Raw genomic sequence first — 57,671 nt, 5'->3', positions numbered from 1 at the left:
CGTCGTCGGGCAGGGCGTCGGGCACGTCGGCGTCGAACCGGCGCAGCACCCGCACCCGCATGCCGACCAGTGCGATGACGGCGATCGCCAGCGCGAAGCAGGCGTACATGAAGCCGATCCCGCGGCCCGGGCCGGTGCCGAGCACCACGCCCACGGTGCCGGCGAGCGGCCCGTCCGGGGCGAGCAGCGGCTCGAAGACCTGCGCGCCGTACGGCGCGACCAGGCCGAACCCGATGGGCAGCGTGGACCAGGCGACCAGCGTGTTCAGCGCGATGACGCGGCCGTGGAACCGCTGCGGCACCTTGACCTGGATGATCGTGGCGTAGACGCCGTTCAGCAGGGTGAGGCACAGCGACATGCCGAACGCGCCGACGGCGATGAGGAACAGGTCCTGGTACAGCCCGGTCAGCAGGCAGAACACCGACAGGGCGAGCGTGGACAGCAGCACGCCGTACAACCGCCGGCGCCGCGGGCCGCCCCAGGCCGCCATCGCCAGACCGCCGAGGAAGGCGCCGAGCCCGCCCGCGAACGACACCCGGCCGACCTCGGCCAGCGACGCGAACGACAGCACCAGCGGCGAGATCATCATGAACAGCGGGGACAGGAAGATGTTCAGCACCGCGAAGTAGAACAGCATCGCGCGGAAGCCCCGGTTGCCCCAGGAGTGGCGGATGCCGCCCAGCATCTCGGCGAGCACGCTCTCCCGCCGCTTCCAGGCCATCGTCGCCGGGAAGCGGATCAGCACGATGGTGAGCGTGGCGACGACGTAGCTGACCACGTCGATGATGAGGATGCCCTCCAGCCCGATCGTCGCCATCAGCCCGACCGCGATCAGCGGCACGATGAGCTGCGCGGTGCCGGTGGCCATCTGGACGACGCCGTTGGCGTGCCCGAGGAACCGTTTCGGCACGAGCTGCGGGATCGCCGAGGTGTACGCCAGCCGTTGGAAGGTGAGCGCGACGGACAGGCAGACCAGCAGCGGATAGATGTGCCAGACCTCTAGGTTTCCGGTCCACAGCAGCAGTCCCAGCATGAGCTGGGTGCCGCCGGCGGCCGCGTCTCCGGCGATCATGACCTTGCGCCGGTCGAACCGGTCGACGATGGCGCCGGCCAGCGGGGCGACGAGCATGCCGGGCAGCAGCCCGAGCACGGAGAACAGCGCGAACCGGGCGAGCGAGCCGGTGGTGAGGTAGATCCACAGCGGGATGGCGAACTCGGTCAGCGCGGAGCCGGTGATCGAGACGAGCTGGCCGGCCGCGACGAGGAGGAAGCGCCGCATGCTGGGCGGCGGGCCGACGCGCACCTGTGTGCCCGCGGCGCCGTCCGGGCCGTCCTGGCCGTCCTGCCCGTCCTGGGCCGTGCTCGCCCCGGTTCCGGTTTCGGTTCCGGTCTCGGCGGACCGGCTCGAGACGCCCTGCAGCCACCAGGTGCGGGCCTCGTCCCGTTCCATCCCCTCCGTACGCCCGGAGGCGACGGCGGCGTGGGTGCCGGTGACGATCTCGGCCAGCTCGTCCCTGCGGTACCGCAGGAAGAAGTGCCCGGCCTCGTCGAGGACGACGCACGCCGCGTCATCCGACAGGCAGTGCCACTCCTTGTAACGTTCCTGGTAGAACTCGGCCGCCGGGTCGCGTTCGCCGACCACGGAGATCACCGGCGCGCGCAGCGCCGGACCGCCGCCCTCCTCGAAGATCCGCGTGAAGTACCGCTCGGCGGCGCGGGTGCCTTCACGGCGGTTGCGCACGATGAGTTTGACCTGCTCCCGGCCGAGGTCCTCCACGTCGAGCCCGGCCGCGGTCAGGGCGTTGACCCGCTGCTGGTCGCTGGTGAGGCGGTCGAAGAAGGTCCCGAGCCAGTTCAGGCCGCGACCCGGGCGGGCGAAGGGGAACACGCCGCCGAGGTACAGCGCGTCCACGGTGCGGCCGTCCGCCTCCAGCCTCCGGGCGATCTCGGCGGACAGCATGACGCCGAGGCCGCAGTGGCCGTACAGCACCAGCGAGCCGCCGTTCCTGTCCATGATCTCGGAGATCTCGGCCACGCAGTCGACGACGACCTCGTCGAACGGCCGGGCCTGTTCGCCCAGCTCGTGACCGGGCACGGCGACCGAGTAGAGCGCCCAGTCGTCCGGCAGCGCGTCCGCGAGCGGCTGGTAGACGACCGCGCTGCCCCCGCCGTACGGCACGCACACCAGGGTGGTGGTGGCCGGCCCGGCGGGGGTGAGCCGGTGCAGCAGCGAGCGCGGTACGTCCCCCTCGGCCGTGAGCAGCCGGGCCAGCTCGCGGACGGTGCGGTGCTTGAAGACGTCGAGCACCGTGATCTGCCGGTCCGGATGCGCCTTGCGCAGCCGGGCGATGACCCGCATCGCCAGCAGCGAGTGGCCGCCCAGGGCGAAGAAGTCGTCGAGCGCCCCCACGCGCTCGACTTCCAGCACCTCCGCCCAGACGCGTGCCACGTCCTCCTCGGCGCCGGGCGCCGGGGCGACGTACTCGGCCGCCGCCACGTCGGCCTCCGGCTCGGGCAGCCGCGAGCGGTCCACCTTGCCGTGCGACTTGAGCGGCAGCTCGTCGAGCCAGGCGTACCGCGAGGGGACCATGTACGCGGGCAGCCGGTCGGCCAGCCACGCGCGGACCTCCGCGGTCTCCGGTCGTGCGCCGTCCGCGGCGTTCCCGGCGTTCCCGGCGTTCCCGGCGTTCCCGGCGGCGGGGGCGGGGACGAGGTAGGCGACGAGCTGCTCGCCGCGCGGCTCGACCACGGCCTGGGCGACGTCCGGATGGTCGGCCAGCACCGACTCGACCTCGCCGAGCTCGACCCGGTAGCCGCGGATCTTCACCTGCAGGTCGCGGCGGCCGAGGAACTCCAGGTCGCCGGAGCCGGACCACCGGCCGAGGTCCCCCGTGCGGTACATGCGCGACCCGGGCGGGCCGTACGGGTCGGGGACGAACCGGTCGGCGGTCAGGCCGGGACGGTTCAGGTAGCCGCGGGCCAGCCGCTCGCCGCCGAGGTAGATCTCCCCCGGCACCCCGGCGGGCACCGGCCGCAACCGCTCGTCCAGCACGTACGCCCGCGCCCGGGGCAGCGGCGAGCCGATCGGCAGGCTCACGCTCGCCTCGGCCGGGCCGTCGGGGGCGGGCAGCCGCGCGACGTCGTAGGTGGTCACGCCCACAGTGGCCTCGGTCGGCCCGTAGTGGTTGACGACCCGGCAGCGGCCCAGCGCCGCGAGCTCGGCGGCCCAGCCGCGCGGGGCCGCCTCCCCGCCCAGCAGCAGCAGCTTCCTGGGCAGCAGGTCGTCGGGTCCGGCGTCCGCGAGCAGAGCGGCGAGGTGCGACGGCGTGATCTTGAGGTAGTCGATCCCGGTGCGCCGGAAGATCTCCGCCAGCTCGGGACCGGCGGTGCGCGAGGGCACCAGGTGCAGGGTCCCGCCGGTCATCAGGCACAGGTAGAAGACCGTGACGCCGAAGTCGAAGGCGAGTGACTGGAGCAGGGCGAAGGACGAGCCCGGCTCCACTCCGAGCCGTTCGCGCACCCCGGCGAGGTAGACCATCACCTCGTGGTGCTGCACCGCGACGCCCTTGGGCCGCCCGGTGGTGCCGGAGGTGTAGATCACGTACGCGAGGTCGCCCGGCGTCGCGGGTTCCCAGGGGTCGCCGGGCTCCGGCGCGTCGTCGTCCGTGGCGTGGTCCGTGTCGTGGTCAAGGTGCACGGCGGTGATCTCGTCCGGCAGCCGGTCGTGCAGGTCCGGGCTGGTCACGACGATCGACGCCCCGGCGTCGGCCAGCACGTACTCGAGCCGGCCGCGCGGGTGCTCCGGGTCGAGCGGCAGGTAGGCCGCGCCCGCCTTGAGCACGCCGAGCACCGCGACCGCGAGCCCGGTGGACTGCTCCAGGCAGATCGCCACGCGGTCGTCGCGCCGCACGCCGAGCCCGCGCAGCCGCCGGGCGAGCCGGTCGGCCGCGGCGTCCAGCTCGGCGTACGTGAGGGCGTCGTCCCCGCTGACGACGGCGGTCGCGGACGGGGTGCGGGCCGCCTGCGCGGCGATGACCTCGTGCGGCGCCGACGCCCCGCCGAACGCGTCCGCGGCGGGCGCCTCGGCCTCGGGCGCCGCTCCCGCGAACCCGAGCACGCGGTCGCGCTCGGCCGCCGGGAGCAGTTCGAGGTCCGACACCCGCGCGTGGGGGTCGGCGGCGATCGACCTGAGCAGGTTCTCGAAGCACTCCGCCAGGCGCGCGATCGTGGCCGGCCGGAACAGCTCGGTGCGGTAGGTGATGTTCCCCACCAGGCCGTCGCCCTGGTCCATCAGGTACAGCGCGAGGTCGAACCGGCTGGCGGTCACGTCGAACGGGTACGCCGACATGGTCAGGCCCTGGGTCCGCAGCGGGGCCGACCGGTAGTTCTGCAGCGCGAACATCACCTGGAACACCGGCGACCTGCTCACGTCGCGCTCGACGCCGAGCTCGCCGACCAGCCGGTCGAAGGGCAGCTCCTGGTGCGTGTAGGCGTCCAGCGCCGTCTCGCGCACCCGGCCGAGCAGCTCGGTGAAGGTCGGGTCGCCGGACAGGTCGGCCCGCATCGGCAGCGAGTTGATGAAGAGCCCGACCACCCGCTCCAGCTCCGGCAGGTCGCGCCCCGAGACGGGCGACCCGACCGCGAAGTCGTCCTGACCGGAGTAGCGCCCGAGGAGCACCTGGAAGGCGGCGAGCAGCGTCATGTACAGCGTCGCGCCGTTCGCCCCGCCCAGCTCCGTGAGCGCGTCTACCAGCTCGCGGTCCAGCACGAGGTTGTGGGCGTCGCCCGCCGATCCCTGCTCCGGCGGGCGGGGCAGGTCGGTCGGCAGCTCCAGCGGTGGCAGGCCGGCCAGCCGCTCCCGCCAGTAGCGGATGTCGTCCTCGTGGGTCCGTCCGCGCTCCCACAGCGCGTAGTCGCCGTACTGCACGGGCGGGTCGGCGAGACCGGAGTCGGTCCCGGTCCGGTACGCCTCGTGCAGGGCGAGCAGCTCCTCCATCACGATGTCGCACGACCAGCCGTCGGTGACGGCGTGGTGCATGGTCAGGAGCAGCACGTGCTCGCGGGCGCCGAGCCGGACCAGGAGCAGCCGCAGCAGCGGGCCGGTCGCCAGGTCGAACGGCCGGGCCAGCTCCTCCTGCACGGCCTCCCGCGCGGTGGCGGCGTCGTCGGACAGCCGCAGCTCGACCAGCCGCAGCTCCACCAGGGGCTCGTCGTCCAGGACGATCTCCGGCGTCCCGTCGTCGGTGGTGACGAACCGGGTGCGCAGGCTCTCGTGGCGTCTGGCCACCTCGACGAGGGCGCGCTCCAGGGCCGCGTCGCCGATCTCGCCGCCGTCCAGCCGGACGGCGAAGGCGACGGTGTAGGCGGTGGTGCCCGGGGCGTACTGCTCCAGGAACCACAGGCGCTCCTGCGCGTGCGAAAGCGGCGGGTGGGTGCCGACCGGCCGCGGCGGCACGGTGACCCTCGCGGCTTTCCCGGCCCTGAGCCGCTGCGCCAGCAGCGCCTGTTTGGCCGGTGAGAGGCCGGTCCGGGTCACGAGGCCGGCACCTCGGTTGAAATTTGCATTAAGAACATGGCATTCCTTTGTGCGCTCTGCGCCCCGGTACGCCGGCGAATCGATGCGAAGACGCGGGCGGCCAACGACCCGGCGGCGGAATCACCGCCGGTGAGCTTCCTGCCTGGTGCCTGGCGCGGCACGGAACCCATTGCCGCTCGCGCCGGTACCCCCATTTCGGACGCATGAGTGGGAACGCTCCCACGGCAGTGGAGGCTAGGGATCAGGACTTTCATTCGTCAAGTGTCATGGAAGTTTCTGTCCGTTATTAGCCCCAAGGCGGGGAATGTGAGTATATTGCCGCAGATCACGAACAATGTGGTCACACTCTCCCAAATCGTCCGTATCGCCAGGCATTGACAAGGCCTCTTACCGGACCTACGCTCCGTGGGAGCGCTCCCAACATGGGTGCTCCTGTCCCTGGCAGCGAAGCCCGGCGTCGAGCGCGCCCTCGACCAGAGACGCACCAGGAGCCGACCACCTGTGATCGTCACCGCTGCACCGGCCCGGAGCCCGCGGCATACCCTCAACGACGGGGATCTCCGCTCACTCCTCCTCATCCGGCACTTCGAACGCGCCCTGCTCCACCTGTTCGAGCAGGGCGTGCTGAGCGGCACGACCCACACCTGCCTCGGACAGGAGTACATCCCGGTCGCGCTGTCGGCCCTGCTCCGCGACGACGACTTCGTGTTCAGCAACCACCGGGGGCACGGTCACTTCCTCGCCCGCCATCCCGACCCGCACGGACTGCTCGCCGAGATCATGGGGCGGGAGGGCGCGCTGTGCGGAGGCGTCGGCGGCAGTCAGCACATCTACCACCGGCGTTTCCTGTCCACGGGCGTCCAGGGCGAGAGCCTGCCCGTGGCGACCGGGGTGGCCCTGAAACTGGCCGGCACGGGTGCGCTGGCCTGCGCGTACATCGGGGACGGCACCTGGGGCGAGGGCGCCGTCTACGAGGCGCTGAACATGGCCTCCCTCTGGAGGGTGCCGCTGCTGGTCGTGGTCGAGCACAACGGCATCGCCCAGTCGACCCCCACGTCCGCGCAGATGGCGGGCACGATCGCCGCCCGGGCGGCGGCCTTCGGCGTCCGCCACCACCACGTCTCGTCCACCGACGCCGGTGAGATCAGGGAGGTCCTCGCCCCGCTGATCGACGCCGTGAGGGCCGAGCCGTCCCCGCTGGTGGTCGAGTTCGCCACGCACCGCCTCGGGCCCCACAGCAAGGGCGACGACACCCGGCCGCCGGAGGAGATCCGCCGGGCCGCGGAGTCCGACTGGTACGACCGGTACGCCGCGGCCGATCCCGAGCGGTTCGCCCGGATCGACCGGGAGCAGCGAGAGCTCGTCGAGCGGGTGGTCGCCGAGGTCTCCGCCCGGCCTCACACAAGGCCGGGAGGAGCGGCGTGACCAGGGTCTCCGAGCATCTCAACCAGGCGCTGCACGATCTCATGGAGTCCGACCCCTCGGTCCACCTGCTGGGCGAGGACGTCAGCGACCCGTACGGCGGCGCGTTCAAGGTCACCCGGGGACTGTCCGGCCGGTTCGGCTCGCGGGTGAGGTCCACGCCGCTCAGCGAGGGCGCGATCGCCGGGGTCGGGGCCGGGCTGGCCCTGGCCGGCGACAAGGCCATCGTCGAGATCATGTTCGCCGACTTCGTGGCACTGGCGTTCGACCAGATCACGAACTTCGCCGCCAAGTCCACCTCGATGTACGGCAGGCCCGTGCCGGTGCCGCTCGTGGTGCGCTGCCCCACGGGCGGCAACCGCGGCTACGGCCCGACCCACAGCCAGAACCCGCAGAAGCACTTCATCGGCGTACCGGGGCTGTCCCTGTTCGAGATGACGCCGTTCCACGACGCGGGCCGGCTGTTCGCCCGGATGTTCGGCCTCGGCCGGCCCTGCCTGTTCTTCGAGGACAAGGTCCTGTACACGCGGCAGATGCACCGCGTCGACGACCTGTTCCGGTACGAGCTGGTGGACGACGTGGCGCGGGTGTACCTCGACGGCGCGGGCCGGCCCGACTGCACGCTGGTCACCCACGGCGGGCTCGTCCACCGGACGCTCGACGCCATGCGGACGCTGCTCCTGGAGGACGACCTGGTCTGCGAACTGCTGGTGCCCGCCCAGCTCTACCCCGTACCCCGGCTGCCGGGGCTGGAGGACGCGCCGCACGTCTGCGTCGTCGACGACGGGACCGAGGGCGGCACCTGGGCGGCCGAGGTGGCCACGGTGCTCTACCCGCGTCTGTGGGACCGCCTGCGCCGCCCGATCACGCTGATCAACTCGGCGGACCGGGTGATCCCCGCCGCCCCCCATCTGGAACGTGAGGTGCTCGTGCAGGCCGACAGCATCCGGACCGCGGTGAAGGAGGCGCTGTCGTGACCGAGTTCCGCGTACCCAAGCTCAACAACAACGACACGTCGTACATCCTGGTCGAGTGGCTGGCCGAGGACGGGCGGGCGGTGCGGGACGGCGAGCCGATCGTGCTGCTGGAGACGTCCAAGGCGACGGAGGAGGTCGAGGCCCCGGCGGACGGCGTCCTGCGGCGACTGGTCGCCGAGGGGGCCGAGTGCGAGCCGGGGCAGGTGATCGCCCGCCTGCTCGGGAGCGTGGACGAGCCCGTTCGGAAGGCCGCCGAGGAGATCGCGGACGGAAACCCGCACGGGCCGGACACTCCTGCGCCGCCCGGCGACGCCACCGGGGTGGTCGTCACGGCGCCCGCGCGCGACCTGATCGAGGCGCACGGCATCGCCATGGAGCGGGTGTACGCCCTCGGCCGGAAGGTGATCAGGCGGAGCGACGTCGAGGAACTGCTCGGCGAGCAGGCGCCCTCCCCCGCCGCCGTCGCGGACGACGCCCCGGCAGGGGACGACGACGCGCGGTGGATCACGCTGTCGCGGGCGCAGCAGCGGACGGCCGAGGTCGTCGAGCGGTCCCGGCGCGAGATCCCGGCGGCCTTCACGGCGATGAACGTCGACGTGACCGAGGTCGTGTCGCTCGCCCGCGACCTCACCCGCCGGCTGCGCGCCCTGGTCGGCCTGCCCGAGATGGTGGTGAAGGCGGCCGGCGGGCTACTCGACCGCTTCCCGATGTTCTTCGCGGAGCCCGGGCCCGGCCCACGCGCGAGAAGAGCCGCCACCGCGGATGTGGGCGTGACGGTCGACGTGGGCCAGGGGCTGTTCATCCCGGTCGTCCGCGACGCCGGCAACCGGACGCTCGCCGAGATCGCCGCCGACCTGGCCGGTTTCCGCACGACCGCGCTCACCGGGTCGTTCCGGGAACGCGATCTCCGGGGGGGCGCCATCACGCTCACCCTGCACACGCACGACGGCATCGTGTTCGCCGTCCCGATCGTCTTCCCCGGCCAGACGTGCGCGCTGTCGCTGACCGCGCCGCGCTCGGAGGTCGTGCAAGACGGCTCGGGCTTCGCCGTACGCAAGACCGCCACACTGGGCCTCGCATACGACCACCGTTACATCAACGGTCGCGATGCCGCGGAGTTCCTCCGTGAGCTCCGCACGGCGCTCGAAACACCCGCGCGTTTCCTCACCGAGAATGGATGAAGCCATGAACTCACCCGCACGGTTTCCGGCCGACTTCGTCTGGGGCGCGTCCACCGCGGCGTACCAGATCGAGGGCGCGACCACGGAGGACGGCCGCGGGCCCTCGGTGTGGGACACGTTCTGCGCGGTCCCCGGCAACGTGCGCGACGGTGACAGCGGTGAGCACGCCGCCGACCACTACCACCGTTACGACGAGGACCTGGACCTGATCGCCGATCTGGGCCTGGGCAGCTACCGCTTCTCCATCGCCTGGCCGCGGATCCAGCCGACCGGATCGGGCAAGCCCAACCAGAAGGGCATCGACTTCTATCGCCGGCTCGTCGACGGGCTGGCCGAGCGCGGCATCCGGCCGATGGCCACGCTCTTCCACTGGGACCTGCCGCAGGAGCTGCAGGACCGGGGGGGCTGGGAGAACCGGGACACGGCCGAGCGCTTCGCCGAGTACGCCGGGATCTGCTTCGACGCCCTGGAGATCAGGGACTGGCTGACGATCAACGAGCCCAAGACGGTGGTGGACTGCGGCTACCGGTTCGGCCAGCACGCGCCGGGCTTCAAGGACGACGCGCGCGCGTTCGTCGCCTGCCACCACCTGCTGCTCGCGCACGGTCTCGCCTCCCGCGTGCTGCACGAGCGGCACCCGGGCCGCCGCATCGGGCCCGCGCTCAACCTGCACCCCACCTACCCGGCCGACGACACGCCGGAGGCGCGCGAGGCGGCCCGCCACCAGGACGGGCTGGAGAACCGGCTCTACCTCGATCCCGTCTTCAAGGGCCGCTACCCCGAGGACACGCTGCGCTGGATCTCCGAGCGCGGCCCGATGGCCGACCACATCCTGGACGGGGACCTCGGGATCATCAGCGAGCCCATCGACGTCCTGGGCGTGCAGTACTACACCCCGGTCTTCGTCGACGGCAAGGGCGAGCGGGTCTTCCTGCACGAGCGGGCCCAGGCCGAGTGGCTGGAGATCTACCCCGAGGGCCTGCACGACATCCTCGTCCGGGTGCAGCGGGACTACCCCGGCGTGCCGATGGTCATCACCGAGAACGGCCTGGCCGTCGTGGACGGGGTCGACGCCGACGGCCGCGTCCGCGACGATCGGCGGATCGCGTACCTGCGCGACCACCTGAGCGCCGTGCACCGCGCGATGGAGGCGGGCGCGCAGGTCGAGGGCTACCACGTCTGGTCGCTGCTCGACAACTTCGAGTGGGCCGAGGGATACAGCCAGCGGTTCGGCATCGTGCACGTCGACTACACGACGCAGAAGCGCACGCCCAAGGACAGCGCGCTCTGGTACCGCGACGTCGTGAAGAGCGGCGAGCTGCGCTGACAACCACGCAGCCCCCGCGTGATCTTGCAGTTTGCCGCGCCGCCATGGGCTGACCAGCACCTATACCTGTCGTGATCTCCCACGATCTCGACGCCCCCGCCACGCGACCCGCACGGGCACCTACCGTGATCTCGCACTGCGAGATCACGGGGGTGGCGGCTGCGCGGAGGAGCTGAAAGTTTCAGCACGGACCGGTGGACATTCGCCCATGCACGTGCACGCGAGATCCGGTCTGCGGCAAATCGGTGCCGTTATACCGATCTACACGATAATCCTGAGATTAAGTTGACGCGTCCGACGAAAAGACTTAGCTTTACCGTCTATGGGAGCGCTCCCACAACTGATGCACCCCGCTTGGATCAAGGGCGATGAGCTGGGATAAGGTCCCTGCATACCGTCAGATGACCCGCTTCTTGACGACGCGTCAGCGAGAGGACTCCCCCGTGCCCGATTACACGATTGCCGGCGGCGGTTACCAGGCCACGATCAGCGAGCGGGGCGGCGCCCTCCGGGTGTTGCGCCACGACGGCCGTGATCTGGTGACGAGCTGGCCGGAGGGCGGGCCGGTGCCGTACTACAGCGGCACCATCCTCGCTCCCTGGCCGAACCGCGTCGTCGGCGGCACGTACGTCTTCGACGGGCAGCGCCGTCATCTGCCGGTCAACGAGCCCGACCGCGGCCACGCCCTGCACGGTCTCGTCGCCGGCCTCGACTGGAAGTGCGCGGAGCTGCTGTCGGTGGAGGACCACCACGGCCACGTACGGCTGACGCACGTCGTGGAGCCCACCGAGGGCTACCCGCACAGGGTCGCCCTGGAGGTGCGGCACTCGGTGTCCGAGGAGGGCCTGTCGACCACGCTGACGGCGCAGAACGTGGGCGAGACGGCGGCGCCGTACGGCTGCGGGCCGCACCCGTGGCTGCTGGCCGGGCCGGACGTCACCGCCTACGAGCTCGGCCTGCCGGCCGGGCGCGTGCTGCTCACCGACGACCTGCTCGCCCCCACCGACCTGGTGGAGGTCGCGGAAACGCCCTACGACTTCCGGACGCCGCGGGTGATCGGGGACACCGCCGTCGACCACGCCTTCGCCGGCGTGACGGAGGGGCGCGTGCGCGTGCTCGGGCCCGAGGGCGGGGTGGAGCTCACCTGGGACCCGGCGGTGATGCCGTGGGTCCAGATCTGCACGGGCACGGGGCTCGGCCACAGGGGACTGGCCGTTGAGCCCATGACCTGCCCGCCCGACGCGTTCAACTCGGGCACCGACCTGATCGTTTTGCAGCCGGGGGACAAGCACGAGGCCACGTGGACCATCGCGGTCCCCACTCCTACCCGGGAAGACTGAGAAGACCGAATGGACAGCAGGACGAAGAGGCGGTTGTCCCCCGCACAACTCGACGAGGTCGCCCGCGACGCCCTGGGCTGCGGGCTGGCCTCGTCGGAAGAGCTCGCCGACGGCTACGCGAACGCCGTCTGGCGGCTCGGCCTCGACGACGGACGTGAGGTGGTGCTCAAGCTCGGGCCGCCGCCCGACCTGCGGTTGCTGACCTACGAACGGCACCTGCTGCGCACCGAGGCGATGGTCTACCACCTCGCCCAGCCCGTGGGGCTGCCGATGCCCGCCCTGCTCCGGGCGTCGTTCGACGATCCGGTGCTGGGCGGCGACTACCTCGTCCTGTCCGCACTCGACGGGGTGCCGTGGAACCGGACGACGGTCAGCCCCGCGGAGGAGGGCGCGCTGCGGTTCGAACTCGGCCGCCACCTCGCCCGCCTGCACGCGATCCCGGGCACGGGCGCCTTCGGCTACCCGTACGCCGGGCTGACCGGCCGCACGTGGCGGGAGGCCTTCCTCGTCATGATCGGCGCCCTGCTCGACGACGCCGTCCACTACAACACCCGGCTCCCGGCGACCATCGTGGAGATCGTCGGGCTCGTCCACATGAACGCGCACGTCCTCGACCAGGTCACCACCCCGTCGCTGGTGCACTTCGATTTGTGGCCGGGCAACGTCTTCCTGGACGGCGACAAGCGCGTCCAGGCGCTCATCGACCACGAGAGGGCGTTCTGGGGCGACCCGCTCGCCGACTTCGTCACCCCCACCATCTTCGGCGAACTGCGCGAGGACGATCCGATGCTCGCGGGCTACCGGGAGGAGGCCGGCCCGGTGAGGCTGGACCACGCCGCCCGCGTCCGGATCGCCCTCTACCGGGTCTACCTCTACCTGATCATGCTGGTGGAGGACGGCCCCCGGCAGTATCCGGAGGAGGCCTACGCCCCCACCCGGGACGTCACCACGCGGTCACTGGCCGCGTGCCTGGACCTGCTGCGCGCGGGGTCCCGGAAACACGCCCACGTCTGAGGTCACGCCTCCAGTGTGAGGGACTGCGAGCCGCACCCGTTGCCGGTGTGCGGCTCGGAGTCGGCGGTCGCGGCGAGTGCCGCGGGCGCTCCGACGGTCAGCGACGCCACGAGGGACAGGACCATCGCCCCGGCCGCGACACGCGGCAGGTGGCTGACACGAGCACTCACAGCGAACTCCCGAAGGCCGACTCCTTTGATCACAAAATAGCGGTCCCGCATGCGCTCCGGTAGGCCCACTTCGGCCCGGCCCTGGCGGCCCGGCCCTCCGCGTGAGATGATTTCAGCGGGTGATGAATTATGGAGACGACATGCGTGATCGCGGGCGGCGGGCCCGCGGGGGCCATGCTCGCGCTGCTCCTGGCCCGCGCGGGCGTCGACGTCACACTGCTGGAGAAGCACGCGGACTTCCTGCGGGACTTCCGCGGTGACACCATCCATCCCTCGACCCTCCAGGTGCTGGACGAGATCGGGCTGGCCGAGGCGTTCCACCGGCTGCCGCATCGCAAGGCGTACGTCATGTCGATGCGGACCGACGACGGCGAGGTGCCCATCTCCGACCTGCGGCGCCTGCCGGGGAGGTATCGGTACATCGCCTTCGTCCCGCAGTGGGATTTCCTCGACCTCCTCACCCGCGAGGCGCGCGCCTACCCCGGCTTCCATCTCCTGATGAACGCCAGGGTCACCGATCTCGTACGGCACGACGGCGCGATCCGGGGCGTGCGCTACCGCGACGAGCGGGGCGAGGAGCACGAGATCAGGGCGGTCCTCACGGTCGCCGCGGACGGCCGGCACTCCGACGTGCGGCGGGCGGCCGGCCTCGCGCCGAAGCGGTTCGGCGCGCCGATGGACGTCGTCTGGTTCCGGCTGCCGCGGGCGGCGGGCGACCCCGGGCAGCCGTTCCTGCGGGCGTCGGCCGGGCGGCTCATGGTCGCGATCAACAGGGAGACGTACTGGCAGCTCGCCTACGTCATCCCGAAGGGCGGCTTCGCCGCGCTGGAGGCGGGGGGCGTCGACGGGCTGCGCCGCGAGGTGGAACGGCTGCTGCCCTTCCTCGGCGGCAGGACGTCCGAGCTGCACGGCTTCGACGAGGTGGGCGTGCTGAGCGTCGAGCTGAACCGGCTCACGCGCTGGCACCTGCCCGGGCTGCTGCTGATCGGCGACGCGGCCCACGCGATGTCGCCGGTCTTCGGCGTCGGGATCAACCTCGCGGTGCAGGACGCCGTCGCGACCGCCAACATCGTGGGGCCGGCCCTGCTGCGCGGCCGGGCCCCCGCCTGGCTGCTCGCGAAGGTGGAGCGGCGCAGGAAGGCGCCCACGGCCATCGTCCAGGCCGCGCAGCGGGTGGTGCAGGAACGGATCATCCGGCCGGCCCTCGCCGGTCCGGTGGCGCGGATCCCCGACCTCACCCGCGTGCCGGTGGTGCGCTCGCTGCTGCCCCGGTTCATCGGGCTCGGTGTGCTGCCCGAGCACGTGCGGCTTACTGCGCAAGAAAAAAGATCTCAGCAAGTGGACAGGGAGGGAGCCGCACAGGACGCGGTGCAATAACCTTGGTGACCGTGAGCGCATCGAACCCCGACACCTCGCGTGCCCTGGACACCTGGCGTGACCTGCCCGCGGCCCAGCAGCCGGACTGGCCCGACCGCGGCGAACTGGACAAGGTCGTCGCGGAGCTGGCGTCCCTGCCCCCGCTGGTGTTCGCCGGCGAATGCGACCAGCTCAAGGAGGGCATGGCCGCCGTGGCGCGCGGCGAGGCGTTCGTCCTGCAGGGCGGCGACTGCGCCGAGACCTTCGCGGGCGCGACGGCCGAGAACGTGCGCAACAAGCTCAAGACGCTGCTGCAGATGGCGATCGTGCTGACCTACGCGGGCCGCGTCCCGGTCGTCAAGATCGGCCGGCTCGCCGGGCAGTTCGCCAAGCCGCGGTCCAAGCCCAACGAGGTCCGCGACGGCGTCGAGCTGCCGGCCTACCGGGGCGACATGGTCAACGGGTTCGACTTCACCGCCGAGGCCCGTCGTCCCGACCCGAACCGGCTGCTGCGGGCCTACCACTCGTCGGCGAGCACGCTGAACCTCGCGCGGGCCTTCACCAAGGGCGGCTACGCCGACCTGCGCCAGGTCCACGCGTGGAACCAGGACTTCGTCGCGGAGTCCCCGGCGGGGCGGCGCTACGAGCAGCTGGCGCGGGAGATCGACCAGGCGCTGGCGTTCATGCGGGCCTGCGGGGCCCACCCCGAGGAGTTCCACACCGTCGAGTTCTACTCCTCCCACGAGGCCCTGATCCTCGACTACGACCGGGCGCTCACCCGGATCGACTCCCGTACGGGTCAGCCGTACGACGTGTCGGCGCACATGGTGTGGATCGGCGAGCGCACCCGGCAGCTCGACGGGGCCCACGTCGAGTTCTTCAGCCGCATCCGCAACCCGATCGGCGTGAAGCTCGGCCCGACGACCACGCCGGAAGAGGCCATCGCGCTGATCGACAAGCTGAACCCGGACAACGAGCCCGGGCGGCTCACCTTCATCACGCGGATGGGCGCGGGCAGGGTCCGCGACGCGCTGCCGACGCTGGTGGAGAAGGTCACCGCCAGCGGCGCGACCGTGGCCTGGGTGTGCGACCCGATGCACGGCAACACCTTCGAGGCGCCGAGCGGGCACAAGACCCGCCGCCTGGACGACGTGCTGGACGAGGTCGCGGGGTTCTTCGAGGTCCACCACGCGCTCGGCACCCACCCCGGCGGCATCCACATCGAGTTCACCGGCGACGACGTCACCGAGTGCGTGGGCGGCGGGCACGCGATCGTGGAGGAGGACCTGGCGCTGCGCTACGAGACCGCCTGCGACCCCCGCCTCAACCGCGGCCAGTCGCTCGACCTCGCCTTCCGCGTCGCGGAGCTGTACCGCTCGAGCTGACCGGAACCCGTTCCGTACCTCCGGCCGTCTGATACCGCCGTCGCCCTCCGATCACTCGGACCGGGTGACGGCGGTTTCGTCTGCCGGGCGGCCCCTCAGCTGTTCTTGGCCTCCGCCTCGATCTGGGCGCGGATGGCGTCCATGTCGAGCGCGCGCAGCTGCCGGATCAGGTCCTCGAGCGCCGGCGCGGGCAACGCGCCCGGCTGGGCGAAGACCACGATGCCGTCACGAATCGCCATGATCGTCGGAATCGCGGTGATCTCGAAGCCCTCCGACAGGGCCGGCTGAGCCTCAGTGTCGATCTTGCCGAAGGTGATGTCCGCGTGCTCCTCGGACGCCTTCTCGAAGATCGGAGCGAAGGACCGGCAGGGGCCGCACCAGGATGCCCAGAAATCGAGCAGTACGATGCCGTTGTCGGCGATGTCGTTGAAGTTCTTCTCGGTTACCTCGATGGTCGCCATGGGCGACTCCTTTCGCTCGGTCTTCAGCGGGCATAACCAGCCGGACAATCCAAGCATTCCATTTCGCGATGCGTATCGCGTGGTTGGGCAGGAGACCTTCTTGACGTAGAAGGAGCACCCGGATGACGACTCATGCCGTACGGCCGTCCGATCTGACGGCCCCGAAGGGTCCCGGCGCCCGGATCGCCTCATGGCTGTCGAGCACGGACCACAAGGTGATCGGCAACCTCTACCTGATCGCCACGTTCGTCTTCTTCCTCATCGGCGGCGTGCAGGCGCTGGTCATCCGGGCGGAGCTCTTCGAGCCCGGCATGCAGTTCGTCACGCTGCAGCAGTACAACCAGCTGTTCACGCTGCACGGCACCATCATGCTGCTGTTCTTCGCGACGCCGTTGTTCGCCGGGTTCGCCAACGCGATCATGCCGCTGCAGATCGGCGCACCCGACGTGGCCTTCCCCCGGCTGAACATGGCGAGCTTCTGGCTGTTCCTCTTCGGCGGCCTGATGGTCCTCGGGTCGTACTGGGCGGGCGGGGCGCCGACGTTCGGCTGGACGGCCTACACACCGCTGTCGGCCGCGCCGTACACGCCGCAGCTCGGCGGGGACCTGTGGGTGATGGGCCTGGCCCTGTCCGGCGTCGGGACGATCCTGGGCGCGGTCAACTTCATCACGACGATCATGTGCATGCGGGCTCCCGGCATGACGATGTTCCGGATGCCGATCTTCACGTGGAACGTGTTCTTCACCTCGATCCTCGTGCTGCTGGCCTTCCCGGTGCTCGCCGCCGCGCTGCTGGCCCTGGAGATCGACCGCAAGTTCCACGCCCGCATCTACGACCCGGCGACCGGCGGGCCGCTCATCTGGCAGCACCTGTTCTGGTTCTTCGGCCATCCCGAGGTCTACATCATCGCGCTGCCGTTCTTCGGCATCGTCACCGAGGTGATCCCGGTCTTCAGCCGCAAGCCGCTGTTCGGGTACGTCGGCATGGTCGGCGCGACGGCCGCGATCGCCGGGCTGTCGATGACCGTCTGGGCGCATCACATGTTCGCCACCGGGCAGGTGCTGCTGCCGTTCTTCTCGCTGATGACGTTCCTGATCGCCGTGCCGACCGGGGTCAAGTTCTTCAACTGGACCGGCACGATGTGGCGGGGCCAGCTCACGTTCGAGACGCCGATGCTGTGGTCGGTCGGCTTCCTCGTGACGTTCCTGCTCGGCGGGCTCACCGGGGTGATCCTGGCATCGCCGCCGCTGGACTTCCACGTGACCGACACCTACTTCGTGGTCGCCCACTTCCACTACGTGGTGTTCGGGACCGTCGTCTTCGCGATGTTCGCCGGCTTCTACTTCTGGTGGCCGAAGTTCACCGGGAGGATGCTGAACGAGCGGCTCGGGAAGATCCACTTCTGGATGCTGTTCATCGGGTTCCACATGACGTTCCTCATCCAGCACTGGCTGGGCACGCAGGGCATGCCGCGGCGGTACGGCGACTACTCGCCCCACGACGGCTTCACCTGGATGCACCAGTTGTCGAGCGTGGGCGCCCTGCTGCTCGGGCTGTCCACCCTGCCCTTCCTCTACAACCTCTGGTGGACCCCGCGGCACGGGGAGAAGGTGACGGTGAACGACCCGTGGGGGACCGCCAACTCGCTGGAGTGGGCGACGTCGTGCCCGCCACCGCGCCACAACTTCGTGTCGATCCCGCCGATCCGCTCCGAGCGGCCCGCCTTCGACCTGCGTTATCCGCGTCTGGGCGGCACGCCGGGTGAGCCGCCGGAGACCAAGCGGGACTTCGTCGATCCCGACGCGAAATAGGGAAGGGCCCCCGTCGCCGGGGGCCCTTCGCGTGCGGGTCGTCAGTGCTTGCCACCGGGCAGGTCGAGCCCGATCAGCAGCGGGTCGTGGTCGGAGGAGCGGAACGCGTCGGGCCGGTACAGGCTCGGCGGGTTGTACTCCAGGTTGTAGTCGAGGATGCGCGGCTCGTCGGCGTTGACGTGCCAGATCGTCGCCCCGGTCACCCGCTTGACCAGCTGCTTGCCGGCCATGGCGTGGTCGAGCTCGCCGGACAGCCCGTCGAACAGGTAGCTGTAGCGCTGGGCCGCGGGGACGAACCGCTTGGACAGGCTGGTGAGGCCGCCCTCCTCCAGCGTGTCGATCGGGTCCTCCTCGCCGTACGCGTTGAGGTCGCCGATCACCAGCGGGTTCGGCAGGTCCATCGAGCCGATGAGGCCGAGCACCGCCTTGGCCTGCCGTACGCGCTCGGCGTTGTAGCAGCCCTGGCCGTTGCCCTGGTCGGTGTCGCCGCCGGTCGCCTCCTCGTCGCAGCCCTTCGACTTGAAGTGGTTGACGAGCAGCGTGAACGGCTGCCCGCCGCCCGTCCGGCGGAAGGTCTGGATCAGCGGCGGACGCCGGAAGACGGGGTCGGTGGACGACAGCGTCTCGCCCACCGGGCGCACCCGCGCCGGCTTGTAGATCGCCGCGACGTGGATCAGGTCGGTGCCCGGGTGGGGGTGGGTCAGGGCGGCGTACGTGCCCGCGCCCACCTCGGCGTTCAGGGCGGCGACCAGCGCGTTGAGCGCGGTCTGCCCGTTGTTCTCGACCTCCATGAGCCCGACGACGTCGGCGTCGAGGCCCTTCAGCGTGGCGACGATCTTCCTGAGCTGCCGCTGCTGCTCCTCGGCCGTGTCGGCGCCGCGCGAGTCGAGCGTGGTGAACCAGTTGAGCGTGTTGAGGCTCGCCACGCGGACGTTGCCGCCCACCGGCGCGGGCGCCGGCTTTCTCGGGTTGGTGCGCGTGAACGTGATCGGCTTGGTCGGCTCCAGCCGGTAGGCCCCGAAGCCGTAGCTCAGCACGCCGGTGACGTTCTTCGCGGTGTCCCCGAGCCGCACGACCTCCGGACTCGTGTACGGGATCGTGGCCGGGTTCTCGGTGTTCGAACCGTCGTCGATCAGCAGCGACCTGCGGGCGTCCAGCGCGGGGTCCACGCCGGGCCGGTCGGTCGGCTGGAAGCGCCTGCCGCCGGCGGCGACCGTCACCTCGCCGAACCGGCCGAGGTTGTAGTGGTCGGTCACGGTCAGCGGCTCGGGGAAGGTCACGAGCACGTTCTCGTACGGCTCGAAGGTGGCGCCGGCGGCCCGCGGCAGGTCGTAGACCTTGGGCGTGATCGTGCCGGTGCCGCACACGTCCACCGCTGTGACCGGGGACAGCTCGGTGAGCCCGTTGAACTCGGTGACCCGGCCGGTGACGAGCACGCGGTCGCCCGCCTTGACGTCCTTCACGGTCGCCCGGGCGAACGCGAACAGGCCGTCGGAGGTCGCCGGGTCGGCGTCGGGCGTCGCGTCCTGGAAGTAGAAGCCGCTCTGCTGGCCGCTCTCCTGGAAGTCGCCGGTCACGATTCCCTCGACCCGGACGGTCTGCCCCACGAGCGGGGAGGCGTCTCCGCTGCCCTGGACCTCGGCGATCTGCCGGTTCGCCGGCACCTCGCAGGGGTCGACGGTTGGCGTCGGCGACGGCGACGAGGCAGAGGGGGTCGCGGACGGCGACGGGGAGACGGCGCCGCAGGGAGCCGGGGGCGTCGCCGTGTTGCGCGGCGCGGGCGTGCCCGCGGCGAAGTCGGCGGCGTTGTCGTCGGTGTCCGCGCAGCCGCCGCCGGCGCGCACCGCGGCCGTGGCGTTGCTCAGGCCCGGGGCCGCCGCCGTGCCCTCGAAGTAGTTGGCCGTGCCGTACCCGACGAGGTCGGCGATCTGCGCGGTCTGCTCCGGTGTGCAGGGCGAGGAGCCGCCGTTGCAGGCCAGGCCCGTGGCCGAGCGGACCAGGGCGACCTTGCCGGCCGTGCCGCTCAGGCTGAGGGTGCCGACGGTGTCGGCGGCCGGGAGCGCGCCGCTCGGCGTCGATCCGGCGGACAGCTGGACGAGGTGGTACTGGCCCGGGGCGAGCGAGCCCGACAGGTTCTGCTTCTGGGAGCCGAACAGGCCGGTCCCGGTGGCACTCGTGTACTGGAGGGACCAGCCGTCCAGCGAGATGGCGGCGGTGCCGCGGTTGAAGAGCTCGACGTAGTCGTTGGTGTACGGGGCGCCGGAGTTGCCGCCGCCTCCGTACACCTGGCTGATCACCGCGTCGCCCGGCTCGGCCGAGGCGGGCGACGGCGACATGACCGCGACGCCGGCGGCCAGGAGACCGGCGGCCGCGAGCACGGCGATCGCGCGGGCGCCGGAGCGGTCATCGGGACAGGCCCGGGATAGAGCACGCATGTCCCGGACTTTAGGGGTAGACCACCGCGACACCAGGACCAATAAGTGTCTTTATCACAAACTTGTATGAATTTGCCGATTACCTGACGTCGCTAACGTACGCGCGCTGCCCTTGCGCGTCCCGCTTCGGCATGGATCGGTCCCGGCCGGTCAGGACCGGACGACGGCCACCGGACAGGTGACCGCGTCGATCAGCGGCCGGGTGACCGACCCGAGCCTGCCGAGCACGCCCCTGGCGCGGGTCGCGCCGACGACCAGCATGGTCGCGCCTGGAGAGGTGTCGGCCAGCACGTCGAGCACGGGACCCTCGACCGGCTGGAGCAGCGTGTGCACGTCCGGGTACCGCGCGCGCCAGGGCTCCACGGCGGCCTCCAGCGCCTCGACGGCCTCCCGGCCCGGGACGTCGGACATCACCATGGGCGCCATGCCCGCGCTCCACGCCGCCGCCGGGTAGCGCCAGGCGTGCACCGCGATCAGCGGCAGCGCGCGCAGGACGGCCTCGCGGTAGGCGAAGGCGAGGACGTGGTCGTCGCCGCCGCCGACTCCCACGACGATCGGACCAGGGTGCCTGCGGTGTGGGAGCGACCCCGCGCCGCGGACCACGATCACCGGGCAGAGCGCGTGCGTCGCCACGTGTCCCGCGACCGAGCCCATCACACGGCGCGCCGCGCCGCTCAGTCCGCGCGATCCCACGACGATGAGGTCGGCCGTCTCCGACAGCGCGACGAGCCGGTCGGAGGCCGGCCCCTCGAACAGGTCCTCCCGCACGCGGACGCCGCTCGTGCACTGCCGGGCGCACTCGGCGCCGTGCCACAGCACGTGCTCGGCCGCGTGCTGCAGCGACTTGCGCGCCTCCTCATCGCCCGCGCCGTACGGCGTCTGCCACGCGTGGCAGACCGTGATGGGCGTGTCCCGGTACTCCGCCTCGTCCATCGCCCAGTCCAGCGCCTGCATCGCGAAGTCGGAGCCGTCGTACCCGACGACGATCCCGGGGTTGGCGTCCGGGCCGCCGGCGGGGCTGTTGGGTTCCATATCCTCATGCTCCGCCGCGGGCCGCACGGCCCGGCAGGGCGGAAAGTCCCGAGACCGGCGGGACGTCCGGCCCCGGGGAGGATCAGGATCTGCTGCCGGCGAGCACCCCGGGACGGCGGTCGTGCTCCATGCCGGGCAGCACGACGACGACCGGGCACCTGGCCCGCAGCAGGCAGGCGGAGACGACCGGGTTGAGCACGGGGTAGGGCTCGGACTCGGCCTCGTGCGCCCCCAGCACCAGCAGGTCCGCGCCCTCGGTCGCACGCAGCAGGACCTGGGCCGGAGGCCCCTCGACGACCACCGGCTCGACGTGGCGGTCGCCGAGTTCGGCGACGGCTCGGTCGGCGACGTCGAGCGCTCTCCTGCGCTCGTCCTCCCGTGAGGTGCGGCTCGCGATCGGCGCGTAGTGGGCGTGCAGCCCGCCAGTCCACTCCCAGGCGTACACCGCCTCGACCCGCGCGCCGCGCAGCGCCCCCTCGGCGGCGGCCCACCGCAGTGCGGCCTGCGACGCCATCGACCCGTTGATGCCCACCACGATCTTCGGCTGGTTCACGTTCCGCCTCGCTCTCCGCTCTCAGTCTCGCCGACCAGGGTTAACAGGATGTTGCCGCGGCGAAACGGTCAGAAGACACCGCCCACGAGCATCCCTGTACCCAGGAAACCCGCCTGTACCTCCGGCCCCAGCAGGGACAGGCCCATGTTTTTGGGGGGCTGGGCCGCACCCGAGAACAGCGTATCCGCGAACCTCGACCGTGCCGGTACGCCGCTTTGCCGATCCGGGGACGACCACAGGCCCGTTCATTGCCACGCCACAAGGACACCGCACGACGGCCCGCGGCGGCAGTGCCGTACGGCTCGCACCGCGCGGGACCTTCGGCCCGGCCTTCCCGGTCCCGGCTCAGGATCACCCTGGTGCGCGCCACCCCCGCCGCCGCGCCGGCGAGAGAGACGGAGCTTCTTCGTCCGAGATTGACGAAGATCGTCTAGCGAACTTATGATCAAGCGGGTCTTTTTATATCACTTTCTCCCCAGATAGGGTACTTAGTGCCAATTAAATGCCGAATGTCCTTATACGGGCAAGGCGTCGCACGCCGGGGAACAGTAGTGCTGAGTGTCGTAGCCCTGACGGCGTCGCTCCTCACGGCTCTTCCCACTTCACCCGCCGTGGCGGCTCCCGCCTCTGAACAGGTCCCCACCGCGAACGCTTCGTCTCCCGCCGCCGGAGACCGTACGCGGTTCGTGGACAAGGCACTGGAGGCGGCACAGAAGAAGGCCAAGGAGTCCGGCAAACGCGTCGAGGTACCCTCGCGGTTCAGCGAGAACATGAAGGTGTGGGCGAACGAGGACGGCGAGACCCTCCATGCCGAGCTGCACACCTCGCCGATCCACCTTGAGGTCGAGGGGAAGGACGGCAAGAAGACCTGGAAGGCGATCGACACGACGATCGTCGAGCAGGCGGACGGCTCGTACTCGCCCAAGTTCGTCAAGACGCCGCTCAAGTTCGGCGGCGAGAACTCCAAGACCGTCGTCACCGCATCCGGGGCGGAAGGCAAGGCGGTCGTCGGCTGGGGGAAGAAGCTCCCGAAGCCGACCCTCGACGGCAACACAATCATCTATCGTGATGCGGTCGCAGCCGGTGCGGACCTGGTCGTCACCGCCCTGCCTGACGGCTTCAACCAGGAAGTCGTGTTGCGGGAGCGCCCCAAGGCCCCGCTGACCGTCAACATGCCGGTGACGCTGCCGAAGGGCAAGTCGTACGGCACCGCTACCGATGGTAGGACCCCGCAACTGCTTTCCGCTCAGGGCAAGGCGGAGAGCACTCCGCTGAAGTTCCAGGCGGTCGACGCGGTCGCCGCCGAGTCCTTCGAAGCCGGGCGGACCGCCGAGGTCCCGGTAACCGTCCAGAACACCTCCGCGGGCACCAACCTGGTGCTCACCACGGACGCGTCCTTCCTGTCCAGCGCTACCTACCCGGTGACGATGTCGATCGCCGGCACCTACGTAGGCGCCGGCCTGGCCGGTGACACCTGGGTCAACAAGAACAACCCGACCTCCAACTGGTCGGACGGATATCTGCGGGTCGGCACCACGTCGACCAGCGCGGATATCGCCCGGGTCTACACCAGGTTCATCGTCAACGGCACCGATCTGGACTACGCCACGATCCACAACGCCGACTACATGGTGTGGAACTACCGCTCGGGCGGCGCGGGCACGGCCGGCACCAACTGCGGGGAGATCGGGAGCGGCATCGTCACCCGTATGGTCACCTCACCGATGGACATTTCCACGATGACGTGGAACAGAGGCCAGCCCAGCTACACCACGACCGGCCAGGTCGGCGTGAAGTACGGTTACAGCGACACCACGGGCTGCTCCGGGCCGGGCGAGCTGGTCTACTCGATCGAGACGATCGTGCGGGCGTGGGCGAACGGCACACCTGACTACGGTCTGGTGATGATGGCCCCCTCGGAGTCCGCGGTGCTCAACTGGCGGCAGTACCGCTCGAAGGAGACCGGCACCCACGACCGTGAATTCCCCGACCACGAGCCGATCCTCTTCGTCGAGTACACCCCCGCGCCGCGCGCCGCGGTCGCGTTCTCGACGCTGAAGAAGTTCGACACGCTGCCGACCTACGAGCAGGCGGTCGCTCTTCAGGACTACCAGTCCACTGTGAACGAGACCGGGCCGGTCACCGAGGCCTTCGCCTCGGTCATCCAGGGCGCTCGCGGCCCGAACGACGCCGTCGAGGCGTACAAGGTGGGCACGGACCAGCTCGACGTCCCCGAAGGGGGAAGTTCGGGAGGCGAGGACACCCGGCCACCGAGCCTGATCGGGGTCACCCCGGACCCCGATGCCACCGGCGTGCCCGTCGAGACCACGGTCACGGCCACCTACTCCGAGGACGTCGCCGGCGCCCAGATCGTGCTGAGGGCACCCGACGGTACCCCGGTCGAGGGGGCGACCACCCTGGACGGCACCGGCACAGTGGTGACGTTCACTCCGGCACAGCCGCTGACGCCGGGGACGACGTACTCGGCGACGGCGTCGGACGCGCAGGACATCTGGGACAACGTGGCCGACGACTTCACCTGGTTCTTCACCACCAGCGGCCCGGACACGACGCCGCCCGCGGTCATCGCCACGAACCCGGCCGACGACGCGACTGATGTGCCGGTCGGCACCACGGTCTCCGCGACCTTCAGTGAGCCGGTGACCGACGCTCAGATCGTCGTCGAGAACGCGGACGGCAACGTCATCTCGGGAGGTGTCACGGTGGCCGGGACGCTCGCCACCTTCACCCCGGCTGACCCGCTGGCCGTGAACACGGTCCATCACGTCGAAGTGACCGGCGCCAAGGACGGCGCGGGCAACGTGATGGCGCCGGCGACCTGGACCTTCACCACCGCGTCGGAGCCCGATCCCTCACCGAGCCCCACACCGACCGTTCCCGCCGACACGACTCCACCGGCCGTGGTCAGTGCCAGCCCGTCCTCCGGGGCCACCGGTGTGGCCGTCGGGACCACGGTCGCCGTGACGTTCGGTGAGCCGGTGAACTCGGCCGTGCTCACTCTCAAGGGTGCCGCGGGGGCCACGATCGCCGGCACGGCCGCCATGGACGGCCCGGCGACCACCCTCACCTTCACTCCGGCGCAACCGCTGGCCGTCGGTGTCCTCCACACCGTGGAGGTCAGCGGCGCCCGTGACGCGGCAGGCAACGTCATGATCCCATCGGCGTGGACGTTCACCACGGTCGCGCCCCCCGCGCAGCCGGTCAACCCCAATCCGTTCTTCGAAACCGCCATCGCCCCGTGGACCTCCTGGTACGAAGAGGACGTGCTGTCCCGCTCGACCACCCGGGCCCACCAGGGCGTGGCGTCCGCGAAGTTCGTGCCCATGCTGGACACATGGGGCTGGGCGACCCAGGAATTCCCGCTTTCCGGTGGTGGTGGAAACTACCGGCTGTCCGGCTGGTTCTATCCCTCGGTGCCGGACCCGTTCGAGTACGGGTTCGACTACGGGGTGGAATGGTATGACGCCGACTGGAACCTGCTCTCCGGCGACAACCTCACCGGCACGCCGACGGTCGGGCAATGGCAGCAGGTGTCCGGCATCGTCACCGCTCCCGCCGGGACCGCGAACGCGATCATCTATGTCGGTGTCGGCACCACGATCTTCATGGACGAGCTCACGCTGACCCCGGTGACCGAAGCAGCGGCGGCGCAGACCCTCAGGCAGCGGACTCCTCAGCCCGCGCGCCGCGGGGAAACGCCCTCGCTGCACGACCGCGACCAGGCGGGGACGGTGACCAAAGAGCGGGCGCCGTCGACGCGGGCCACCGCGCAGTCATCGAGCGGCGGGTTCACCTACAACCACGCCTCACTCGAAGAGTGCATCGCGGCCCACAACGCCACCGGTCAGCAGCCTGCCGACGGCAAGCCGGCGAGCGCCAGTCTGCTGGTCCGGCCGTACAGCATGTGCTGGAGCAGTTGGTACTACGTGATGGACTTCATGTGGGCGGCCAGCAAGGGCAGCTGGGTCCGGAAGGCGCTCAAGAACGGCGGGAAGGCCGACGCGATCGAGTTCCGCGCCACCTGGGTGATCAACACCTACCTCGGCACAGCCGACGGCACCGGTGTGGTGGGAGGCGGCGGCTACCGGCCGCAGGAGATCTCGGTATGGACCCGCATCAGCGAACTCACCGCCTATGACGACAACATGGCCACCAACGAGGAGAACGCCCGGGTTCTCGAGCTGGAGGTTGCGCCGAGCGGATCCGGCGGCTCCACGTGTACGCCCACTGCCGGCACCGACGTGGACCGGGACGACACCATCGCCACATGGAGGGCGGACGGAGATGACTACTTCCGGTTCGTCATGGGGGACACCGATGGTGACAAGGTTGACGTCTGTACGCTCCGCCCCACGTTGACCGACGTTCACCAGGAGTGGAGCCTGAAGCCCCTCAGGCTCTGGAACCAGATCGCGTACGACAACAGCTCGGGCCAGGTCAAGGGCAAATGGATCGGCGGCGGCGAACCGTCGGACAACGACCCGCAGGAACTGCCGTACATCCCGCACGTGCGCTGCGACTGGCTGCACCTGGACGAAGAAACGTCGGCGGAGAGCGCGAGGGCCATGGCCGCACCGGACGAACCGACCGGCCACAAAGGCGGGTGCGTCCATGAGCTGGCCAAGCGCATCTTCACGATGAAGGAGTCCCGGGACACTGGTTTCAGCGAGGTCATCAGCCACATCAAGGATGCGCGGAACCAGGCGACGAACAAGTGGACGTTCCCGCCGCTGCGCGATGGGGAGAACTACGGAAACCCGGAGAGCCCTCCGCTCAAGGGGCCGCTCGGCAATGAGAAGCCGAAGGGTGTGATGCGGGGAGACTGGCTGGCCACTGCTGGGACCGAAGCGGCAAAGCCCTTCATCAAAGCGACGAAGGACCAGGAAAAGGAAAACCGGAAGGTGTTCAGCCTGGCTCCGAAGGATTATCCAGTCCACAAGGGCCACTTCCAGGCGGAGGGCCAGTGGTACAGCTACAGTTGGTGCAAGTACTACTGGAAGAGCGTCTACGACGCCAGCCCCAATCCTTCGAAGCTGGTCCAGTGTGACGAGTTCCCCTGGGCCTCGACAACGCAGGGCGCCGCGAACGCAAAGGGGCACTTCTCCATCAGGGCCATATCGACGGCCCACAACGGTTCCCACGGCGGCACCCTCGGGGCGTGGTACGACCAGAATCGGGTGATACCCGGCGACAGCTTCTGGTACGAGATCGTTCCGTAGATATCCAGCAGTAGTTGGTGGCCGCCGGCTCCGGTCGGCGGCCACCTCTGCCATTCGATACATCAAAACGGGAGCCTTGTGGCAAGCCATGGCGAGTTCGACCAGTGGTCGTATTTCGAGGAGCGAGGTCTGGCAAGCAAGTTCACGTGCTCGTGGGTCGAGGCGCCTGACTACCGCACGGTAGTCACCGCGCTGCGGGCGGAGGAGGAGACGCTCGCCTGCGACCTGAACCATGCGCGGCGATGGCACAACCCCTACTCACAGGAGGACGTTGTGTGGGTGGCCGAGCAGAGCCCCGGCTGGGTAAAGATCTTCACCTTGTCCGGATCGTCCATGTGGTGGGCCCTCGACGCGCTCCCGCAGCAGGGCGGCCGGGCCTTCTACCTGTCCTATGACGAGTTGCTCGGCGAAGTCAGCGAACCGGTCTATGTCAACCAGGGCCGCTGGCAGGACATGACCCCGGACTTCTTCGACCGTCCCATGGAGGAGGGCGCGCATCTCGTCGGCTCCTCGGACATCGCCCAGGAGATGAACCTGTTCCTCGCCGTCATCGGGTACACGACCGGCAGGTTCATCGACGACACCTGGTTCACCACGCCGGGGCTGCTCTGCCGCATCCCCGACGGGGCCTGGCCCCGTGAGTGACCAGTGGGGGTTCCTGCTCGGCGCGGGACTGGGACGCGGATTCGCCGGCACCTGGGTCGAGTCGGGCGACGCCGAGGCCGTGGCCGCCCTGCTCGGTGCGGATCTCGCCTCCCGCGAGGATTGCGGCCTCGCAACCGCCATGGCCTGCTACCGGCCGATGGCCTTCACCGAACGCGTCTGGGCCGGCCCTCACTCCGCCGGCTGGACCCATGCCCTGACCATCAGTGGCCCACCACCGGTGACCGCGGGCCTGACGGAGGCGGGACTGCGTTTTCTCCAGATCCGCACCTTGAACCAGCAGGTCGACGATCTCCTGTACGGTGACGGCGTCAGGACCGGCTGGGTGAGCCAGCGGTGGTACGGGGAGGTCTACGCCGAGCCCGGATCCATGCTCGAGCCTTATCTCCGGGAAGTCGGCCCGCCCTCGGTCATCCCGGAGGTCGTGCGCCGGTCCTGGAACACCGAGCCGGAGGGCCACTCGCGGATCTGCCTGGAGACCTATCTTCTCCTCGCCGGGCGCATGAGCGGCCGATTCATCGACGATGAATGGCTGGGCGACGAGAGGGCCCTCTACACCATCCCGCTCCCCGGCCGGCCGGCCGGTGCACCTCGCCCAGGCCGGTCACGGTGACACTCCCGATCGTGGCCGGCATCGCGCGGGAGCTTCGGGCCCGGGCTTCGCGGTGCCGGCTCAGGGATCACCCTGATGCGCCCCGGACCTCCCGGCCGTACGCTGGCGGCGGAACGGGGAGGGACGATGGGGAACGCGGGTCCGGTCGACGAGTACGTCGCGTCGATGCGCCATGCGCTGCGGGGTCCTCGCGGCGCCAAGCGCGACCTGCTGGCCGAGGCGCGCGACAGCCTGCTCGACGCCGCCGAGGCGTACGAGAGCGAGGGCCTGCCCCGGGCCGAGGCCGAGCGGCTGGCGGTCGCCGACTTCGGGACCGTGCCCGAGATCGCGCCGGGTTTCCAGGGGGAACTGGCGGTGAGCCAGGGCAGGCGGACGGCCGCGCTGCTGTTCCTCAGCGTGCCGCTCACCGCGTTCCTGTGGTCGGTGATCTGGCGGGTCTTCCCCGAGACCATGCGAGTCGAGCAGGTCAAGCCGGACTGGTTCGGGCTGCTGGCCAGGACGGTGGACCTGCTCCAGCTCGGCGTGGGGGTGGTGGGCGGCCTCGCGCTGCTCGCGCTCGGCCGGGGGATCCGGCGCGTCCGGCATCCCGCGCGGCTCACCCGGTGGCTGGGCCTGTTCGTCTGGATCCAGACGCCGCTGGTCGGGGCGATGGGCCTGATGCTGGCGGCGGCCGCGCAGGGCCCGGCGGGCTTCACCGACTATCTTCCCGGGCTGGCCGTGGCCCTGGTCAGCGACGCGTTCTCCGTCTGGCAGCTGTACAACGCGGCGCACTGCCTGCGCTGCACCAGGGCGATCTCCGCGCTCAGCGCAGCGGATCGAGAACCCTCCCTATCGCGGTCGTGAACGACCGCCAGGCCGACCGCTCCCCCGCCAGCGCCTTACGCCCGGCGTCGGTGAGGCGGTAGGTCCGCCGTTTGCGTCCGCCGTCGGAGGCCCACTCGCCGGCGAGCAGCCCGGCCCTCTCCAGCCGTCGCAGCGCGGGGTAGACCGTGCCCGTCGGCACGTCCAGGGCGCCGCCGCTGCGTTCGCGCAGCGCCTCGATGATCGCGTATCCGTGCAGCGGCTCCCGTTCCAGCACGGAGAGCAGCAGGGCGTCCATATGGCCCCGGAGCGCGTCGGCGTTCACGCCCGCAGCCTATCCCGGTTCCTCATGCGTCCAAGTCTATATGTAGGCTGTCTATATGTAGACAGGCTACGCATGGAGAGATCAATGGACGTCGTCGGCCTCGCCCGGCTGCAGTTCGCCGTGACCGGAAACCTCCACTTCCTGTTCGTCGTGCTCACGCTCGGGCTGGCCCCGCTGGTGGCGATCATGCACACCCGGTTCGCCATCGGCGGGAATCCCCTGTACGAGCGGATGACCCGCTTCTGGGGGCAGATCTACGTGATCAACTACGCGCTCGGCATCGTCACCGGGCTCGTGATGGAGTTCCAGTTCGGGCTGAGCTGGAGCGGGCTTTCGCACTACGCGGGCGACGTGTTCGGCGCGCCGCTGGCCCTGGAGACGCTGCTCGCCTTCTTCCTGGAGTCCACGTTCCTCGGCCTGTGGATCTTCGGCTGGCACCGGCTGCCGCGCGGACTGCACGTGGCGTGCATCTGGCTGGTGACCCTGACGGCGTACGCCTCGGCGCTGTTCATCCTGGTCGCCAACTCCTTCCTGCAGCATCCGGCGGGCGCGGCCGAGGAGGGCGGGCGGCTCGTGCTGCGCGACTTCGGCGCGCTGTTCACCAACCCCTCGCTCGTCTTCGCGCTCCCCCACGTGCTGGGCGCCGGGCTGTGGGCCGGCGGGTTCGTCGTCATGGGCGCCAGCGCCTACCACCTGTTCCGGCGCACCCCCGAGCGGGAGTTCTTCACCCGCTCCCTGCGCATCGGCGTGCTGACCGCCCTCATCGGGTCGCTGTTCACGGTCGGGTTCGGCTACGCCCAGTTCGGGCCGGTCAGCGACGTCCAGCCGGACAAGTTCCACGGGGCGGCCCCCGGCCTGGCGCTCGGACTGATGATCATGATCGGGCAGCTCGTCCAGTTCGCCGTGATGTTCGTGCTGGCGCCGCTGCTGATCCGCGACCTGCTGGCCCGCTGGCGCTGGCTGCATCCGCTCCTCATCGCCATGACCCCGCTGCCGTTCGTCGCGGCGATCGCCGGCTGGCTCGTCCGCGAGGTGGGGCGCCAGCCCTGGCTGGTGTACGGCAAGCTCTCGGTGGCCGACGCCCTCACCCCCGGGCTGACCCGGGGGGACATCACCGTCTCCTTCGCCGGATTCGTCGGCGTGCTCGGGCTGCTCGCCGTCGTCGACTACGTGCTCATCGCCCGTGCCGTACGGCGCGGCCCGGAGCGGATCGCGCTCGGCGCCGCCGATCTCCCCGTCACCACGCCGCCCGTCCCCGCCCGCTCGCTGTGAGGACACGCGTTTCATGGACATCTTCTGGTTTCTGACGTTCGCCGTCCTGCTCGCCGGCTACTTCGCCCTGGAGGGCTTCGACATCGGGCTCGGCGTGCTGCTGCCCGTGCTTGGCCGCTCCCCCGCCGCCCGGGACCGTCTCGTCGGCGCGATGGCCCCGTTCGTGCTCGCCAACGAGGTGTGGCTCGTGGCGCTCGCCGGCGTGCTGTTCGGGGCTTTTCCGGTGCTGGAGGGCGTGACGCTGAGCCGCCTGTATCCCCTCGTCGTGGCCCTGCTGCTGGCGTGGATCGTGCGCGACGCGGGGCTGTGGTTCCGCCGCAGGGCCGGTGGCGCCGCCTGGCGGCTGGTGTGGGACGGCGCGCTGTGCGCGGGCTCGGCGGGGCTGGCCCTCGCCTGGGGCGCGATCCTGGTGGCCGTCGTGCGCGGTCTGCCCGCCTCGCCCTTCGACGTGCCGGGCGTCGCGGGAGGCGTCGCCCTGCTCGCGTTGCTCGCCTGGCACGGGCGCGCCTTCGCGGCCTGGCGCCTGCAGGACGGCCCGCGCACGGGCGGGCGGGCGCTGCTGCTGTCGGCCTGTGCCGCCGCATCTCCCGCGGTCCTGGTCATGGCGGCCACGGCCGCGCACATGGTCGGCAACACCGCCCCGGATCAGACACTGACTGTGCTCAGTGTCATGGTGGTCCCGTTCGCCCCGATCCTCGTGGGCGCGCAAGTATGGGTGTGGCGCACCTTCTCCAGGGGCGCGCTGCCGACGTTCTTCTGATTGGGGACCGTTGCACAAGGATCTCCTCCGGCTGGCCCGCGCCGAGCGGAGCGTCCGCCTCCACCTCGCCTGCTGCCTGGCGGCGGCGGTGGCGGCCGGGCTGCTCGTGCTCGTGCAGGCGGAGCTGCTGGCCGGGGTGCTCTCCGGCCGCTTCGCGGTCGCCGCGCTGTTCCCCCTCGCGCTCGTCGTGGCCTCCCGCGGGCTGCTCGGCTGGGCGCAGGGCGTGCTCGCGGGCCGCGGGGCCACCGCGCTGAAGTCGGCCCTGCGGCGGCTGCTCCTGGGTCGGGTGGAGGGCCTCGGGCCGGCGTACCGCTCGGGTGAGCTGGTGACGCTCGCGGGCCGGGGACTCGACGCGCTCGACCCGTACCTGACCGGATATCTCCCGTCGGTCGCCGTGGCCGGGGTCGTGCCGCTCGCGGTCGTCGTCCGGCTCTTCGTGGCCGACCTGGCCACCGCCGTGATCGTGGTGCTCACGCTGCCGCTGATCCCGATCTTCGGGGCGCTGGTCGGGTGGACCACCAAGGCGGTGACCGAACGGCAGTGGCGGGCCCTGTCCCGCCTCGGCGGCCACTTCCTCGACGTGGTGCGCGGCCTGCCGACGCTGCGGGCCTTCGGCCGGGCCCGCTACCAGGCATCGGTGATCCGCGAGGTGGCCGAGGCCCACCGCGCCGCGACCATGCGCACGCTGCGGGTGGCGTTCCTGTCGTCGCTGGTGCTCGAACTCGTGGCGTCGCTGTCGCTGGCGCTGGTGGCGGTGCCGGTGGGGCTGCGGCTGCTGTCGGGCTCGCTCGACCTGGGCACGGCGCTGCTCGTGCTGCTGCTGGCCCCGGAGGCGTACCTGCCGCTGCGCGCGATGGGCACGCGCTTCCACGCCGCCATGGAGGGCGTCGCCGCCGCCGACGAGGCGTTCGCGGTGATCACGCCCCCCGAGGGGTCGAAGGAGCCGCAGGAGCGGCAGCCCCGGTTCGCTCCGGCCGTGACGGGCGGCGGACCTCCGCGAATCCGGCTGGAGGACGTCACCGTGCGCTACCCGGGCCGGGAGGAGGCCGCGCTCGACCGTGTGTCGCTGGTCATCGAACCGGGCGAGCGGGTCGCGATCGTGGGCCCGAGCGGCGCGGGGAAGAGCACGCTGCTGCACCTGCTGCTCGGGTTCGTGACCCCGTCCGAGGGGCGGGTGCTGGCGGACGGGACGGATCTGGCCGGCCTCGACCTCGACGAGTGGCGGCGGCGGCTGGCCTTCGTGCCGCAGCGCCCGCACCTGTTCGCGACCTCGGTGGCCGACAACATCGCGCTCGGCTCGGCGGCCACGCCGGAGGAGATCAGAGCCGCCGCCGAGGCGGCGCAGGTGGCGGAGTTCGCCGGCGCCCTGCCACGGGGGTATGACACCCCGCTGGGCGAGCGCGGGGCGAACCTGTCGGCGGGCCAGCGGCAGCGGGTCGCCCTGGCCAGGGCGTTCTGCCGCCCGGCCGCCCAGGTGCTGCTGCTGGACGAGCCCACCGCACGGCTGGACGGCAGGAGCGAGGCGGCGATCGTGGCGGCCACGCGCAGGCTGGCGGAGGGCCGTACGGCGATCATCGTCGCCCACCGGCCCGCGATGATCGACCTGGCCGACCGGGTCGTCCGCCTCGACGGCGGCGCCCTCGTCCCCGCGGTTCCGGTCCCCCCGATCTCCGCACGGGACGGTGAGGCCCGATGAGCCGCACGGGAACGAGCACGGGGACGGCCACGGGGACGGCCATGGAGACGGCCACGGGGACGGCCACGGGGTCGCCGCTGTCAGTTGTCGCCGGGATGGGCCGGCGGCTCGTGCTCGCCGCGCTCGCCGGATCGGCGGCCGACCTCGCGGGGGTCGCGCTCATCGCGTCGGCCGCCTGGCTGATCACGCGTGCCGCCGAGCAGCCGCCGCTGGCGGCGCTGTCGGTCGCGATCGTGGCCGTGCGGGCGTTCGCCACCACCCGCGGCGTGTTCCGGTACGGCGAGCGCCTGGCCGGGCACGACGTCGCGCTGCGTGCCCAGGCGGGCACCCGCGAGCGCCTCTACCGGGCGCTGATCCCGGCCGGGCCGCTGCCGCAGCGCGGGGCCGACCTGCTCAGCCGGATGGTGGACGACACCGACGCCGTGCAGGACCTGCTCGTCCGCTGTCTGCTGCCGGCCGCCGCCGCCCTGGTCACCGGCGTCACGGCCGTCGTCATCGCGGGCTTCCTGCTGCCCGCCGCCGCGTTCGTGCTCGCCGCCGGACTGCTCGCCGCCGGGGTACTGCTGCCCGCAGGCACGGCCGTGGCCGCCCGGCGCTGGTCCGCGCGGATCGCCCCGGCCCGCGCCGACCTGGCGGCCCGGGTGGCCGACCTGGTCCACGGCGCGGCCGACCTCGCGGCGTACGGCGCGCGGGACCGGGCGCTGTCGGCGGCGATGGACGCCGACGGGCGGCTGTCCCGGCTGGAACGGGGACAGGCGCGGATCAACGCCGCCGCGCTCGGCGTCGGCATGCTGACGCAGGGGCTGACCGTCGTCTCCGTGGTCCTGGTGGCCCAGGCCGCCGATCTCGGCCGGGTCGCGACGGCCGTGGCCGCCCTGACCTCGCTGGTCGCCTTCGAGCCCGCGCTGCCCCTGGCGGCGGCGGGCGAGCGGTTCGCGGGGGTGGTCGCGGCGCTGCGCAGGCTCAGGGAGATCGCCGCCACTCCCCCGGCGGTGCGGGAGCCCGCGGATCCGGCGCCCGTGCCCGAGCCGCCGCTGACGGTCGAGGTCGAGGACCTCGTGGTGCGTCACGGCGACCGCGAGCCCGCGCTGGACGGCGTGAGCCTGACGCTGACCCCGGGCAGGCGGGTCGCGGTGGTGGGCCCGAGCGGCGCCGGGAAGAGCACGCTGCTGTCGGCGCTGATGCGGACCGTGGAGTTCGAGTCGGGCGCGATCCGGCTGAACGGCGCCGACGTGCGGCGCCTGTCCTCCGACGACGTGCGGGCGCTCGTCACGGGCCTCACCCAGGACCCGTACGTCTTCCAGGCCACGGTCCGGGACAACCTGCGCCTGGCCGGACCGGAGGCGTCCGCCGAGGACGTCGAGGCGGCCGTACGGCGGGCACGGCTGGACGCGTGGACCGAGCGCACCGGCTGGGACACGGTGCTCGGCGAGGACGGCCGGACGGTCTCCGGCGGCCAGCTCCAGCGGCTCGCGCTGGCCCGGGCCCTGCTGTACGACCCTCCCGTCCTCCTGCTGGACGAGCCTGCCGAGGCCCTCGACGAGGAGACGGCCGACCTGCTGATGGCCGACCTGCTGGACGCCACCCGGGGCCGCACGACGCTGCTGGTCACCCATCGGCTGCACGGCCTGGAGCAGGTCGACGAAATCGTCGTGCTGGAGGGGGGCAGGGTCACCCAGCGGGGTACCCATGCCGGCCTCGTCGCCGTGCCGGGTTACTACCGGGACCTGTGGGAGTCGGAGGAGCTCACCCGCCGCTCCTGAACACCTGGCGTCCCGCTGCCTGTTCGACCACGCGCACGATCGTCGCTTCCGAGCCCGCGCCCTCGAAATGATCGCGCGCCCGGACACCGTCGCACGGAAGGTTTCCGTGAACAAGGCATTGCGGATCAAGTCAAATGTAAGTAATTTTCAGGCAACGCAATGACCTTGCATGGCATTTACCTTCATGCGAGGGGTTGGAGGACGTATGCGTTACCGGCGGTTACTGGCTCTGGCGACGGCAGTGGTTCTCGGGGCGGGGGCGGCACCGGCCGTCCACGCCGACGGCGGGAAGGATCCCTGGATCCTCGGCAAGATCGCGAACATGAGTCTCGAGGAGAAAGTCGGGCAGCTCTTCGTGGCGGACGTCTACGGCGAGAGCGGCGACACGACCAGCCCGGCCGACGTGGCCGCGAACCGGGCGATGTACGGGCCGGACGTCGAGAACGGCGACGACCTCGTCGCCAAGTACAAGCTCGGCGCGATCCTGTACTTCCGGTGGGCGAACAACCTGAACGACCCCGTCAAGACTGCGGGGCTCTCCAACGACCTGCAGCGGGCGGCGCTGGCACAGCCCGCGAAGATTCCGCTGCTGATCGCCACAGACCAGGAGCACGGCGCCGTCTACCGGCTGGACGAGCCGTTCACGGCGTTCCCCGGGCAGATGGCGCTCGGGGCGACCCGCAGCCCGGGTGACGCACTCACCGCCGGGAAGGTCACCGGCCGGGAGCTGAGCGCGCTCGGCATCAACCAGGACTACGCGCCCGTCGCCGACGTCAACGTCAACCCGGGCAACCCGGTGATCGGCGTCCGCTCGTTCGGGGAGAACACCGAACTCGTGTCGGACCTGACGCGAGCCTCCGTCCACGGCCTGCAGCAGGGCGGAGTCTCGGCGACCCTGAAGCACTTCCCGGGCCACGGCGACACGATCAACGACAGCCACAACAGCGTGCCGTGGATCTTCCATACGAAGGAGCAGTGGGAGCGGATCGACGCGCCGCCCTTCCGGGCCGGCATCACCGCGGGCGTCGACATGATCATGACGGCACACGTCGTGATGCCGTATCTGCAGAGCGACTGCGACGTGGTGACCCAGCAGGGCTGCGACCCCGCGACGGTCGACCCGGAGATCATGACCGGGCTGCTGCGCGGCGAGCTCGGCTACGACGGCGTCGTGGTCACGGACTCGCTGGGCATGCAGGGGGTGCGCGACAAGTACGGCGACGACCGCATCCCGGTGCTCGCGCTCAAGGCCGGGGTCGACATGCTCATGATCGTCGATGACCCGAGCAGCACGCTGTCCCTCGATGTCGCCTACAACGCGGTGCTGAGCGCGGTCCGCTCGGGCGAGCTGACCGAGGAGCGTGTCGACGAGTCCGTCTACCGGGTCCTGCGCCTCAAGAAGAATCGCGGCCTCTTCGACGGCGACCGGCAGGTCGACGAGGGCAAGGTGCTCGACCGCCTCGGCACACCGGCGAACAAGGCGCTCGCTCGCGCGGTCGCCAACCACAGCGTGACGCTCGTGCGGAACAGCGCCGGCGTGCTTCCGCTGAAGAACACCGGGCAGCGCGTGCTGGTGACGGGCTACCGCAACGTCACGCCGCCGTCCGTCAAGATCCCGCCGACCGAGCGGCTGGCCAAGGCTATCGGCGCTCTCGGGGTCACCACCGAGATGTTCGAGACGGGGGCGGCCCCCAACCAGGCCACCGTCAACGCCGCGGTGGCCAAAGCCAAGGCCGGCGACGTCGTCGTGGTCACCACGGTGAACTCCCAGAGCTCGGCCTCCCAGCGCAACCTGGTCAACGCGCTGCTCGCCACAGGCAAGCCCGTCGTCATCGTCGCCGCCCGGAATCCGTACGACATCGCGAACTTCCCCAACGCTCCGGCGTACCTCGCGACGTACTCCTGGGAGAAGCCGGCGATGGAGGCCACCGCACGCGTGCTGTTCGGCGAGACCGACCCCAAGGGCAAGCTGCCGGTGACGATACCGTCCGCCGACGGCTCCGTGCTCTACCCCTACGGCCACGGCCTGAGCTACTGAAGCTCCTGACCCTCCCCAAAACGGAGCACCCCCTCCCCAGAACGGAGCACCACCCGATGGGTCAGCTCTTCTCCCGGCGCGCCCTGCTGTCGACCGCCGCCGTAGCCGTGCCCGCCGCCATGGCCGGCACAGGCGCCGGCGTCCCCCGGCTCGGCGACCACCCACTGCCCCGCAACTTCCAGACCGGCGTCCAGGTCCTGATGGCCGGCGACTACACGCACGTGCGGGGCCAGAAGGTCGGCATCGTGACCAACCCGACCGGCATCCTGCCCGACCTCCGCCACGAGGTCGACGTGATGGCCGCCAGCCACAAGATCGATCTCGTCGCGGTGTTCGGCCCCGAGCACGGGTTCCGCGGCACGGCTCAGGCCGGCGGCTCCGAAGGTTTCTACGTGGACGAGCAGACCGGGCTGCCGGTCTACGACACGTACCTGAAGAGCGGTCAGGCGCTGGCCGGCATCTTCACCAGGTCGGGTGTGGACACGATCATGTTCGACATCCAGGACGCGGGCGCCCGCTTCTACACCTACATATGGACGATGTTCGACTCCATGCAGGCCGCGGCGCTGGCCGGCAAGCGGTTCGTCGTCCTCGACCGGCCTAACCCGATCACCGGCCGCCGGGCCTACGGGCCCGTCATGACGCCGCAGTTCTCCACGTTCATCGGCCGGGAGGCGATCTCCCAGGCGCACGGCATGAGTGTCGGCGAGCTGGCGAAGCTGTTCAACGCCGAATTCCTGGACCAGCCGGTGGATCTCACGGTCGTGGAGATGCGCGGCTGGAAGCGGGACCTGGCGTACGAGGACACCGGCATGCCCTGGGTCCTGCCGTCGCCGAACATGCCGACCGTGGACACGGCGTTCGTCTACCCGGGCACCGGCATGTTCGAGGGCACCAACCTGTCGGAGGGACGCGGTACCACCCGGCCCTTCGAGCTCATCGGCGCCCCGTACGTCGACCACCGGTGGGCGGACGCGCTCAACGCGCTGGGCCTGCCCGGCGCCGGGTTCCGGCCGGCCTACTTCACGCCCACGTTCTCCAAGCACGTGAACACACTGTGCGGCGGGGTGCAGCTGTACGTCACCGACCGGAAGGCTTTCGACCCGGTCAAGACGGGCATGGCGATGATCGTCACGGCGAAGCGGCTCTACCCGAACGGCTTCGCCTGGCGGTACGACACCTCCGACCCGGCCCGCCCGTACTGGATCGACAAGATGACCGGCTCGACCCAGGTCCGGACCGACATCGACGCCGGGAAGGGCCCCGACGAGGTCGAGGCCGGCTGGGCCGGCACGCTCGGGGCTTTCGCCACGACCCGCGAGAAGTACCTGATCTACCGCGGAGGGAACTAGCGGTGCGTGCTCTGCCTGTTCTCCTGCTCGCGGTGGCGCTCACCGCGACGACCCCCCTGTCCGCGGCGGCGGCCGTCGAGGGCCCGCCGACCGTCACCATCGGCGACGTGCACTTCGCCGACAAGGAGCTGCGGTACGGCGACGCCGGCATGGCGGGCCTGGTCTCCGAGTACGTGGACCGGATCACGCCCGATGCCGCGAGGTTCATGGCGCCGTCGCCGACGCGGCCGCTCTACGCGGGCGCGGTCGTGATCGCGGGCCGCGACGGCGTGATCGCGACCCACGAGGCGATGGGGAAGGCGGTGCGCTACGCCGATTCCAAGCCCACCGAGCTGCCGCCGGACCAGCAGATGCCGATGCGCAAGGACACGATCTTCGATATGGCGTCGGTGTCCAAGCTGTTCACCTCGATCGTGGCTGTGCACCAGATCGAGCAGGGCCGGATCGGGCTCGACACCCCGGTGACCGCGTACGTCCCCGAGTTCGCGGCGAAGGGCAAGGGTGCGATCACGGTCCGGAACCTGCTCACCCACACGTCAGGGCTGCCGGCGTGGATACCGCTGTACAACTACCCGACCGTGGAGGAACGGTACGCCGCGGTCTGGAACGTCGCCCCGGCGAACCCGCCGGACAGGGTCTACCTCTACTCCGACCTCAACCTGATCACGCTCGGAGTGATCGTGGAGCGGGTGACCGGCAAGCGGCTCGACGCGGTCGTCGCGGAGAGCCTGACCGGGCCGCTCGGGATGCGCGACACCGGCTACAACCCCGACCCGGCGCTCAAGCCGCGGATCGCCGCCACCGAGTACCAGACCACGACGGAACCTGACCGCGGCATGGTCTGGGGCCAAGTGCACGACGAGAACGCCTGGTCGCTCGGCGGGGTCGCCGGCCACGCCGGGGTCTTCTCCACGGCCTACGACATGGCGATCCTGGCCCAGACGCTGCTCAACGGCGGTCACTACGGCCGGGCGCGCATCCTGTCGGAGGACTCGGTACGGCTGCTGCTGACGAACTTCAACACCGGCTTCCCCGGCGACTCGCACGGCCTCGGCTTCGAGCTCGACCAGATGTGGTACATGGAGGGGCTCTCCTCGCCGGTGACCGGCGGGCACACCGGTTACACGGGGACGTCGTTCGTCATCGACCCGCTGTCCGGCTCGTTCGTGATCCTGCTGACCAACCGGGTGCACCCCAGCCGGGACTGGGGCTCCAACAACCCGGCCCGTCGGGCGGTCGCCCGCGACCTGGCGCTGGCCATTCCGGTACGGCCGGACACGGGGCAGGAGGCGTGGTTCTCCGGAGTCGGGGACGCCCGGACGGCGACGCTCACACTGCCGGTCGGCGCGCCGCAGGGCGGGCGGCTCTCCTTCGCCCTGTGGTACGACACGGAGGCGGACTCCGACATCGGGTCCCTCGAGGCCAGCACGGATGGCGGGGCCACCTGGAGCCCGGTGCCGATGGAGCTGAGCGCCGGCCCGCACCGCTGGTCGTCGGACGGCACGTTCTCGGGTTTCGAGGGCCGCCGGTGGCTGCGCGCGGAGGCCGGCCTCCCCGCCGGGACCACAGGGCTGCGGTGGCGCTACGTGAACGACCCGCTCTACCAGGGCCGCGGCGTGTACGTGGACACGGTGCGGATCAGCGGGCCGGGGGTTCACTTCGAGGACCAGAACCCGCACGACGCGGACCTGTTCGTCGCCGACGGCTGGACCCGATCCATGTATTGACGTCCGGCTCAGACCGGAATCGATTGTGTAACGCGTTCTTCTACGAGGGGGAGAGATCCGTGAGGGATGATGAGCTCGAGGCAGTCAAGGTGACGGCCCCCACCGAACGTGCCAACCCGCGTACGGCCGACATCGACCTCCGTTCCACCCTCGACACGCTGAAGCTCATCAACCACGAGGACTGCCTGGTCGCCCCGGCGGTCCGCGCCGTCCTCCCCGAGCTGGCCAAGGCCGTCGACCTCGGGGTGAGCGCACTGCTGGCGGGCCGGTCGATCCACTACTTCGGCGCGGGCAGCTCCGGCCGCATCGCGGTGCTCGACGCGGCCGAGCTCGTGCCGACGTACACGATCGACCCGCGGCAGGTCGTCGCGCACCACGCCGGCGGCATCGCCGCCTTCGAGCAGGCGATGGAGAACGTGGAGGACGACGAGGCGACGGGCGCCGCCGAGGCGCTCGGCCTGGGCGAGGGCGACCTGGCGATCGGGCTGTCGGCCAGCGGGCGCACGCCGTACGTCGCGGGGGCGCTGCGCGCGGCGAGCGCGGCCGGGGCGGCGACCGTCCTGGTGTCGTCGAACCCACCGGCCCCGCTCGGCGGCGAGGTCGACGTCCACGTCGCGGTCGACACCGGCCCCGAGGTCATCGCGGGATCGACGAGGATGAAGGCCGGAACCGCGCAGAAGCTCGTGCTGAACTCGTTCTCCACTGCGGTCATGATCCGGCTCGGCAGGACATACTCGAACCTCATGATCGACGTGACCGCCACCAACGCCAAACTCCGCGGCCGCCTGGTCACGATCCTCGAAGAGGCCACCGGCCGCGCCGAGGCGCAGTGCGCCGAAACACTCACCGCGGCAGAGGGGGACCTGAAGGTCGCCCTGGTCTGCCTCCTCGCCGATGCCCCCGTGGGAGAGGCGCGAACGGCACTACAGGCCGCCGGCGGCAGGGTCCGCGCGGCGCTTGCCGAACTGGCTACGAGCCGAAAGGAAGTCTCATGAGGAGAAGGTGGATCGCGGGGGCGATCGGGATGCTCGCGGTGGCGCTGGCGGCGTGCGCGCCGGGGGGCGGCGCGTCCGAGCAGGGCGGCGCAGCACAGGGCGACAATGCGGGCGGTGACAAGGTCACGCTGAGTCTGTGGTCGTGGCGGGTGGAGGACGTCAAGGCGTACGAGAAGATCCTCGCCAAGTTCGAGGAGTCGCATCCGAAGATCCATGTCGAGTTCAAGCCGTTCCAGGCCACCGAGTACAACAACATCCTGGCCACGGGCCTGTCCGGCACCGCCGGGCCCGACGTCGCCCAGCTGCGGGCGTACGGCGGGCTCCAGCCGCTGGTAGAGGCGGGCCAGCTGGCGCCGCTGGACGGCAAGGTGGAGGCGCTGTCCGGCTTCGACGCCAAGCTGCTGGAAGGCGCCAAGGGCCACAAGGACGGCAAGATCTACGGCGTGCCGTTCGCCTACCAGACGCTCCAGGTGCTCTACAACAAGAAGCTGTTCGGCGACAACGGCGTCCAGACCCCCGCCACCTGGGACGACATGATCGCGACGGCCAGGAAGCTGAAGGCGGCCGGGATCACGCCGTTCGCCGTCGCGGCCGGGCCCGACGCGACCTGGACACTGCCGATCGTCCACGAGATCTTCGGCAACGCCCGCTACGGCAGCACCAAGTTCCGGGACGCGCTGCTGACCGGCGAGAAGAAGTTCACCGACCCCGACTTCACGGCCTCGATCAAGATGATCAAGGACCTTGAGCCGTACTTCCCCAAGGACGTGGTGGCGGTCAAGATCCCCGACGTCCAGGCGCTGTTCGCCACCGGAAAGGCCGCGATGTACCCCACGGGCAGCTTCGACCTGGCGCCCGTGCTCGCGGCCAACCCGAGCCTGGAGATCGGCGCCTTCCAGGTGCCGCCGCCGCCCGGCTCCCCGGTGACCACCCCCGTCACGCCGGGCTGGGCCGACGGCTCGTTCGGCGTCAACGCCAAGTCAGCCCACCAGGCCGAGGCGCTCGAACTGGTCAAGTGGATGGCGACGCCGGAGTTCGGGCAGCTCTACGCGAGCGAGCTGAAGCAGTTGTCCGCGGTCCCCGGGGTCACGCCGTCGGACCCGCTGCTGGCCGAGATGGCGAAGAACTACGCCGCCAACGGCGCGCCGTACACGCTGCTCGTCGACTTCCGGTACGGCCAGCCGAACGGTGACGCGGTCTTCCGGGACGAGGTGCAGAAGATGCTGGTGGGCCAGACCGATCCCAAGGCGGTCGCCGAGAGCGTGCAGAAGGGCGTCGGGCAGTGGTTCAAGCCGGGGAACTGAGCACGCCCCGACGCTCTCCCGAGCGACCTCCCGGACGCTTCTCCGGACGCTTCTCCGGACGTCGCCCGGCACGTACCGGCGCCGGTCGCCGGTACGTGCCGCGGTGGCGGGTGCTGGCCGTCTTCCTGCTGCCCGCGTTCCTGCTCTACTCGGTCTTCATCGTCTATCCGCTGGTCACCGCGCTCGACTACAGCTTCTTCGAGTGGCGCGGGATCCGGCAGACGGGGTTCGCCGGGCTCGGCAACTACCGGGACCTGTTCAGCGTCTACCCCTACGACCAGCAGCTGTGGCGGGCGCTGGCGCACAACGCGCTGTTCTTCGCCGGGACGATGCTGATCCAGAACACGGTCGGGCTGCTGTTCGCCCTCCTGCTGTTCCGTCACGGCCGCGGCAAGCGGTTCCTGCAGGCCGCGTTCACCACGCCCTACCTGGTGGATCCGCTGGTCGTCGGCTACCTGTGGAGCCTGCTGCTCAACCCGACGTTCGGCCCGGTCAACTCGCTGCTCGAGGCGGCCGGGCTGGACTCGTGGGCGCTGCCCTGGCTGGGCGACACGCGTACGGCGCTGCCGGTCGTCATTCTGGTCAACGCGTGGCAGTGGGTGGGCTTCCCCATGCTGTTGTTCTCCGCCGCGCTCGCCGGAATCCCGGCCGAGTATCACGAGGCCGCCCGGGTCGACGGGGCCTCGGCCTGGCAGGCGTTCCGGCGGGTGACGCTGCCGCTGCTCACCCCGGCGATCGGCGTGGTGAGCGTGCTGACGTTCATCGGCAACTTCAACGCCTTCGGGCTGGTTTACGCGATGGCCGGGTCGACCGGGTCCCCGGCGGGCTCGACCGACGTGCTCGGCCTGCTGTTCTACCGGGTCGCGTTCGTGGAAGGCGGCGTGAACGCGATCGGGCGGTCGTCGGCGCTCGCCGTGCTGATGTTCGTGTTCATCTTCGGCGTCTCACTGCTGGCCAGCTCGTACTTCCGCCGTCGGGAGAGGAGGCTGCTGTGACGGCCCGGCACCGGGCTCCGGGGCGCGTCGCCGTCCACCTGCTGCTGTGGGGGTACGCGGTCGTCGCGCTGCTGCCGTTGGTCGTCATGCTGCTCAACTCGCTGCGGCCCACCAGCGAGATCTTCACCGCGCCGCTGGGGCTGCCGGCGTCCCCCACGCTGCGCAGTTACGCCCGGGTGTGGACGGAGGCGTCGTTCAGCACCTACCTGCTGAACTCGCTGACCGTCACCTGCGGCGCCGTGCTGCTCGGCACGGCGGTCTCCGCGCTGGCGGCCTACCCGCTGGCCCGCTACGACTTCTTCGGAAACCGGGTGCTCGGGGCGTACTTCCTGGCGGGGCTGATGCTGCCGATCCGGCTGGGCCTGGTGCCGATCTTCTACCTCATGGACTCCATGGGGCTGATCGACTCGCTGCTCGGGCTCACGCTGCTGTACGCCGCGTCGGGGGTGCCGTTCTGCATGTTCGTGCTGTCGGCGTTCTACCGTTCCCTGCCCGGGGAGCTGGACGAGGCGGCACGGCTCGACGGCGCCGGCGAATTCCGGATCTTCGGGCAGATCATGCTGCCGCTGGTGCGGCCCGCGCTGGCCTCGGTGACGCTGTTCCAGTTCGTGCCGCTGTGGCATGAGTTCCTCTACCCGCTGGTGCTGCTGCGCTCCGACGAGAAGTTCACGATCCCGCGCGGGCTGTCGCAGTTCTTCGGCGAGTACACGACCGACTGGTCGGCGCTGTTCGCCGGGCTGGTCCTCGCCACGGCGCCGCTCTTCGTGCTGTTCATCCTCGCGACCAAGCAGATCATCGCCGGGCTGACCGCCGGCATGAGCAAGTAGAGGCAGGGCGGCATGGGCCCCGGCGGAGACTACTCGAACGGGATTCTCGTGCGGCTGCGCGGCGCGATCCGGTCTCTGCGGCCCGCGGAGCAACGGGTCGCGCACGCGGTGCTGGCCGACCCCCAGGGCGTCGCGGACCGGCCGATCGGGGCGCTCGCCCGCGAGTGCGGCACCTCGGAGGCCACGGTGCTGCGCTTCTGCCGGGCCATCGGGCTGCGCGGCTACCCCGAACTGCGGATCGCGCTCGCCCGCGAGGCGACGCTGGAGGCGTCGCGTGCCGGGGACTCCCGCCCGCTCGACGGCGACATCAGCGCCGACGATCCGCTGCACGAGATCGTCGCCAAGATCGGCTACAGCGACTCCCGCGCGGTCGCGGAAACCGCCGAGCACCTCGACACCGCCGCCCTGGAGCGTGCGGTCACCGCGATCGCCGAGGCCCGCCGCGTGGACCTCTACGGCGCCGGGGCGAGCGGCTTCGTCGCGGCCGATCTGCACCAGAAGCTGCACCGGATCGGCCTGATGGCCTTCGCCTGGCAGGACTTCCACAGCGCGCTCACCTCGGCCGCGCTGCTTCGCAGGGGCGACGTCGCGATCGGCATCTCGCACACCGGCACCACCGTCGACGTCCTGGACGCGCTGCGGCTCGCCGCCGACCGGCAGGCGACCACGATCGCGATCACGAACTTCGACCCCTCACCGATCACGGAGCTCGCCGACATCGTGCTGAAGACCGCGGCCCGCGAGACCCCGTTCCGCTTCGGCGCGATGGGTAGCAGGATCGCCCAGCTCACCGTCGTCGACTGCCTCTCCGTCGGGGTGGCCGCCCGGCTCACGTACGACGAGACCCTCACCGCCCTGGAGGACACCTTCCGCGCGATAAGCAGCCGCCGGCGCAAGTAGCCACTCTTCCGGAGAAAAGCGATCGCCGGCGGGCCGTCCCCCCGGAGGCCCGCCGGCGACGATCGTGGGCCGTCAGCCCGTGGACGACTGCTCCGCGAGCGCGGCGGTGATGGTGCTCTCCTTGCCGTCGCGGGTGAAGGTGACGGTCACCTTGTCGCCCGGGCGGGCGCTGCGGATGGTGCCGACCAGCGTCTCCGCGCTGTCCACCAGCTTGTCGTTGATCCTGGTGATCAGGTCGCCCTCCTTGAGGCCGGCCTTCTCGGCCGGGCTTCCGGCCGTGAGCGACCTGACCACCGCGCCGGACGCGCCGCCGACCGCGTCGGCCACGCTCACGCCGAAGAACGCGTGGGTCGCCTTGCCCGTCTTGATGAGCTGGTCGGCGACGAGTTTCGCGGTGTTGATGGGGATCGCGAAGCCGACGCCGATGTTGCCGGAGCCGGAGCCGGCGGTGGCGATCGCGGTGTTGATGCCGACGACCTGCCCGGAGGCGTTGACCAGCGCGCCGCCGGAGTTGCCGGGGTTGATCGCGGCGTCGGTCTGGATCACGCCTCCGATCGTGACGGCCTGGCTCTGCTGCGGCTGCTGCTGCTCCATCCCCCAGGGGAACTGGGGCTGCTGCTCTTCGGGGCTCTCGGTCAGCGTGCGGTCGAGGGCGCTCACGATGCCGGAGGTGACCGATCCCGCCAGGCCGAGCGGGCTGCCGATGGCGAGGACCGCGTCGCCGACCTGGAGCTTGTCGCTGTCACCGAGCGAGGCGGGGGTCAGGCCGGACACGCCCTGCGCCTGGATGACCGCGAGGTCCGTGGTGGGGTCGGTGCCCTTGACGACGGCGCTGGCGGTCCTGCCGTCGCTGAACTTCACGGTGACCGTGCCGCCGCCCCCGCCGCCCATGCTCACCACGTGGTTGTTCGTCAGGATCAGACCGTCGGCCGACAGGATGACACCGGACCCCTCGCCGCCGGCCGTGGCGGACTTCACCTCGATCGACACCACCGACGGCATGATCGCCTTGGCCACCGCGGCGATCGTGGTGCCCGAGGAGTTGGACACCCCCCTGACCACCGGGCTCGCGATCACCGTCTGCCCGCCGTTCACGCTGTTCGCGACGAGGGCCCCGGTGACCCCGCCGCCCAGCGCCACGGCCACGAGGGCGAGGCCCGCGCCCGCCTTCTGGCGAGCGGTCAGCGTGCCCTTCCGCGCCGGAGGCGGCGGAAACTGCGCCGTGTCATAAGCACTGTTGCCATAGGCGCCGTACGACTGGTAGGCCCCCGTGTACTGCCCGTGCCTCGGCGGGGTGCTGCCGAACTGGCTCCAGCCGTGACCGGGGAGTACCTCGGTGTTCTCGTTGCCGGGAACGTGCTCAGGTGAGCTCATCGCCATCCCCCTCAATGGATTCGCCGGTGATCCCGGCTCTCCGCCGGTACAGGTAATACGATGGCGCATCGGCGATAAGGTCACGCTAAGCGATCAGCGGCGGGGTCCCCCGAGCGCCCTACGCGTACTTTATGTCAGGCCGTCCGTGGCCAGTACTCGTCCCTGAGTAGGCGCTTGTACAGCTTTCCCGTGGGGTGGCGGGGCAGCTCGTCGCGGAAGTCCACCGATTTCGGGCACTTGTAGTGGGCCAGGCGGTCCCGGCAGTAGGCGATCAGCTCGGCCTCCAGGGCGGGACCGGCGTCGGCCGGGTCGGCCGGCTGCACGACGGCCTTCACCTGCTCGCCCATCTCGGGGTCGGGCACCCCGAAGACGGCCACGTCGGCCACCTTGGGATGCATCGCCAGCACGTTCTCGGCCTCCTGCGGGTAGATGTTCACGCCGCCGGAAATGATCATGTAGGAGCGCCGGTCGGTGAGGTAGAGGAAGCCGTCCTCGTCCACGTAGCCGATGTCCCCCAGCGTGGTCCAGCCGCGGCCCTTGGGGTCCTGGACCGACGCGGTCTTGCCGGGGTCGCCGTGATACTCGAACGTCGGCCCGCCGGAGAAGTAGACCGTGCCGTGCTCGCCAGGCGGCAGCTCGTCGCCCTCCTCGTCGCACACGTGGGCCACCCCGAGCAGCGGCCTGCCCACCGTGCCCTTGTGGGCGAGCCAGTCCTCCGGCCCGGCGTACAGGAAGCAGTTGCCCTCCGTGCCCGCGTAGTACTCGTGCACGATCGGCCCCCACCACGCCATCATCCGCTCCTTGACCTCCACGGGGCAGGGCGCGGCGGCGTGGACGGCGCAGCGCAGCGACGACAGGTCGTACCGCCCGCGCACCTCCTCGGGCAGCTTGAGCATCTTGATGAACATCGTGGGGACCCACTGCGCGTGGGTGACCCGGTATCGCTCGACGAGCGCCAGCGCCTCCTCGGGATCGAACCGCTCCATCACCACCACGGTGGCGCCCAGGCGCTGGAAGGACATGCTGTAGCGCAGCGGAGCGGCGTGGTAGAGCGGCGCGGGCGACAGGTACACGCTGTCGGCCGACGGCGCGAACAGGAACTGGATGAGCTGCACGAGGGCGCCGGGGGTCTCCAGCGGCGCCCGGCCGAGCGGCGGCTTGACCCCCTTGGGACGTCCCGTGGTGCCCGAGGAGTAGAGCATGTCGGCGCCCTGGCACTCGTCGTCGACCGGCGTCGCGGGCTGCCCCGCCACGGCCTCCTCGTACGACGTGAACCCCGGGGCGACGCCGTCGACCATGAGCCGCAGCTCGACCCCGGGCGTGGCCTCGGTGACGGCGCCCGCCACGCCGGCGAGCTTGGCCGAGGAGATGAAGACGCGCGCCCCGCAGTTGTCCACGATGTACGCGAGCTCGTCGGGCTGCAGACGGGAGCTGATCGCCGTGTAGTACAGGCCCGAGCGGTGGGCCGCCCACGCGATCACCAGGAAGAGCGGATGGTTCTCCAGCATGAACGCGATGTGGTCGCCGGGCTTCAGGCCCGCGGCCCGCAGCAGATGGGCGAGCCGGTTGGACTCCTCGTCGAGCTCACGGAAGGTGACCACGCGGCCGGAGCCCGCCATGATCACCGCCGGCTTGTCCGGCGTCACCGCCGCGATCGCCCCAGGGTGCATGACCGAACGGTACTCGGTTTGCTTCCGATGTGGTAGAAGCGAATTCCGGATGCGCCCGTTCAGCTCTCCAGCGCCCGGTAGGGGTCGCGCAACGACCTGGCCCGCTCGGCGAACGCCGCCTTGATCTCCGTCATCTTCGGCCCCGGCGCGTAGAAACGGCCCTTCGTCTCGCCGTACGGCTGGAGCCACCCGGTGGAGGCGAGCTCGCGCAGGTCGCGGGCGGCCTGGCCCTGGCTCAGCCCCTCGTCGGCCTGGTACATGCCCCGGCGCAGCCGCCGGGAGACGAACACCTGATAGAGCGCGGAGACCGTGCGCGGGTGCAGGCCCTGCGCCTCGGTCCGCTCCTCCAGCAGCGTCCACACCTCGCCCGCCTCGGCGAGCCGGCGCCCCACCCGCTGCGCCTGCATGTGGTGGCAGCCCAGGACGAACCGCACCCACGAGAGGGTGTCCCCGTGCGGGCTCCACCGGCCGTTCTGCACCCTCCGAAGCGCTTGGTAGTACTCGAGAGTGGTCTCCCCGGTGCCGAGCCACTCCTCGATGGAGGAAAACTCCGGCGTGGTGATCTGGTCGCGGCCGAGCACGAGCGTATGCAGCGCCCGCGACATGCGCCCGTTCCCGTCGCGCCACGGGTGGATCGCCACCAGATTGAAGTGCGCCATGGCGGCGCGGACGTAGCTGGGCGCGTCGAGGTCGCCCTCGTTGAGCCATTCGACCAGTTCCGCCAGCAGGCCGGGGACCTGCTCGTGGTCCGGGCCCTCGTAGACCACCTCGCCCGTGGCGGAGTTGCGGACGTAGATCCCGCCGGGCCGCACCGTGCCCGGCGTCTTGTCCACGTGGTGGCCGATCATCATGAAGTTCAGCGCGTGCAGCAGGCCCGCGTCGTACCGGAAGACCCGGGCCCGCGACAATGTGCCGATGTAGGTGAGCGCCTGCCGGTAGCCGGCGATCTCGCGGGCCACGGCCGCCGACGTCTCCAGCGGATCCTCACCCGACATGATCGACTCGATGTCCTCGACGCTGGCGTGGTAGCCCTCGATCGAGTTCGACCCCTGGATCGCCCTGGCCTGCAACTGCCGTCGCAGCAGGCCGTCCCGGCGGTGGGCCTCGGCCAGCCGGTATTTCAGGTCCCGCCGCATCTCCTCGATCTCGCCGAGGACCTTCTCGTCCGCGGCCTCCAGGGCAGGCGTGCCGTACAACATGGGGTCATGACAGCACGAACGAATCATCCGCTCAAGCGACCGGATGATTCGTCCATATATGTGCGCTCAGGAGGCGCGTCAGGAGGCGGGGATGACCGAGCCCTTGAACGTGTCCTCGATGTACTTCTTCACGTCGGCGCCGGTCAGCAGCTCGATCAGCGTCTTCACCCGCGGGTCGCTCTCGCGTCCCTGGGCGACCACCAGGCCGTTGGCGTACGGGTTGCCCTCGGCCTTCTCCAGCACCAGCGCGTCCGAAGACGGGTTGAGGTTCGCCTCCAGCGCGTAGTTGCCGTTGATCACGGCGGCGTCCACGTCGTCGAGCGAGCGCGGCAGCTGCGCGGCCTCCAGAGGGCGGAAGGTCAGGTTCTTCGGGTTGCCGGTCACGTCGCGCTCGGTCGCGGCGGTGCCCACGCCGTCCTTCAGCGTGACCACGCCGTTGTCGGCGAGCAGCTTGAGCGCCCGGCCGAGGTTGGTGGCGTCGTTGGGCACGGCGACCGCGCCGTCCTGCGGCAGCGACGCGAGGTCCTTGACCTTCTTGGAGTACAGGCCGAGCGGCTCGAGGTGCACCGGGGCGACGAAGCTCAGCTTGGTGCCCTTGGAGGCGTTGAAGTCGTCCAGGTAGGGCTTGTGCTGGAAGTAGTTGGCGTCGAGCTGGCCGTCCTGGAGCTGTAGGTTGGGCTGCACGTAGTCGCTGAACTCGACGATCTCCAGCTTCAGGCCCTTCGCGGCGGCCAGGTTGTCGGCCACGTACTTGAGGATCTGCGCGTGCGGCACCGGGCTCACTCCCACCTTGAGCGGGGCCTGCGCCGCCGCCGTGCCGGAGGTGGAAGTGGCCGCGGTGTCCGGGGACGAGGACCCGCAGGCGGACAACACGAGCGCGGCCACGGCGGCGATGACGAGGCCGAGCGTTCTACGCATGAGACAGGACTCCTTCATGGGTTAACGGTGGGAGATACGACGGGCGACGGCGTCGCCCGCGGTCTGCGCGAGCTGCACCACGACGACCAGGACGACCACGGTGACGACCATGAGCGTGGTCTCGAACCGCTGGTAGCCGTAGCGGACGGCGAGGTCGCCGAGGCCGCCGCCGCCGATCACGCCGGCCATCGCGGAGTAGGAGATGAGCGTGACCACGGTGACGGTCAGCCCGGCGACCAGGCCGGGCAGCGCCTCGGGCAGCAGGACGCGTGTCACGATCGTCACCCGGCCCGCCCCCATCGCCTCGGCCGCCTGCACGACGTCGCGGCCCACCTCGCGCAGCGCGGTCTCGACCAGCCGGGCGAAGAAGGGCACCGCGCCGATCGTGAGAGGGACCACCGCGGCGGCGGTTCCGATCGTGGTGCCGGTGAGCACGCGGGTCACCGGGATGACCGCGATCATGAGGACGATGAAGGGCAATGACCGCCCGACGTTGACGACCAGCCCGAGCACGCGCCGCACGACGGGCGCCGGGAACAGCCCGGCCCGGTCCGTCCCGGCGAGGCAGACACCGAGCGGGAGCCCGAACAGCACGGTGAACAGCGTGGACCAGCCCACCATCACCGCGGTCTGCCCGGTCGCCTCCCACAGCAGGGGGCTCATCTCCGACCAGGTCATCGGTCCTCCTCCGGCAGCAGGCCGCGCTCGCGCAGGTGGGTGAGGGCGTCCGCCGCCCCGGCCCCGGTGATCCGCAGCCGCAGCCGGCCCGCCGGGGCCCCCGCGACCTGCTCGACCGCGCCGCCCACCACGGCGACGTCCACGTCGTACGCCCGCGTAAGACGCGACAGCAGGGTCTGGTCCGCGGCCACGGCGACCGTCACGGTGCCGGGCTCGGCGGGCGGCAGCGGGAACAGCTCGGCGACCAGGCGTGATCCGGGCGTGGCGAGCAGGTCGGGGATGCGGCCCGCCTCGGCGATCCGCCCATCGCTCATGATCGCCGCCGAGTCGCAGACGGCCTTGATGACGTCCATCTCGTGGGTGATGAGCAGGATGGTCAGCCCCAGCTCCCGGTTGAGCCGCCGGAGCAGCGCCAGGATCGACTGGGTCGTGGCGGGGTCGAGCGCGGAGGTGGCCTCGTCCGACAGCAGCACCGACGGCTCGGCGGCCAGGGCCCGCGCGATGCCGACCCGCTGCTTCTGGCCGCCGGACAGCTGCGCGGGGTAGGCCCCGGCGCGGTCGGCCAGGCCCACGAGGTCGAGCATCTCCGCGACGCGCCGGGCCCGGGCGGCCCGGCCGACGCCCATGACCTCCAGCGGGAAGGCCACGTTGCCCGCCACCGTGCGCGACGACAGCAGCGCGAAGTGCTGGTGGATCATGCCGATGCGCTGCCGGGCGCGGCGCAGGTCGGCCGCGCCGAGGGCGGTCAGCTCGCGCCCGTCGACGGTCACCGTGCCCTCGTCGGGGCGTTCGAGCAGGTTGACGCAGCGCAGCAGCGTGCTCTTGCCTGCGCCGCTGCGTCCGAGCACGCCGAAGACCTCGCCCTTGCCGACGTGGAGGTCGACGCCGTCAAGCGCGACGACCTCGCCGTAGGCCTTGCGCAGGCCGGTAACCGTGATCACTTGCTGTCCTTCGAAGACGTGATCCGGCGCAGGATCAGATCGGGCAGCGGGGAGAGCGTCATCGTCGAGTGCCTTCGTGGGAGGGGTGTGGGAGGACGGGCCTTCAGGCCCCGGGACACCCTCGCTTTGGCGGGTTGACCAGGTTCGATACGCTCACGAACGGCTGCAACGGGGGAAAGCTATCCCTTATTCCCTACCGGTAATGTGTCCTCAATCACAGAGGCCCGCGCCTCCGGGACGGAGACGCGGGCCGGGTGCGAGAAAGGTCAGGCGACCGCCTGCCGGGCGACCGTCGCCGGGGTGAGGGCCAGGTCGAGGACCTCGCGGACGTCGCTCACCGCGTGGACGGTGAGGTCGGCCAGCACCTCGGCCGGCACGTCGTCCAGGTCGGGCTCGTTGCGGGCCGGGATGAGCACGGTCGTGATCCCCGCCCGGTGGGCGGCGAGCAGCTTCTGCTTCACCCCGCCGATCGGCAGCACCCGCCCGGTGAGGGAGACCTCCCCGGTCATCGCCACGTCGGCGCGGACCGGCCGGCCCGACAGCAGCGAGGCCAGGGCCGTGGTCATCGTGACACCGGCCGACGGGCCGTCCTTGGGCACCGCCCCCGCGGGGACGTGGATGTGCACCGACCTGTCCTTGAGCGAGCCGACCGGAAGCTCCAGCTCCGCGCCCCGCGACCGGAGGAAGGACAGCGCGATCTGCGCCGACTCCTTCATCACGTCGCCCAGCTGGCCGGTCAGGGTCACGCCGGTCGCGCCGGTCTCCGGGTCGGCCAGCGACGCCTCGACGTAGAGGACGTCACCCCCCGCGCCGGTCACCGCGAGGCCGGTCGCCACGCCCGGCACCGCCGTACGCTGGCGCGCCTCCGGCAGGGACGACTCGGGCACGTGACGCGGCCGGCCCAGGTAGGAGACGAGATCGTCGGCCGACACCGTCACCGGGAGCCCGGCCTCGCCGAGGGCGACGTTCGCCGTCACCTTGCGCAGGATGCGGGCGATCGAGCGCTCCAGGGAGCGGACGCCGGCCTCGCGGGTGTACTCGCCCGCCAGGCGGCGCAGCGCCGCCTCCTCCACCGTCACCTCGTCGGCGGTGAGACCGGCCTTCTCCAGGTTGCGCGGGAGCAGGTGGTCGCGGGCGATGGCGACCTTCTCGTCCTCGGTGTAGCCGTCGAGCGTGACGATCTCCATGCGGTCCAGCAGCGGCCCGGGCACCTGCTCGAGCACGTTGGCCGTGGCGAGGAACAGCACGTCGCTCAGGTCGAGCTCGACCTCCAGGTAGTGGTCGCGGAACGTGTGGTTCTGCGCCGGGTCGAGCACCTCGAGCAGCGCCGCCGTCGGGTCGCCCCGGTAGTCGGCGCCGACCTTGTCGATCTCGTCGAGCAGCACGACCGGGTTCATCGAGCCCGCCTCGCGGATCGCCCGGACGACGCGGCCGGGCAGCGCGCCCACGTACGTGCGCCGGTGGCCGCGGATCTCCGCCTCGTCGCGGACGCCGCCGAGGGCGACCCGGACGAACTTGCGGCCCATGGCGCGGGCGACCGACTCGCCGAGCGAGGTCTTGCCGACTCCGGGAGGCCCGGCCAGCGCGAGGACCGCGCCGCTGCGGCGGCCGCCGACCACGCCGAGGCCCTGGTCGGCCCTGCGCTTGCGGACCGCGAGGTACTCCACGATGCGGTCCTTCACGTCGTCCAGGCCGGTGTGGTCGGCGTCGAGCACCGCGCGGGCACCGGCGATGTCGTAGGAGTCGGTCGTGTGGACGTTCCACGGCATGTCGAGCACGGTGTCGAGCCAGGTGCGGATCCAGCCGCTCTCGGGCGACTGGTCCGAGGCCCGCTCCAGCTTGCCGACCTCCTTGAGCGCGGCCTCCCTGACCTTCTCCGGCAGGTCGGCGGCCTCGATGCGGGCGCGGTAGTCCTCCTCCTCGTCCGTGGGGTCGCCGTTGAGCTCGGAGAGCTCCTTGCGGACGGCCGCGAGCTGCTGGCGGAGCAGGAACTCGCGCTGCTGCTTCTCCATGCCCTCCTGGACGTCCTTGCGGATGGTCTCGGCGACGTCCATCTCCGCGAGGTGGTCACGGGCCCAGCCGACCAGCTTGTCGAGACGCTCGGCCGGGTCGTCGATCTCCAGCAGCAGCAGCTTCTGCTGGATGGTCAGCCAGGGCGCGTACCCCGAGCTGTCGGCGAGGTCCGCGGGGTCCTTGATCTGGTTGACGGCGTCGACGACCTGCCACGCGCCCCGCTTCTGCAGGATCGTGGTGGTCAGGGCCTTGTACTCCTTGGCGAGCTCCTCGGCCCTGGGCCCGGCCGCGACCGGCTCCAGCACGGTCGCCTCGACCCACAGGGCTGCGCCGGGGCCGGTGGTGCCGGTGCCGACGCGCATGCGGTCGACGCCACGGACGACGGCCGCGGGCTCCCCGCCCGGCAGCCTGCCGACCTGTTCCACGACCGCGCTCACCCCCACGGGTCCGTAGCGGCCGTCTATGCGGGGCACCAGCAGGACCGTGCTCTCGCCGTTCGCGCGCGCCGCGTCGATGGCCGCGCGAACCTCGGAGTCCGACAGATCGAGGGGCACGACCATGCCGGGCAGGACGACCTCGTCGTCGAGCGGGAGGACGGGAAGGATCTGGGACATCAGCACTCCAGTAGGTTGAGTTATGTCGGCTCAACTAACAGGAGTCCGATCCTGTTCCCTGTTCTGCGCCAGTTCGCTGTGAGCGATCGTAATTGTGTAATCGCCGCTGATGGCGGGGCGAGTTCAGGCACCCGACGCAGACGGTTCACACGCACATGAGCAGCGTGTCCGGGTGGGCGGAGACGATCCCGCCATGAGGGTCACACGCATGTCCACCCTGGTGGCGGCCGCGCTCGCCGTACCGCCCGCCATGGCGGCCTCACCGGTCTCCGCACGGACCTGTCCCTCGTTCCTGGCCGTGGCCGCGCCGTACGCGGCCGTGCGGGGGCACGTCACGAACCTCGGCCGCGAGCGCGGCACCGACCGGTTCGGCGCGGCACTGGCCGCCGGCGACCTCGACGGTGACGGCGACGGCCGGGGCGAGATCGCCGTGGGCGCCCCCGGCGACGGCGGCCTGCGGTACGGCTCGGGCGTGGTGACGATCCTCGACCCGCTCCGGCGGCACGCCGGGATGTACACGCAGGAGAGCCCGGATGTGAAGGGCGCCGGCGAGAAGTGGGACGCCTTCGGCGCCGCGCCCGCCGCCGGGGACTTCGACGCCGACGGGCGCGACGACCTCACGATCGGCGTGCCCGGGGAGGACGCCGACCAGGTCATCGCCGGCACCCGGAAGGGCGGGCTGACCCGCCGTCACGACACGCTGCTCAAGGGGCTCAAGGGCTCCGGCTTCGGCGCGTCGGTCATGGTCACGGGCGACCGGCTCCCGGTCGGCGCGCCGGGAGCGGGCGAGCTGACCCTGGTCGCGGGCAGGGTGCGCAAGGGGTCGTACCCCGGGGTCGTCCCCGGCGCCGCCCGCACCGTCGTCAGGGGCGGCCGGAGCGACCTGTTCGGCTACACGCTTGGCTGAGACCGGAAGGCCGGCCCTCCGGAGAAGAGCGCATCGTCCGATATTTGTATCAAGCAGTTGCCACAAGCGGCCGGACCGAGGCATGATTTGTATCACGCGGTTGATACAAAGGAGTCGGTGTGGGCCCGGTGATCCCCCTTACCTTCGCGGCGCTGCTGGTGCTGGTCGCCGGACTTCTCGCTGTACTGATATCGCTGAGTCGCGTGGTCTCGGTGCCGGCCGGCGGCGACCTGTCCGTGCTGCGCGTGACCACGACACGGCTCCTCCGGGCGCGGCTTGCCGGGCTGCTGGCGGGCCTCGCGGCCTCCTGGTCCGTGTCGAGCTGGGACGGCCTCGGCCGGGGGCCGATGCTGGCCGCCCCCGTCCTGGGCATCGGCCTGCTTCTGGGCACGTTGGCGGGAGAGCTCTCCGCGCCGCGCCCTCACGGGCCGATCCGAGGTGCGTCACTGGAGATCAGAAGGGCGCGTGACTACCTGCCCGGATTCTCGACCCGGCTGGCCGGCGCTCTCACGCTGGTGACCGTCCTGCTGCTGTCCGTCACATCCGTCACCGCGAGCGCCGACGACCTGGGGCGTGCAGGGCGGGCGCTGGCTATGACCAGCCCCGACGGCACGGTGCGCAGCGCGACCACTCCGTGGCCCGGCTGGTTCTACGCGTGGCCCATGCTGGCCGTGCTCGCGGCCGCGTTCCTGCTCTCCGCGTTGGTGATGCACCGCGTCGTGCAGCGTGGACGTCCGGGCCTCGACGCGGCGGCGCGAGCCGTGGACGACGTGCAGCGCGCCCATACCGCTCGCGTGGTCACCGCGGCCTACGGCCTCTGCGTGGCCCTGCCGCTGGCCGGTGTGGCGGTCGTCGCCGCGGAAGCTCTCTTCCGGCAGCGCGATTTCGCGGGCTGGAGCGCGCCCGCGGCGTTCGGCCTCCTGGGGATCGCGGTCTTCGCCGCGGGCTCGGCCACCTGGTACCTGGCCGAGCTGCTCTCGCGGCCGACGATCAGGGCATCATGATCGAGGTCGACGTCACCAGCCCCTCACCGCCGTACGAGCAGATCCGGGCACAGCTCGCAGAGCTGATCAGGTGCGGAGTGCTGGCCGTCGGCAGCCGGCTCCCTCCGGTTCGCCAGCTCGCCGCCGACCTCGGCCTGGCGGCGGGCACGGTGGCGCGAGCGTACAAGGAGCTGGAGCAGGCCGGATATGTGAGCGGTAAGCGCGGTGGCGGCACCCGAGTCCTGCCGCAATCCGACCCTCGGACGGCGCGCGCGGAGCTGATCAGGGGCCACGCCCGCGCCTACCTCGCCGAGGTGGCCCGCCTTGGTGGATCCGCCGAGGAAGCGATCGCCGCCCTGTCCGATGCGGCCGCGGCCATCCACCCGGCCGAGCACGCCACCGGCGGGCCCGGCCGGGCTACGGCTGAAGCGCCGCGTGCCCGGACGGGATCGTGAACTCCGCCGAGACCCTGGCGGGGGCGCCCCGGCGGCTGATGTACTCGAGCGTGCGGAACCGCACCCGCATCTCGGAACTCGGGGGCCTGCGAGCTGGAGGCGGGCCCCGGGCTCCCAGTGGGTGGTGCGTCCGGCGGCGGACACGTGCCCGCCGGTCCTGAAGCGGTAGAAGTACTCCCGGCCCGGTTCCAGCCCTTCCACCTCGACGTGCACGCTGTGCGCCGCCTCGGGGCGGGCGTCCGCCGTTCCCGCCTTCACGACGGTGGCGAAGCGTTCGTCGGCGGCCAGTTGCCAGCTCACCTCGACCGGGCGCGACGGCATGCCGCCGAGCCCCCGCAGGAGAGCACGCGAGGGCGCGCGGACGGGCAGCGCGGAGCCGGTGAGGGCCAGGCCACCGGCTCCGGCCGCGAGAGCGGACAGGAACACTCGCCGGGACACGGATGACGCGTTCGTCTGCACGTGACCAGTGCAATCGCCCTGGTCGACGCCGAGGCCCCAGGCCGGTGACCCCGCCGGGAACCGCCGATGAACAGCATTGACGAACAGCTCAGCCCAGCAGCGGCTTCAGGTCCTCGCGCAGGGCGGCGGCGTCGCGGAAGTGGACGGCGGCGAGCCCGGCCCGCTCGGCCGCCGCGACGTTCTCCAGCC

At 71.1% G+C, this 57,671-nt stretch carries 43 protein-coding genes and 1 pseudogene (2 of these 44 running past the window's edge); 28 read left to right on the top strand and 16 right to left on the bottom strand.

Going from position 1 to position 57,671, the window contains the following annotated elements:
• Positions 1-5,536: the 5' portion of a non-ribosomal peptide synthetase/MFS transporter gene (locus tag HHX30_RS14185; RefSeq protein ID WP_169982384.1), read on the bottom strand. It extends 173 nt beyond the left edge of the window; the window shows 5,536 of its 5,709 coding nt (coding positions 1-5,536); it begins with the start codon at positions 5,534-5,536; the stop codon falls past the left edge of the window.
• A gap of 501 nt (positions 5,537-6,037) precedes the next feature.
• Here HHX30_RS14185 and HHX30_RS14180 point away from each other — a divergent pair.
• The 6 genes from HHX30_RS14180 (at position 6,038) to HHX30_RS14155 (ending at position 12,797) form a co-directional block, all read left to right on the top strand.
• Entirely contained in the window at positions 6,038-6,961 is a 924-nt protein-coding gene (locus tag HHX30_RS14180) for a thiamine pyrophosphate-dependent dehydrogenase E1 component subunit alpha (RefSeq protein ID WP_169982383.1), read from the top strand.
• Positions 6,958-7,935, top strand: a complete 978-nt coding sequence (locus HHX30_RS43245; protein ID WP_169982382.1) for an alpha-ketoacid dehydrogenase subunit beta — start codon at positions 6,958-6,960, stop codon at positions 7,933-7,935. The genes HHX30_RS14180 and HHX30_RS43245 overlap by 4 nt, the downstream gene beginning before the upstream one ends.
• Positions 7,932-9,116: a 2-oxo acid dehydrogenase subunit E2 gene (locus tag HHX30_RS14170; RefSeq protein WP_169982381.1), complete on the top strand. Its 1,185-nt coding sequence runs from the start codon at positions 7,932-7,934 to the stop codon at positions 9,114-9,116. Before HHX30_RS43245 ends, HHX30_RS14170 begins: the two co-directional genes overlap by 4 nt.
• 4 nt (positions 9,117-9,120) lie before the next feature.
• A complete protein-coding gene (locus HHX30_RS14165; RefSeq protein WP_249350011.1) occupies positions 9,121-10,443 on the top strand; it encodes a GH1 family beta-glucosidase in 1,323 nt (440 codons plus the stop codon).
• Positions 10,444-10,886: 443 nt separating this feature from the next.
• Positions 10,887-11,783, top strand: coding sequence for an aldose 1-epimerase family protein (locus tag HHX30_RS14160; RefSeq protein ID WP_311922372.1), 897 nt, complete (start codon positions 10,887-10,889; stop codon positions 11,781-11,783).
• Between the two features lie 9 nt (positions 11,784-11,792).
• Positions 11,793-12,797, top strand: a complete 1,005-nt coding sequence (locus HHX30_RS14155) for a phosphotransferase family protein (protein WP_169982378.1) — start codon at positions 11,793-11,795, stop codon at positions 12,795-12,797.
• 2 nt (positions 12,798-12,799) lie between these two features.
• Here the strand turns inward: HHX30_RS14155 and HHX30_RS14150 are convergent, their stop codons facing one another.
• Entirely contained in the window at positions 12,800-12,967 is a 168-nt protein-coding gene (locus HHX30_RS14150) for a hypothetical protein (RefSeq protein ID WP_169982377.1), read from the bottom strand.
• 129 nt (positions 12,968-13,096) lie between these two features.
• Between HHX30_RS14150 and HHX30_RS14145 the strand changes: the two genes are divergently transcribed.
• Entirely contained in the window at positions 13,097-14,344 is a 1,248-nt protein-coding gene (locus HHX30_RS14145; protein WP_169982376.1) for an FAD-dependent oxidoreductase, read from the top strand.
• Between the two features lie 11 nt (positions 14,345-14,355).
• Complete coding sequence (locus tag HHX30_RS14140) at positions 14,356-15,708, top strand: class II 3-deoxy-7-phosphoheptulonate synthase (RefSeq protein WP_310741870.1); 1,353 nt, start codon at positions 14,356-14,358, stop codon at positions 15,706-15,708.
• Positions 15,709-15,803: 95 nt separating this feature from the next.
• Here HHX30_RS14140 and HHX30_RS14135 read toward each other — a convergent pair whose 3' ends face one another.
• Positions 15,804-16,169: a co-chaperone YbbN gene (locus HHX30_RS14135; RefSeq protein WP_169982374.1), complete on the bottom strand. Its 366-nt coding sequence runs from the start codon at positions 16,167-16,169 to the stop codon at positions 15,804-15,806.
• Between the two features lie 122 nt (positions 16,170-16,291).
• On the opposite strand from HHX30_RS14135, the gene ctaD reads away from it, so the two are divergent.
• Positions 16,292-17,980 carry a cytochrome c oxidase subunit I gene (gene ctaD, locus HHX30_RS14130; RefSeq protein WP_169982373.1) on the top strand — a complete coding sequence of 563 codons (1,689 nt, stop codon included), beginning with the start codon at positions 16,292-16,294 and terminating at the stop codon, positions 17,978-17,980.
• A 41-nt stretch (positions 17,981-18,021) separates the two neighbouring features.
• On the opposite strand, the gene HHX30_RS14125 is transcribed toward ctaD, so the two are convergent.
• The 3 genes from HHX30_RS14125 to HHX30_RS14115 all read right to left on the bottom strand — a co-directional run bounded on the left by HHX30_RS14125 (position 18,022) and on the right by HHX30_RS14115 (position 22,000).
• Positions 18,022-20,415, bottom strand: a complete 2,394-nt coding sequence (locus tag HHX30_RS14125) for an ExeM/NucH family extracellular endonuclease (RefSeq protein ID WP_169982372.1) — start codon at positions 20,413-20,415, stop codon at positions 18,022-18,024.
• 150 nt (positions 20,416-20,565) lie between these two features.
• Positions 20,566-21,447, bottom strand: coding sequence for a universal stress protein (locus HHX30_RS14120; RefSeq protein WP_169982371.1), 882 nt, complete (start codon positions 21,445-21,447; stop codon positions 20,566-20,568).
• 82 nt (positions 21,448-21,529) lie between these two features.
• A complete protein-coding gene (locus HHX30_RS14115) occupies positions 21,530-22,000 on the bottom strand; it encodes a universal stress protein (RefSeq protein WP_169982370.1) in 471 nt (156 codons plus the stop codon).
• A gap of 686 nt (positions 22,001-22,686) precedes the next feature.
• Between HHX30_RS14115 and HHX30_RS14110 the strand changes: the two genes are divergently transcribed.
• The 4 genes from HHX30_RS14110 to HHX30_RS14095 all read left to right on the top strand — a co-directional run bounded on the left by HHX30_RS14110 (position 22,687) and on the right by HHX30_RS14095 (position 29,359).
• Complete coding sequence (locus HHX30_RS14110; RefSeq protein ID WP_169982369.1) at positions 22,687-27,240, top strand: Ig-like domain-containing protein; 4,554 nt, start codon at positions 22,687-22,689, stop codon at positions 27,238-27,240.
• A gap of 78 nt (positions 27,241-27,318) precedes the next feature.
• Positions 27,319-27,885: a hypothetical protein gene (locus HHX30_RS14105; RefSeq protein WP_169982368.1), complete on the top strand. Its 567-nt coding sequence runs from the start codon at positions 27,319-27,321 to the stop codon at positions 27,883-27,885.
• Positions 27,878-28,516, top strand: a complete 639-nt coding sequence (locus HHX30_RS14100) for a hypothetical protein (protein WP_169982367.1) — start codon at positions 27,878-27,880, stop codon at positions 28,514-28,516. Before HHX30_RS14105 ends, HHX30_RS14100 begins: the two co-directional genes overlap by 8 nt.
• 126 nt (positions 28,517-28,642) lie before the next feature.
• Positions 28,643-29,359 carry a permease prefix domain 1-containing protein gene (locus tag HHX30_RS14095; RefSeq protein ID WP_169982366.1) on the top strand — a complete coding sequence of 239 codons (717 nt, stop codon included), beginning with the start codon at positions 28,643-28,645 and terminating at the stop codon, positions 29,357-29,359.
• Here HHX30_RS14095 and HHX30_RS14090 read toward each other — a convergent pair.
• Positions 29,319-29,642, bottom strand: coding sequence for a helix-turn-helix transcriptional regulator (locus HHX30_RS14090; protein ID WP_169982365.1), 324 nt, complete (start codon positions 29,640-29,642; stop codon positions 29,319-29,321). The genes HHX30_RS14095 and HHX30_RS14090 overlap by 41 nt on opposite strands.
• A gap of 84 nt (positions 29,643-29,726) precedes the next feature.
• Between HHX30_RS14090 and HHX30_RS14085 the strand changes: the two genes are divergently transcribed.
• The 12 genes from HHX30_RS14085 to HHX30_RS14030 all read left to right on the top strand — a co-directional run bounded on the left by HHX30_RS14085 (position 29,727) and on the right by HHX30_RS14030 (position 45,271).
• Positions 29,727-30,914, top strand: coding sequence for a cytochrome ubiquinol oxidase subunit I (locus HHX30_RS14085; protein ID WP_169982364.1), 1,188 nt, complete (start codon positions 29,727-29,729; stop codon positions 30,912-30,914).
• Between the two features lie 13 nt (positions 30,915-30,927).
• Positions 30,928-31,674 carry a cytochrome d ubiquinol oxidase subunit II gene (locus HHX30_RS14080; RefSeq protein WP_169982363.1) on the top strand — a complete coding sequence of 249 codons (747 nt, stop codon included), beginning with the start codon at positions 30,928-30,930 and terminating at the stop codon, positions 31,672-31,674.
• A gap of 10 nt (positions 31,675-31,684) precedes the next feature.
• Entirely contained in the window at positions 31,685-33,370 is a 1,686-nt protein-coding gene (gene cydD / locus HHX30_RS14075) for a thiol reductant ABC exporter subunit CydD (protein ID WP_169982362.1), read from the top strand.
• Complete coding sequence (gene cydC / locus HHX30_RS14070) at positions 33,367-35,133, top strand: thiol reductant ABC exporter subunit CydC (RefSeq protein WP_249350010.1); 1,767 nt, start codon at positions 33,367-33,369, stop codon at positions 35,131-35,133. Before cydD ends, cydC begins: the two co-directional genes overlap by 4 nt.
• 322 nt (positions 35,134-35,455) lie before the next feature.
• Entirely contained in the window at positions 35,456-37,171 is a 1,716-nt protein-coding gene (locus tag HHX30_RS14065) for a glycoside hydrolase family 3 protein (RefSeq protein ID WP_169982361.1), read from the top strand.
• A gap of 56 nt (positions 37,172-37,227) precedes the next feature.
• Positions 37,228-38,523 (top strand): exo-beta-N-acetylmuramidase NamZ domain-containing protein, encoded by a 1,296-nt coding sequence (locus tag HHX30_RS14060; RefSeq protein ID WP_169982360.1) that lies wholly within the window; start codon positions 37,228-37,230, stop codon positions 38,521-38,523.
• A gap of 2 nt (positions 38,524-38,525) precedes the next feature.
• A complete protein-coding gene (locus tag HHX30_RS14055) occupies positions 38,526-40,250 on the top strand; it encodes a serine hydrolase (RefSeq protein WP_211591988.1) in 1,725 nt (574 codons plus the stop codon).
• A 59-nt stretch (positions 40,251-40,309) separates the two neighbouring features.
• Positions 40,310-41,245, top strand: coding sequence for an N-acetylmuramic acid 6-phosphate etherase (locus HHX30_RS14050; protein ID WP_310741868.1), 936 nt, complete (start codon positions 40,310-40,312; stop codon positions 41,243-41,245).
• On the top strand, positions 41,242-42,549 hold the full coding sequence (locus tag HHX30_RS14045) for an extracellular solute-binding protein (RefSeq protein WP_169982358.1): 1,308 nt from the start codon (positions 41,242-41,244) through the stop codon (positions 42,547-42,549). The genes HHX30_RS14050 and HHX30_RS14045 overlap by 4 nt, the downstream gene beginning before the upstream one ends.
• 95 nt (positions 42,550-42,644) lie before the next feature.
• On the top strand, positions 42,645-43,544 hold the full coding sequence (locus HHX30_RS14040) for a sugar ABC transporter permease (protein ID WP_311922370.1): 900 nt from the start codon (positions 42,645-42,647) through the stop codon (positions 43,542-43,544).
• Positions 43,541-44,371, top strand: coding sequence for a carbohydrate ABC transporter permease (locus HHX30_RS14035; RefSeq protein ID WP_310741866.1), 831 nt, complete (start codon positions 43,541-43,543; stop codon positions 44,369-44,371). The genes HHX30_RS14040 and HHX30_RS14035 overlap by 4 nt, the downstream gene beginning before the upstream one ends.
• A 12-nt stretch (positions 44,372-44,383) precedes the next feature.
• Positions 44,384-45,271, top strand: a complete 888-nt coding sequence (locus tag HHX30_RS14030; protein ID WP_169982357.1) for a MurR/RpiR family transcriptional regulator — start codon at positions 44,384-44,386, stop codon at positions 45,269-45,271.
• A 72-nt stretch (positions 45,272-45,343) separates the two neighbouring features.
• Here the strand turns inward: HHX30_RS14030 and HHX30_RS14025 are convergent, their stop codons facing one another.
• The 7 genes from HHX30_RS14025 to lon all read right to left on the bottom strand — a co-directional run bounded on the left by HHX30_RS14025 (position 45,344) and on the right by lon (position 54,678).
• The gene (locus HHX30_RS14025; protein ID WP_169982356.1) at positions 45,344-46,645 is read right to left on the bottom strand and encodes a S1C family serine protease; all 1,302 of its coding nucleotides are present in this window, start codon (positions 46,643-46,645) and stop codon (positions 45,344-45,346) included.
• A 134-nt stretch (positions 46,646-46,779) separates the two neighbouring features.
• Positions 46,780-48,315: an acyl-CoA synthetase gene (locus tag HHX30_RS14020; RefSeq protein WP_169982355.1), complete on the bottom strand. Its 1,536-nt coding sequence runs from the start codon at positions 48,313-48,315 to the stop codon at positions 46,780-46,782.
• Between the two features lie 59 nt (positions 48,316-48,374).
• Positions 48,375-49,514, bottom strand: coding sequence for a Fic family protein (locus HHX30_RS14015; RefSeq protein WP_169982354.1), 1,140 nt, complete (start codon positions 49,512-49,514; stop codon positions 48,375-48,377).
• Between the two features lie 78 nt (positions 49,515-49,592).
• Positions 49,593-50,432: a MetQ/NlpA family ABC transporter substrate-binding protein gene (locus HHX30_RS14010; RefSeq protein ID WP_169982353.1), complete on the bottom strand. Its 840-nt coding sequence runs from the start codon at positions 50,430-50,432 to the stop codon at positions 49,593-49,595.
• A gap of 21 nt (positions 50,433-50,453) precedes the next feature.
• Entirely contained in the window at positions 50,454-51,110 is a 657-nt protein-coding gene (locus tag HHX30_RS14005; RefSeq protein ID WP_169982352.1) for a methionine ABC transporter permease, read from the bottom strand.
• Complete coding sequence (locus HHX30_RS14000; protein ID WP_169982351.1) at positions 51,107-52,051, bottom strand: methionine ABC transporter ATP-binding protein; 945 nt, start codon at positions 52,049-52,051, stop codon at positions 51,107-51,109. Before HHX30_RS14000 ends, HHX30_RS14005 begins: the two co-directional genes overlap by 4 nt.
• Positions 52,052-52,317: 266 nt before the next feature.
• Positions 52,318-54,678 carry an endopeptidase La gene (lon, locus tag HHX30_RS13995; protein ID WP_169982350.1) on the bottom strand — a complete coding sequence of 787 codons (2,361 nt, stop codon included), beginning with the start codon at positions 54,676-54,678 and terminating at the stop codon, positions 52,318-52,320.
• Positions 54,679-54,871: 193 nt separating this feature from the next.
• Between lon and HHX30_RS13990 the strand changes: the two genes are divergently transcribed.
• The 3 genes from HHX30_RS13990 to HHX30_RS13980 all read left to right on the top strand — a co-directional run bounded on the left by HHX30_RS13990 (position 54,872) and on the right by HHX30_RS13980 (position 57,023).
• The gene (locus HHX30_RS13990) at positions 54,872-55,585 is read left to right on the top strand and encodes an FG-GAP repeat protein (protein ID WP_169982349.1); all 714 of its coding nucleotides are present in this window, start codon (positions 54,872-54,874) and stop codon (positions 55,583-55,585) included.
• A 128-nt stretch (positions 55,586-55,713) separates the two neighbouring features.
• Positions 55,714-56,589, top strand: coding sequence for a hypothetical protein (locus tag HHX30_RS13985; protein ID WP_169982348.1), 876 nt, complete (start codon positions 55,714-55,716; stop codon positions 56,587-56,589).
• Complete coding sequence (locus HHX30_RS13980) at positions 56,586-57,023, top strand: GntR family transcriptional regulator (protein WP_169982347.1); 438 nt, start codon at positions 56,586-56,588, stop codon at positions 57,021-57,023. Before HHX30_RS13985 ends, HHX30_RS13980 begins: the two co-directional genes overlap by 4 nt.
• Positions 57,024-57,155: 132 nt before the next feature.
• Here HHX30_RS13980 and HHX30_RS13975 read toward each other — a convergent pair.
• A pseudogene (locus HHX30_RS13975) lies at positions 57,156-57,344 on the bottom strand (PhoD-like phosphatase N-terminal domain-containing protein); the annotation flags it as partial.
• Positions 57,345-57,570: 226 nt separating this feature from the next.
• Positions 57,571-57,671 carry the 3' end of an HAD-IA family hydrolase gene (locus tag HHX30_RS13970; protein ID WP_169982346.1) on the bottom strand. 478 nt of this gene lie beyond the right edge of the window, so only the last 101 of its 579 coding nucleotides appear in the window; the start codon falls outside the window, past its right edge; it ends in the stop codon at positions 57,571-57,573.

Source organism: Microbispora sp. H10836 (genome assembly GCF_012999525.1).
GTDB lineage: Bacteria > Actinomycetota > Actinomycetes > Streptosporangiales > Streptosporangiaceae > Microbispora.
The sequence above is the reverse complement of the archived record's forward strand: the minus strand, read 5'-3'. Positions and strand labels throughout refer to the sequence as shown.

What these genes read in the sequence shown, in the direction of transcription:
- ctaD (WP_169982373.1), top strand. Translation starts at nt 16,292, where the DNA reads ATGACGACTCATGCCGTACGGCCGTCCGATCTGACGGCCCCGAAGGGT.
- HHX30_RS14145 (WP_169982376.1), top strand. Translation starts at nt 13,097, where the DNA reads ATGGAGACGACATGCGTGATCGCGGGCGGCGGGCCCGCGGGGGCCATG.
- cydC (WP_249350010.1), top strand. Translation starts at nt 33,367, where the DNA reads ATGAGCCGCACGGGAACGAGCACGGGGACGGCCACGGGGACGGCCATG.
- HHX30_RS14020 (WP_169982355.1), bottom strand. Translation starts at nt 48,315, where the DNA reads ATGCACCCTGGGGCGATCGCGGCGGTGACGCCGGACAAGCCGGCGGTG.
- lon (WP_169982350.1), bottom strand. Translation starts at nt 54,678, where the DNA reads ATGTCCCAGATCCTTCCCGTCCTCCCGCTCGACGACGAGGTCGTCCTG.
- HHX30_RS14125 (WP_169982372.1), bottom strand. Translation starts at nt 20,415, where the DNA reads ATGCGTGCTCTATCCCGGGCCTGTCCCGATGACCGCTCCGGCGCCCGC.
- HHX30_RS14005 (WP_169982352.1), bottom strand. Translation starts at nt 51,110, where the DNA reads ATGACCTGGTCGGAGATGAGCCCCCTGCTGTGGGAGGCGACCGGGCAG.
- HHX30_RS14045 (WP_169982358.1), top strand. Translation starts at nt 41,242, where the DNA reads ATGAGGAGAAGGTGGATCGCGGGGGCGATCGGGATGCTCGCGGTGGCG.
- HHX30_RS13980 (WP_169982347.1), top strand. Translation starts at nt 56,586, where the DNA reads ATGATCGAGGTCGACGTCACCAGCCCCTCACCGCCGTACGAGCAGATC.
- HHX30_RS14010 (WP_169982353.1), bottom strand. Translation starts at nt 50,432, where the DNA reads ATGCGTAGAACGCTCGGCCTCGTCATCGCCGCCGTGGCCGCGCTCGTG.
- HHX30_RS14030 (WP_169982357.1), top strand. Translation starts at nt 44,384, where the DNA reads ATGGGCCCCGGCGGAGACTACTCGAACGGGATTCTCGTGCGGCTGCGC.
- HHX30_RS14085 (WP_169982364.1), top strand. Translation starts at nt 29,727, where the DNA reads ATGGACGTCGTCGGCCTCGCCCGGCTGCAGTTCGCCGTGACCGGAAAC.
- HHX30_RS14155 (WP_169982378.1), top strand. Translation starts at nt 11,793, where the DNA reads ATGGACAGCAGGACGAAGAGGCGGTTGTCCCCCGCACAACTCGACGAG.
- HHX30_RS14015 (WP_169982354.1), bottom strand. Translation starts at nt 49,514, where the DNA reads ATGTTGTACGGCACGCCTGCCCTGGAGGCCGCGGACGAGAAGGTCCTC.
- HHX30_RS14095 (WP_169982366.1), top strand. Translation starts at nt 28,643, where the DNA reads ATGGGGAACGCGGGTCCGGTCGACGAGTACGTCGCGTCGATGCGCCAT.
- HHX30_RS13990 (WP_169982349.1), top strand. Translation starts at nt 54,872, where the DNA reads ATGAGGGTCACACGCATGTCCACCCTGGTGGCGGCCGCGCTCGCCGTA.
- HHX30_RS14120 (WP_169982371.1), bottom strand. Translation starts at nt 21,447, where the DNA reads ATGGAACCCAACAGCCCCGCCGGCGGCCCGGACGCCAACCCCGGGATC.
- HHX30_RS14065 (WP_169982361.1), top strand. Translation starts at nt 35,456, where the DNA reads ATGAGTCTCGAGGAGAAAGTCGGGCAGCTCTTCGTGGCGGACGTCTAC.
- HHX30_RS14135 (WP_169982374.1), bottom strand. Translation starts at nt 16,169, where the DNA reads ATGGCGACCATCGAGGTAACCGAGAAGAACTTCAACGACATCGCCGAC.
- HHX30_RS14060 (WP_169982360.1), top strand. Translation starts at nt 37,228, where the DNA reads ATGGGTCAGCTCTTCTCCCGGCGCGCCCTGCTGTCGACCGCCGCCGTA.
- HHX30_RS14165 (WP_249350011.1), top strand. Translation starts at nt 9,121, where the DNA reads ATGAACTCACCCGCACGGTTTCCGGCCGACTTCGTCTGGGGCGCGTCC.
- HHX30_RS14025 (WP_169982356.1), bottom strand. Translation starts at nt 46,645, where the DNA reads ATGAGCTCACCTGAGCACGTTCCCGGCAACGAGAACACCGAGGTACTC.
- HHX30_RS14080 (WP_169982363.1), top strand. Translation starts at nt 30,928, where the DNA reads ATGGACATCTTCTGGTTTCTGACGTTCGCCGTCCTGCTCGCCGGCTAC.